Annotated in this window: 50 protein-coding genes, 1 tRNA gene, 1 other RNA gene and 1 pseudogene (2 of these 53 only partly in view); 16 read left to right on the top strand and 37 right to left on the bottom strand. The window is 49.7% G+C overall.

The genetic code is table 11. The features are described from left to right. The 3 genes in view from GW590_RS17395 to GW590_RS17405 are tightly spaced (at most 23 nt apart) and all read left to right on the top strand, a layout consistent with a single transcriptional unit that may run on beyond the window. Nucleotides 1-438: the 3' portion of a MipA/OmpV family protein gene (locus GW590_RS17395; RefSeq protein ID WP_169404342.1), read on the top strand. Its footprint begins 372 nt before the window's first position; only the last 438 of its 810 coding nucleotides appear in the window; the start codon falls outside the window, past its left edge; the stop codon is at nt 436-438. Between the two features lie 14 nt (nt 439-452). Further along, nucleotides 453-1,136 carry a response regulator transcription factor gene (locus GW590_RS17400; protein WP_169404343.1) on the top strand — a complete coding sequence of 228 codons (684 nt, stop codon included), beginning with the start codon at nt 453-455 and terminating at the stop codon, nt 1,134-1,136. A gap of 23 nt (nt 1,137-1,159) precedes the next feature. Further along, nucleotides 1,160-2,524, top strand: coding sequence for a sensor histidine kinase (locus GW590_RS17405; protein ID WP_169404344.1), 1,365 nt, complete (start codon nt 1,160-1,162; stop codon nt 2,522-2,524). A gap of 72 nt (nt 2,525-2,596) precedes the next feature. Here GW590_RS17405 and dolP read toward each other — a convergent pair whose 3' ends face one another. From dolP to GW590_RS17425, 4 genes are all read right to left on the bottom strand, one after another. Then, nucleotides 2,597-3,172 (bottom strand): division/outer membrane stress-associated lipid-binding lipoprotein, encoded by a 576-nt coding sequence (gene dolP / locus GW590_RS17410; RefSeq protein WP_169404345.1) that lies wholly within the window; start codon nt 3,170-3,172, stop codon nt 2,597-2,599. Nucleotides 3,173-3,181: 9 nt separating this feature from the next. Continuing rightward, nucleotides 3,182-3,772, bottom strand: coding sequence for a DnaA initiator-associating protein DiaA (gene diaA / locus GW590_RS17415; RefSeq protein WP_169404346.1), 591 nt, complete (start codon nt 3,770-3,772; stop codon nt 3,182-3,184). 69 nt (nt 3,773-3,841) lie between these two features. Next, nucleotides 3,842-4,213, bottom strand: coding sequence for a YraN family protein (locus GW590_RS17420; RefSeq protein ID WP_169404347.1), 372 nt, complete (start codon nt 4,211-4,213; stop codon nt 3,842-3,844). A 139-nt stretch (nt 4,214-4,352) separates the two neighbouring features. After that, nucleotides 4,353-6,338, bottom strand: coding sequence for a penicillin-binding protein activator (locus tag GW590_RS17425; protein ID WP_169404348.1), 1,986 nt, complete (start codon nt 6,336-6,338; stop codon nt 4,353-4,355). Between the two features lie 62 nt (nt 6,339-6,400). On the opposite strand from GW590_RS17425, the gene rsmI reads away from it, so the two are divergent. Together rsmI and rnpB are read left to right on the top strand one after the other, a co-directional pair. Beyond that, complete coding sequence (rsmI, locus tag GW590_RS17430) at nt 6,401-7,291, top strand: 16S rRNA (cytidine(1402)-2'-O)-methyltransferase (RefSeq protein WP_169404349.1); 891 nt, start codon at nt 6,401-6,403, stop codon at nt 7,289-7,291. 115 nt (nt 7,292-7,406) lie between these two features. Then, an RNA gene (gene rnpB / locus GW590_RS17435) (RNase P RNA component class A) lies at nt 7,407-7,785 on the top strand. A 693-nt stretch (nt 7,786-8,478) separates the two neighbouring features. On the opposite strand, the gene GW590_RS17440 is transcribed toward rnpB, so the two are convergent. Next, nucleotides 8,479-9,183 carry a pirin family protein gene (locus tag GW590_RS17440; protein WP_169404350.1) on the bottom strand — a complete coding sequence of 235 codons (705 nt, stop codon included), beginning with the start codon at nt 9,181-9,183 and terminating at the stop codon, nt 8,479-8,481. A gap of 110 nt (nt 9,184-9,293) precedes the next feature. On the opposite strand from GW590_RS17440, the gene GW590_RS17445 reads away from it, so the two are divergent. Then, the gene (locus tag GW590_RS17445) at nt 9,294-10,190 is read left to right on the top strand and encodes a LysR family transcriptional regulator (protein WP_169404351.1); all 897 of its coding nucleotides are present in this window, start codon (nt 9,294-9,296) and stop codon (nt 10,188-10,190) included. Nucleotides 10,191-10,355: 165 nt separating this feature from the next. On the opposite strand, the gene GW590_RS17450 is transcribed toward GW590_RS17445, so the two are convergent. The 10 genes from GW590_RS17450 to GW590_RS17495 form a co-directional block, all read right to left on the bottom strand. After that, nucleotides 10,356-11,342 (bottom strand): glutathione S-transferase family protein, encoded by a 987-nt coding sequence (locus tag GW590_RS17450; RefSeq protein WP_169404352.1) that lies wholly within the window; start codon nt 11,340-11,342, stop codon nt 10,356-10,358. Between the two features lie 165 nt (nt 11,343-11,507). Then, nucleotides 11,508-11,900, bottom strand: a complete 393-nt coding sequence (locus tag GW590_RS17455; RefSeq protein WP_169404353.1) for a DoxX family protein — start codon at nt 11,898-11,900, stop codon at nt 11,508-11,510. A 340-nt stretch (nt 11,901-12,240) separates the two neighbouring features. After that, on the bottom strand, nt 12,241-12,528 hold the full coding sequence (locus GW590_RS17460) for a YqjK-like family protein (RefSeq protein WP_169404354.1): 288 nt from the start codon (nt 12,526-12,528) through the stop codon (nt 12,241-12,243). Further along, entirely contained in the window at nt 12,525-12,932 is a 408-nt protein-coding gene (locus tag GW590_RS17465; RefSeq protein ID WP_169404355.1) for a phage holin family protein, read from the bottom strand. Before GW590_RS17465 ends, GW590_RS17460 begins: the two co-directional genes overlap by 4 nt. 2 nt (nt 12,933-12,934) lie before the next feature. Further along, a complete protein-coding gene (locus GW590_RS17470; protein ID WP_169404356.1) occupies nt 12,935-13,240 on the bottom strand; it encodes a DUF883 family protein in 306 nt (101 codons plus the stop codon). A gap of 158 nt (nt 13,241-13,398) precedes the next feature. Then, nucleotides 13,399-13,776: a DUF1090 domain-containing protein gene (locus GW590_RS17475; RefSeq protein ID WP_169404357.1), complete on the bottom strand. Its 378-nt coding sequence runs from the start codon at nt 13,774-13,776 to the stop codon at nt 13,399-13,401. A 206-nt stretch (nt 13,777-13,982) separates the two neighbouring features. Next, complete coding sequence (gene mzrA, locus GW590_RS17480) at nt 13,983-14,372, bottom strand: EnvZ/OmpR regulon moderator MzrA (protein WP_169404358.1); 390 nt, start codon at nt 14,370-14,372, stop codon at nt 13,983-13,985. 28 nt (nt 14,373-14,400) lie between these two features. Beyond that, a complete protein-coding gene (locus tag GW590_RS17485; RefSeq protein ID WP_169404359.1) occupies nt 14,401-15,081 on the bottom strand; it encodes a DedA family protein in 681 nt (226 codons plus the stop codon). Between the two features lie 501 nt (nt 15,082-15,582). Next, nucleotides 15,583-16,365 (bottom strand): transcriptional regulator ExuR, encoded by a 783-nt coding sequence (gene exuR / locus GW590_RS17490; RefSeq protein ID WP_169404360.1) that lies wholly within the window; start codon nt 16,363-16,365, stop codon nt 15,583-15,585. A 168-nt stretch (nt 16,366-16,533) separates the two neighbouring features. Then, nucleotides 16,534-17,826, bottom strand: coding sequence for an MFS transporter (locus GW590_RS17495; RefSeq protein WP_169404361.1), 1,293 nt, complete (start codon nt 17,824-17,826; stop codon nt 16,534-16,536). Between the two features lie 414 nt (nt 17,827-18,240). Here GW590_RS17495 and uxaC point away from each other — a divergent pair, with 414 nt between their 5' ends. The 4 genes from uxaC to GW590_RS17515 all read left to right on the top strand — a co-directional run bounded on the left by uxaC (nt 18,241) and on the right by GW590_RS17515 (nt 23,418). Continuing rightward, complete coding sequence (gene uxaC, locus GW590_RS17500) at nt 18,241-19,653, top strand: glucuronate isomerase (protein WP_169404362.1); 1,413 nt, start codon at nt 18,241-18,243, stop codon at nt 19,651-19,653. 121 nt (nt 19,654-19,774) lie between these two features. Then, nucleotides 19,775-21,226 carry a tagaturonate reductase gene (locus tag GW590_RS17505; RefSeq protein WP_169404363.1) on the top strand — a complete coding sequence of 484 codons (1,452 nt, stop codon included), beginning with the start codon at nt 19,775-19,777 and terminating at the stop codon, nt 21,224-21,226. A gap of 10 nt (nt 21,227-21,236) precedes the next feature. After that, nucleotides 21,237-22,727 carry a UxaA family hydrolase gene (locus GW590_RS17510; protein ID WP_169404364.1) on the top strand — a complete coding sequence of 497 codons (1,491 nt, stop codon included), beginning with the start codon at nt 21,237-21,239 and terminating at the stop codon, nt 22,725-22,727. A gap of 130 nt (nt 22,728-22,857) precedes the next feature. Then, nucleotides 22,858-23,418, top strand: coding sequence for a YgjV family protein (locus tag GW590_RS17515; RefSeq protein WP_169404365.1), 561 nt, complete (start codon nt 22,858-22,860; stop codon nt 23,416-23,418). Nucleotides 23,419-23,452: 34 nt separating this feature from the next. Here GW590_RS17515 and GW590_RS17520 read toward each other — a convergent pair whose 3' ends face one another. The 14 genes from GW590_RS17520 to argF all read right to left on the bottom strand — a co-directional run bounded on the left by GW590_RS17520 (nt 23,453) and on the right by argF (nt 40,676). Next, nucleotides 23,453-24,184 carry a proteasome-type protease gene (locus tag GW590_RS17520; RefSeq protein WP_169404366.1) on the bottom strand — a complete coding sequence of 244 codons (732 nt, stop codon included), beginning with the start codon at nt 24,182-24,184 and terminating at the stop codon, nt 23,453-23,455. A 24-nt stretch (nt 24,185-24,208) separates the two neighbouring features. After that, nucleotides 24,209-25,003 (bottom strand): transglutaminase family protein, encoded by a 795-nt coding sequence (locus tag GW590_RS17525; RefSeq protein WP_169404367.1) that lies wholly within the window; start codon nt 25,001-25,003, stop codon nt 24,209-24,211. Beyond that, nucleotides 25,000-25,926: an alpha-E domain-containing protein gene (locus tag GW590_RS17530; protein WP_169404368.1), complete on the bottom strand. Its 927-nt coding sequence runs from the start codon at nt 25,924-25,926 to the stop codon at nt 25,000-25,002. The genes GW590_RS17525 and GW590_RS17530 overlap by 4 nt, the downstream gene beginning before the upstream one ends. Further along, nucleotides 25,920-27,356 carry a circularly permuted type 2 ATP-grasp protein gene (locus tag GW590_RS17535; protein ID WP_169404408.1) on the bottom strand — a complete coding sequence of 479 codons (1,437 nt, stop codon included), beginning with the start codon at nt 27,354-27,356 and terminating at the stop codon, nt 25,920-25,922. Before GW590_RS17535 ends, GW590_RS17530 begins: the two co-directional genes overlap by 7 nt. 350 nt (nt 27,357-27,706) lie before the next feature. After that, nucleotides 27,707-28,093 (bottom strand): 2-iminobutanoate/2-iminopropanoate deaminase, encoded by a 387-nt coding sequence (gene ridA / locus GW590_RS17540; protein ID WP_169404369.1) that lies wholly within the window; start codon nt 28,091-28,093, stop codon nt 27,707-27,709. 198 nt (nt 28,094-28,291) lie between these two features. After that, nucleotides 28,292-30,022 carry an FG-GAP repeat protein gene (locus tag GW590_RS17545; RefSeq protein ID WP_169404370.1) on the bottom strand — a complete coding sequence of 577 codons (1,731 nt, stop codon included), beginning with the start codon at nt 30,020-30,022 and terminating at the stop codon, nt 28,292-28,294. Between the two features lie 381 nt (nt 30,023-30,403). Then, entirely contained in the window at nt 30,404-31,492 is a 1,089-nt protein-coding gene (locus GW590_RS17550; RefSeq protein ID WP_169404371.1) for a fimbrial protein, read from the bottom strand. 23 nt (nt 31,493-31,515) lie between these two features. Next, nucleotides 31,516-34,104 (bottom strand): fimbria/pilus outer membrane usher protein, encoded by a 2,589-nt coding sequence (locus GW590_RS17555; RefSeq protein WP_169404372.1) that lies wholly within the window; start codon nt 34,102-34,104, stop codon nt 31,516-31,518. Nucleotides 34,105-34,162: 58 nt separating this feature from the next. Then, nucleotides 34,163-34,864: a fimbrial biogenesis chaperone gene (locus tag GW590_RS17560; protein ID WP_169404373.1), complete on the bottom strand. Its 702-nt coding sequence runs from the start codon at nt 34,862-34,864 to the stop codon at nt 34,163-34,165. Nucleotides 34,865-34,992: 128 nt separating this feature from the next. Next, on the bottom strand, nt 34,993-35,520 hold the full coding sequence (locus tag GW590_RS17565) for a fimbrial protein (RefSeq protein ID WP_169404374.1): 528 nt from the start codon (nt 35,518-35,520) through the stop codon (nt 34,993-34,995). 502 nt (nt 35,521-36,022) lie between these two features. Continuing rightward, entirely contained in the window at nt 36,023-36,487 is a 465-nt protein-coding gene (pyrI, locus tag GW590_RS17570) for an aspartate carbamoyltransferase regulatory subunit (RefSeq protein ID WP_169404375.1), read from the bottom strand. Between the two features lie 12 nt (nt 36,488-36,499). Further along, a complete protein-coding gene (gene pyrB, locus GW590_RS17575) occupies nt 36,500-37,435 on the bottom strand; it encodes an aspartate carbamoyltransferase (RefSeq protein ID WP_169404376.1) in 936 nt (311 codons plus the stop codon). Between the two features lie 331 nt (nt 37,436-37,766). Beyond that, entirely contained in the window at nt 37,767-39,530 is a 1,764-nt protein-coding gene (locus GW590_RS17580) for a sugar phosphorylase (RefSeq protein ID WP_169404377.1), read from the bottom strand. Between the two features lie 138 nt (nt 39,531-39,668). Beyond that, nucleotides 39,669-40,676 (bottom strand): ornithine carbamoyltransferase, encoded by a 1,008-nt coding sequence (gene argF, locus GW590_RS17585; protein ID WP_169404409.1) that lies wholly within the window; start codon nt 40,674-40,676, stop codon nt 39,669-39,671. A 299-nt stretch (nt 40,677-40,975) separates the two neighbouring features. Between argF and rraB the strand changes: the two genes are divergently transcribed. Continuing rightward, complete coding sequence (rraB, locus tag GW590_RS17590; protein ID WP_169404378.1) at nt 40,976-41,407, top strand: ribonuclease E inhibitor RraB; 432 nt, start codon at nt 40,976-40,978, stop codon at nt 41,405-41,407. Nucleotides 41,408-41,500: 93 nt separating this feature from the next. Here rraB and GW590_RS17595 read toward each other — a convergent pair whose 3' ends face one another. From GW590_RS17595 to pepA, 4 genes are all read right to left on the bottom strand, one after another. Beyond that, entirely contained in the window at nt 41,501-42,016 is a 516-nt protein-coding gene (locus tag GW590_RS17595) for a GNAT family N-acetyltransferase (protein ID WP_169404379.1), read from the bottom strand. 203 nt (nt 42,017-42,219) lie between these two features. Continuing rightward, the gene (locus tag GW590_RS17600; protein ID WP_169404380.1) at nt 42,220-45,075 is read right to left on the bottom strand and encodes a valine--tRNA ligase; all 2,856 of its coding nucleotides are present in this window, start codon (nt 45,073-45,075) and stop codon (nt 42,220-42,222) included. Between the two features lie 9 nt (nt 45,076-45,084). Beyond that, nucleotides 45,085-45,552 carry a DNA polymerase III subunit chi gene (locus GW590_RS17605; protein WP_169404381.1) on the bottom strand — a complete coding sequence of 156 codons (468 nt, stop codon included), beginning with the start codon at nt 45,550-45,552 and terminating at the stop codon, nt 45,085-45,087. A gap of 66 nt (nt 45,553-45,618) precedes the next feature. Further along, nucleotides 45,619-47,130 (bottom strand): leucyl aminopeptidase, encoded by a 1,512-nt coding sequence (gene pepA / locus GW590_RS17610; protein ID WP_169404382.1) that lies wholly within the window; start codon nt 47,128-47,130, stop codon nt 45,619-45,621. Nucleotides 47,131-47,408: 278 nt separating this feature from the next. Between pepA and lptF the strand changes: the two genes are divergently transcribed. Together lptF and lptG are read left to right on the top strand one after the other, a co-directional pair. Further along, nucleotides 47,409-48,503, top strand: a complete 1,095-nt coding sequence (gene lptF, locus GW590_RS17615) for an LPS export ABC transporter permease LptF (protein WP_169404383.1) — start codon at nt 47,409-47,411, stop codon at nt 48,501-48,503. Continuing rightward, nucleotides 48,503-49,573 (top strand): LPS export ABC transporter permease LptG, encoded by a 1,071-nt coding sequence (gene lptG / locus GW590_RS17620; RefSeq protein WP_169404384.1) that lies wholly within the window; start codon nt 48,503-48,505, stop codon nt 49,571-49,573. The genes lptF and lptG overlap by 1 nt, the downstream gene beginning before the upstream one ends. A gap of 81 nt (nt 49,574-49,654) precedes the next feature. Here the strand turns inward: lptG and ampH are convergent, their stop codons facing one another. After that, entirely contained in the window at nt 49,655-50,803 is a 1,149-nt protein-coding gene (gene ampH, locus GW590_RS17625) for a D-alanyl-D-alanine-carboxypeptidase/endopeptidase AmpH (protein ID WP_169404385.1), read from the bottom strand. 623 nt (nt 50,804-51,426) lie between these two features. Here ampH and GW590_RS17630 point away from each other — a divergent pair. From GW590_RS17630 to GW590_RS17640, 3 genes and pseudogenes are all read left to right on the top strand, one after another. After that, nucleotides 51,427-52,566: a porin gene (locus GW590_RS17630; RefSeq protein ID WP_169404386.1), complete on the top strand. Its 1,140-nt coding sequence runs from the start codon at nt 51,427-51,429 to the stop codon at nt 52,564-52,566. 275 nt (nt 52,567-52,841) lie between these two features. After that, a tRNA-Leu gene (locus GW590_RS17635) sits at nt 52,842-52,926 on the top strand. 205 nt (nt 52,927-53,131) lie between these two features. Continuing rightward, nucleotides 53,132-54,391 (top strand): annotated as a pseudogene (locus tag GW590_RS17640) (tyrosine-type recombinase/integrase). Nucleotides 54,392-54,520: 129 nt separating this feature from the next. Here the strand turns inward: GW590_RS17640 and GW590_RS17645 are convergent. The 3 genes in view from GW590_RS17645 to GW590_RS17655 are tightly spaced (each overlapping or abutting the next) and all read right to left on the bottom strand, a layout consistent with a single transcriptional unit that may run on beyond the window. After that, entirely contained in the window at nt 54,521-55,447 is a 927-nt protein-coding gene (locus GW590_RS17645) for an HNH endonuclease (protein ID WP_169404387.1), read from the bottom strand. Continuing rightward, complete coding sequence (locus tag GW590_RS17650; protein WP_169404388.1) at nt 55,437-57,131, bottom strand: AAA family ATPase; 1,695 nt, start codon at nt 57,129-57,131, stop codon at nt 55,437-55,439. Before GW590_RS17650 ends, GW590_RS17645 begins: the two co-directional genes overlap by 11 nt. After that, nucleotides 57,131-57,671, bottom strand: partial view of a restriction endonuclease subunit S gene (locus tag GW590_RS17655; RefSeq protein ID WP_235955976.1) — the 3' portion only. It continues 650 nt past the right edge of the window; only the last 541 of its 1,191 coding nucleotides appear in the window; the start codon falls outside the window, past its right edge — the gene reads right to left on this strand; it ends in the stop codon at nt 57,131-57,133. The genes GW590_RS17650 and GW590_RS17655 overlap by 1 nt, the downstream gene beginning before the upstream one ends.

Genomic DNA, 57,671 nt, shown 5'->3' on the forward strand with positions numbered 1-57,671 from the left:
AGTGATATGCAAACGCGAAAAGGTGCACTATGGCTGGGGCCGACCGTCGCCTGGCAAACCGCCGTTGGCCGTTTGTCCGTCGATTACTTGCTGGCGGGTAATAAAGGGCAAAAAGCCGAGATCGAATTAAGCAAAGACTTCAATTACGGTCATTTTTCCGTGGAGCCGCATATTGCTGCAGCCTGGTTGAGTGGCAGTAATGTTGATTACTATTATGGCGTTAAGCAGGATGAAGCGCGGCCAGGACGTGAGGCCTATACGGCAACGGCCAGCTATAATCTTTCAGCCGGTACGCGCTTTGGCTATCGGTTTACCGAGCACCAGAGTATCAGTTTTGACCTGGGTGTCACCCGTCTGGGCAGCGGTATTACCGACAGCCCATTGGTCAGTGAAACCTGGCAGCCTGAGGCAAAACTGGCTTACCTTTATCACTTCTAATTGAGCAATCATCTATGCCACGCGTCGCGCTGATCGAGGATCATCCCCGCCTGGGGATCATGATCCGCCAGGCATTAGCTGCCGCCGGGATCGAGACGGACATTTTCAGCAACTTGTCTGCTGCCGGTTACGGTGTGAAACATGCTGACTATGCGGTGCTGATTATTGACCGGGGTTTGCCCGACGGTGATGGTTTGGGTTTCCTCAAGCGTCTGCGTGAGTCAGGGGTGATGACCCCGGCATTGATCCTTACCGCCCGGGATGCTCTGCACGATCGTATTGAAGGGCTGGAAAGCGGTGCCGATGATTATGTCACCAAACCTTTTGCCATCAGTGAGCTGGTGGCAAGGGTGCGTACCCTGATGCGTCGTCCTGCGGTTATCAGCGATCTGGTACCGAGTTTTGCGGATATCAGCGTTGATGCTCAGGCGCAGACGCTACGTTGCGGTGACCAGGTTTTGCTGCTGGCCCCTGCCGAACTGCAGATTATGCTCACGCTGCTAAAAGGCGGTGAGCAGACGGTGCGCCATGCGGTGTTGGAACACCAGGCCTGGGGCTTTGCAGATGCGGTAACGCCTAATGCGCTGGAAGTGACGGTCCACCGTTTACGCAAAAAGATGCTGGCAGTAGGCACCCGCGTCCATATCACCAATATTCGTGGGGTGGGTTTTGCCCTGCGGCGGGCGGAACCGGCCTGATCTTAACCTTATGGGGAATCGTTATGCCTGGCACCTGGGTTCGCAGTCTTTCGCTACAATTATGGGTGGCCAGCATGGTGGCGCTGGCAATCAGTTTGACGCTGATCGTCTCCCTGGTGCTCGGTGCTTTTTATTACTTCCCCGATAAAATGTGGCAAGAGGATGAAAATAGCCAGCTGGCGCACAGGATAGCGGAAGGGATCCGCTATGACGTGAACGGAACTCCGGTGTCGCTTGACCTTGAACCGCGCATTGACTGGTTGCTTAAGGTCGCTCCCGAGGAAGTGATGTACCGCATCTTTGACCAGCAGGGGCACCTTCTGCTGTTTTCGACCGACGGCGCGGCGATGAGCGATCGCCATCCGTGGGGCAGGCAGGGTCTGGCTTTACTGGCAGACAGCCAGCAGAAAATCAGCATCAACGGTGAGGAATACTCTCTGCTTACCCGCAAGATCGAGCACAACGGCCATTTTTTCTATCAACAGTTGGCAACCAATACGCTTTTCAATCGCGCGATGATGGACACCAAACTGAGGCCGATCCCCCATGTCATTGGCTGGACGTTATTTATTGCCAGCATCGTATTCGCGATCTTGTTTCCGCTTATTTTTCTTTTTTTACTGCGCCCCCTGCGTATTGCTTCCCGCGCCGCTGCCTCCATTACTCCGGCCAATTTACAGACGCGTCTGGCAATCGATGATGTGCCCAGTGAAATCAAACCGCTGATGGCAGCCTTTAACGATGCGCTGAGCAGGCTGGAGAAGGGGTTTAAGGTGCAGCAGGAGTTTCTCGCCTCCGTGGCCCATGAGCTGCAAACGCCCCTGACTTTACTCAGAGGCCAGATCGAGCTGCAAACGGATATCCGTGAGCCCGGGCTAATGTTTCGCGAAATTGATTTGATGGCACGTCAGGTGCGGCAACTGCTGCATCTGGCCGAAGTGAGTGAACAGCAAAACTACACCTTTGGTGATGTCGATCGCGATGAGGTCGCCGCAGATGTGATCGATTATCTGCAACCCAAGGCCAGGGGCCGACAGGTGACACTGTTGCTCCAGACCGCCGTGGATTTGCCGCTGATTCGTGCCGATAAAGGCGCGCTGTTTATCTTGCTGAAAAACCTGATTGAAAACGCCATTCATGTCACCCCCGCTGACCATGCGGTGAAGGTGATTATCGAAGCCGCGGCAATTCGGGTAGTGGACAATGGACCGGGGATCCCGGCCGAGAATTTGCCGTTGCTGTTTACTCGTTTTTGGCGCGGCACTGAAACCGTTAGCGAAGGCGCTGGATTGGGCCTGGCGATCTGCAAGGAAATTGCGACGGCACATCGCTGGCTGATTACGGTGGAAACCTCGGGGCAGGGAACGCACTTTGTGTTGTGGCTTTAAACGATAGTCAGGACAATAAAAAGGGACAGCCGCTTGTAGCAGTCGCTGTCCCTTTTGGTGTTAACCGGCGGACTATTTTACGTAGGTAAACGCAGTAGTCACGTGTTTGACACCGCTAACCCCGGCGGCAATTTTCGCTGCCGACTGGCCTTCTTCTTGCGTGACCAGCCCCAGCAAGAACACTTCGCCGTTCTCGGTGGTGACTTTCACATTAGAAGACTTGACCGTATCGCTGGTCAGTAATTGTGAACGTACTTTGGTGGTGATCCAGGTATCCATCGAGGCGGTGCCCAGACTAACCGGATTGCCGGTACGGATTTCGTTATAGACATCGGTCGCACCGTCGACTTTCATCGTCAGCTGTTTTGCCTGGCTGGCCATATCTGCCGTTGGTGCCTGACCGGTCAGCAAGACTTTGCCCTGATAAGCGGTGGCGACAATCCGTGCTTTTTCTTTTAGATTCTTATTGGTGCTGATGGCATTGGAGACGCGCGCTTCTAGCGTAGAGTCATCAACCTGAGTGCCAACAGTCCGTGGGTCAGTCGTCGTTTTGGTGGCAACACCGGCAACACCGACCACTGCCGCAGCTACGCAGCCTTGTAACAAGAGGGCGCTAAGCGTTACAGCTAAGAGGTAACTTGCCTTCATTGGAGCTCCTTAATCGTCCTGGTGTGGAAATAGCGTATTGTCTATCAGGTCGCAGAGGCAATTTACGGTAAGCATATGCATTTCCTGAATGCGCGCACTGCGATGAGAGGGAATGCGGATCTCAACGTCATGCGTACCCAGTAATCCTGCCAGCTCGCCGCCGTCATAGCCGGTAAGAGCAACAATGGTCATATCCCGCGTCACTGCTGCTTCTACCGCTTTGACAATATCACGACTGTTGCCACGAGTCGAAATCGCCAGTAAGACATCGCCGGCCTGACCTAACGCGCGGACTTGCTTGGCATAAACTTCATCATGCAAGCGGTCGTTGGTAATGGCGGTCAGAACCACGTTATCTGCACATAGTGAGATTGCAGGAAGGCTCGGACGTTCAGTTTCGAAACGATTTATCAGACTGGCGGCAAAATGCTGAGCGTTGGCTGCCGAGGTTCCGTTCCCGCAGCACAGGATCTTATTGCCGTTTAGCAGCGATTCAACCAGCGTCATGGCCGCGCGCGATATGGCGTCAGGTAAAGCTTCTGCTGCTGCAATCTGAGTTTGGATACTTTCGGTAAAGCAGGCTTTGATTCTTTCCAGCACGTTATTTTCTCGTCAGTCAAAATGTAGGCCCGCAGGAGAGGATCCGCTGCGCCACCCTCAGTCTTGTTACTATCCTTGCGCATTGAATGCATCTTGCAGCCATTCTATCTGGCTGCCTGTGATGGCTAAAACATCAAAACGGCAAGATGATGTGTCAAAGCTTGCATGGTGTTTCGCAAGCCAAAAGGCAGCAGCACGCAACAGGCGCTGCTGTTTCGAGTGGGTTACGCTGGCTGCCGCGCCACCAAATGTGGCGTTACGGCGGTAGCGAACCTCAACAAATACCCAGGTTTGGCGATCTCGCATAATGAGATCCAACTCGCCGGCGCGACAGGCGACATTGGCTGCAATAAAAGTCAGTCCCGCGCGTTCAAGATAGCGTCTGGCAAGATTTTCATAACTCGCTCCCTGCTGGCGGCGAGTTAACGGTATTGGTTCCATAGTACGTCCTTGTACTGATACACCCTACATCTTTCAAGTAGCGGCTGCTTTGTCCCTGGTCACTGGATGCTTCTGCGCCCGAGGACCGGCAATGACCGCCGGGTGTATTGCAGGTCATTAAATAGCGATGATCACCCGATTATGATACCGGGATCAGGCTACCCTGACGGTATTGTAACCAAGGTAGCTGGCGATGTATCACACAATTAGCGTTGGCCGACAGATTCCCGGTAGTCCCGGAAAGCTGGAAGCCTGGCAATTGGCGCATTTGCGCAAAGTGATTGGCCAGATTGTAGGCATCAATCCCCATGGCATACAGACGCACCAGCGAATAGTCGTTAGTAAACTGGCTGCTTGCCTGTTGCATCAATGCCGGATTGGTCCCCGCCAGTAATGGGATATCACTGAACTGCACGCCTTCCATTTCCATGCGGTAATCCGGACCGGCGCCTGCCTGGTAGCTGCGTGAGCTGGCGTAGATTGACGGCTTCAAGCGCGTATTGATCGACAAATCGATCATCGGTTTCATCAGCGTCAGCTCCTGCTGGGTAGCGACAATATAGATAGCGTCAACACTGCCAGCACCGTCACCCGAGGACTGCATAATTTGCGCATCGGTAGGCGCAGACGGAATGGTCAGCCCGCCAATGGTCACGCCGGCAGGCTGAGCGGCCGGCGCGGTTGCCGCGTTCATTGGCGTACCGCTAAGACGTAAACCGCCACCGCCTCTGACCTGTTGTTTAAGGTCGGCATAGGTACCCATGCTCTGTTTCAACACAGTTTGTCCACCCTGCTTGCGCCATTCATCGGCAAAGGCCAATGCCACGCGATCGCCAAAATCACCGCGCGGTACCATCAACAGTGGCATTTGCTTGTGCTGAGACCAGATATGACGCGCCGCATCGCGGGCTTCATCTTCAGGAGAGAGCGCAAAATAGCAGATATTTGGGTTGTTGCTTTCGGTTTCTGGCTGATTGAGTGCCAGCACGTTTAACGGCGTTTGCACCGTAGCCAGTGCGGTCACCTGCTCTTTTAACAGCGGGCCGACTATCAGGGTCGCACCGTCTTGCTGGGCCTGGGTGAGCAGCACCGGTAAGGGTTGGCTGCTGGTATCATAGACTTTGACCTGTACGTTGCTGTTATTAGCGACAGGCGGCGTAACCGGTGCCGTTGGTGTGCCCTGGCTGGCGGTAGCGGGATCTGCGGCAGCAGCAGGATCGGCAGCGGGCTGTTGCGCTGGCGCCGGTGTCGTGCTCGGCAGACCGTTCATCGCTGCGTTGAAGCCTTGTTGAATGGCATTGCCATAAACCTGAGCTGCACCACTCATCGGTAATAGCAGCGCAATTTTTTCTGTCGAACCCGGTTTAAAGTTAAGCACGTTGGTCAGCGGCGTCGGCAGCGTTTGCGATGCCGGATTGACCGGGTAGCGTTTTTGCCAGTCCTGGATCCCGGCTTTCAGCAGGTCGGGGTCTTGTTTATTGGTTTGCCATAAATTAAGCAGGTCCAGCCAGCCTTGCAGTACGTTCTCATTGGCGTTGATCACAATGCTGTTGACGTCCTGGGCGGACAGTTGGGTCAGGTTCATCCAGGTGTCGTCGATATTGTCCTGATGTGCCTTGCCTTGCAGCAGCGGCTCCTGGGCAATATAGGCGCGGATCAGCGGCAGGCTGCTGCGGCCCTGATTGGCATCGATCTGCGCCTGATAGTAACGGGCTTTTTGATCGGCGCTGAGCGTATCGCTATTGATTTTACTCAGTGCGGCGCTGGCTGCAGGATAGTTTTTCTGCGCAGTCAGGATTTCTGCATTGACTAATTGTTGCTCCTGAAGCTGCGAGCTACTCAGCCCCTGCTGGGGCATTTGGGCAAGCTGGTTGGCGGCATCAGCAATTTTACCTTCGCGCAACAGGGCACGAATCGCAAGTAATTGCCAGTCAGCCTTGTTATCATCACTGCTCTGCTGTGCCTGTTTCAGATAGTAGTCGGCACTGCCTTTCGCTGCCGCACCCTGAACATTTTCAGTGGGAGCTTGCGGCGCCTGGCCAGAACAGCTGGCGAGTAACATCGCCACAATAATTGCAGGGATCAAACGTCCCGTGCGGGTACGAAAAGTCGTTGAGGAAGGCATGCTGTTTCCAGTGATGTTTTTTTCAAGATGCTCAATATTAAATCGGCAATCCGGATGAAACAATGAATCAACACGATCAAGCAGATATTTCTGCATCAACGTTGTATGTGGTACCGACTCCAATCGGCAATTTGGGGGACATCACACAGCGTGCTTTGGCAGTGCTGAGCCATGTGGATCTGATCGCCGCCGAGGATACCCGGCATACTGGCTTGTTGCTGCAGCACTTCGCCATTAACGCCAAAATGTATCCGTTACACGACCATAACGAGCAGCAAAAAGCCGATCATCTGTTGGCAAAACTTCAGGAAGGTCAAAGTATTGCCCTGGTTTCTGACGCAGGTACGCCGCTGATTAACGATCCTGGGTATCACTTGGTGCGCCGCTGCCGCGAAGCCGGTATTCGCGTTGTTCCTTTGCCGGGTGCCTGTGCGGCCATCACTGCTCTGAGCGCGGCGGGTTTGCCTTCGGACCGTTTTTGTTACGAGGGGTTTCTTCCGGCCAAAACCAAGTCGCGAAAAGATACGCTGCTGGCCCTGATGGAAGAGCCGCGGACCATTATTTTCTATGAATCCACCCACCGCTTGCTGGAAAGTCTACAGGATATGGTCACCGTCTGGGGACCACAGCGCTATGTGGTGCTGGCGCGTGAGCTGACCAAAACCTGGGAATCTATCTATGGCGCGCCGGTTGGCGAGCTGCTGGCTTGGGTTCAGGAAGATGAGATGCGCAAACGCGGCGAAATGGTGCTGATTGTCGAAGGCCATACGCCAGACAGTGAAGTTCTGCCTGCGGAAGCACTGCGTACGCTGACGTTGTTGCAAAAAGAGTTACCGCTAAAAAAAGCCGCGGCGCTGGCGGCGGAGATCCACGGTGTGAAAAAGAATGCGCTCTACCGCTATGCGCTGGAACTTCAGGGTGAAAACCTGGCGGATGAAGAAGACGAAGAGTAGGGCATTTGTCGGCTGAAAGGTTATCGGTTGCCTGGGAGCCGTGTCGCTATGGCCGCGCGGCAACGCCAATTATTTTGGCTATACATCGCCGCGTTAACCACCTATAATCCGCGCCGGAGTTGACCAGACAGTCGCCGCTTCGTTGCCGTCCCTTTCGGGGGAGACAGATGAAGGGGAGGAAAGTCCGGGCTCCATAGGGCAGGGTGCCAGGTAACGCCTGGGAGGCGCAAGCCTACGACAAGTGCAACAGAGAGCAAACCGCCGATGGCCCGCGCAAGTGGGATCAGGTAAGGGTGAAAGGGTGCGGTAAGAGCGCACCGCGCGTCTGGTAACAGTTCGTGGCATGGTAAACTCCACCCGGAGCAAGGCCAAATAGGGGTTCACAAGGTACGGCCCGTACTGAACCCGGGTAGGCTGCTTGAGCCAGTGAGCGATTGCTGGCCTAGATGAATGACTGTCCACGACAGAACCCGGCTTAACGGTCAACTCCAACTCTTTGTAAAGACAAAACCCCGCGCAAGCGGGGTTTTGTCTTTTATAGGCTATATGGCGCAAATTTAGATGAATGACTGTCCACGACGCTATTCAGGAAAGAAGGCGGCTTAACGGTCAACGCCAACTTCTTTGTCTGAGTTTGATGTCAAAGTCGTCTTGATGATCGAGATACCCGGGCATAGCACACCTAGGGGCGCTCCGGCGGGCAAGCCCGCTACGACCCCAACGGTGCACTCTCCCTAATAACGGACTTTGTCAGCAGTCTGAAACAAAACCCCGCGCAAGTGGGGTTTTGTCTTTTATAGGCTATATGGCGCAAATTTAGATGAATGACTGTCGACGACGCTATGCAGGAAAGAAGGCGGCTTAACGGTCAACGCCAACTTCTTTGTCTGAGTTTGATGTCAAAGTCGTCTTGATGATCGAGATACCCGGGCATAGCACACCTAGGGGCGCTCCGGCGGGCAAGCCCGCTACGACCCCAACGGTGCACTCTCCCTAATAACGGACTTTGTCAGCAGTCTGAAACAAAACCTCGCGCAAGCGGGGTTTTGTCTTTTATAGGCTATATGGCGCAAATTTAGCTGAATGACTGTCCATGACGCTATTCAGGAAAGAAGGCGGTTTAACGGTCAACGCTGTGCTATGCCCGTGTATCTCGATCTTCAAGACGTCGGGTATTCCGTTATTGCTTATACCGGCAAATCAATCAGTAAGGCGCGCAGTGGGGTGGTGGCCTTAACGGTGAGTGAAGGTTCCTGATGGATAAAGGCACCGTCGCCGCACACCAGTTGCTGTTGACTGTGGCTGCCGCCGCCATGGGCATCAACCCGACCATGAATCGACTGCAAATAGGCGCGTGGTCCGTGGATCTTAAAATCCTGTTGTTCACCGGCCTGCAGATCGATGTGATGGATCCACACCTGCTGACGCAGTTGCAGGCTGTTTTCTTCACCATTGGGCGAGGCCAGCAGCAGACGACTGGCATTGCCAATGTCGATCTTCTGGATCAGCGGGTTTTCATGGGACGGGCAAGCATCCAGCCACAGCTGCATACGGGTCAGCGGTTTCGTTTGGCTGAGGTTATGTTCGCTGTAACTGATATTGGGCTGGGTGGACAGCAATGCCGCTTCACCGGCGTTGATGCGCACGCTGCGCCCCTCGCTGTCGCGATACTCGGCTTCACCTTGCAGTACCAGATTAAGGATATCTACCCGCGGATAGGTGCGTGGCTGAAAGCTGGCACCCGGTGCGAGGATCTCCTGATTCAACACGCGTAACGAGGCATAGCCCATCAGCTCCGGGTCAAAGTAGTGTCCAAATGAAAAGGTATAACGTGCCTGAAGCCAACCAAAGTCGGCTTTTCCGCACTCTTGTGCTGTTCTGCTCTTAATCATCGCCGTTGGCTCAGTTAAAAAATTCGGTAGATAAATGGTAAGCGTCTGGACGTGTGATTGTTAGCCAGTTAATCTGGTCGCCATATTCAAATTTCCTGACAGAGAAAACGATGGCCAAGGATCGTGCATTAACGCTTGAAGCATTGAGAGTGATGGATGCCATTGATCGGCGAGGCAGTTTTGCCGCTGCTGCCGATGAGCTGGGGCGCGTCCCTTCGGCATTAAGCTACACCATGCAAAAGCTGGAAGAAGAGCTGGACGTAGTGCTGTTTGATCGTTCAGGCCATCGCACCAAGTTTACCAATGTGGGCAGAATGCTGCTTGAGCGCGGCCGGGTGTTGCTGGAAGCCGCCGATAAATTGACGGTGGATGCTGAAGCGCTGGCCCGCGGCTGGGAAACCCATATCACCATCGTTTGCGAAGCGTTGGCACCGGCGACACAGCTTTTTCCGCTGATCGAAAAACTGGCATTAAAGGCCAATACCCAGGTTTCCCTGATCACCGAAGTGCTGGCTGGTGCCTGGGAGCGTTTGGAAAATGGTCGCGCGGATATTGTTATTGCCCCGGATATGCATTTCCGTTCTTCGTCAGAGATTAACAGCCGCAAGCTTTATAAGTTGATCAGCGTGTACGTGGCCGCTCCTGACCATCCCATTCATCTCGAGGCAGAACCGCTGTCTGAAGTGACCCGGGTGAAATACCGTGGCATAGCCGTGGCTGATACCGCCCGTGAGCGTCCGGTGTTGACGGTGCAACTCCTGGATAAGCAGCAACGTTTAACGGTCAGCAGCCTGCCTGAGAAGCGTCTGGCGTTGATTGCCGGTCTTGGGGTGGCAACCATGCCCTATTCTATGGTCGAGCAGGATATTGCCGAAGGCCGCTTACGGGTAGTCAGTGCAGAATACAATCGTGAAGCGGATATTATTATGGCCTGGCGTCGCGACAGTATGGGCGAAGCCAAGGCCTGGTTTTTGCGTGAAATCCCGCGTTTGCTGGCAACACGCTGATTTGATGTCGAAAATGGGTAGGACTACTGTACAAGCCGCACTCTACTGATAACGTCCATTTTTAGGGAGAGCGTCCCTGGGTGTGCTATGCCCGGGTATCTCGATCATCAAGACGACTTGTAATCAAGCTCAGGCTCCCGCACAGGAGCCTTTTCTTTGCCATCTTCAAGCGAAGCGGGTATCGCGACCGTGGGCCGTATCGAGATCCTGCGCCGGCCCGGTGGAGATAATGCCATAAGGATTAATGGTGGCGTGGCTGCGGTAGTAGTGATTGCGGATATGGGCCATATCGACGGTTGCGGCAATGCCGGGGGTCTGGTAGATATCGCGTAAGAAGCCGTACAGGTTGGGATAATCACTGATGCGATGCCGGTCGCACTTGAAGTGGGTGACATACACCGGATCAAAACGGACCAGCGTGGTCCACAGACGCAGATCGGCTTCCGTCAGCTGTTGGCCGGTGAGAAAACGCTGTTTCTCGAGAATGGATTCCAGACCATCCAGCGCCGCAAATACCCCGCTTACCGCCTGATCATAGGCTTGCTGACTGGTGGCAAAACCGGCTTTGTAGACACCGTTGTTAAGATCGCTGTAGATCCAGGTGTTAAGTTCATCGATCTTCGCCTGTAAGGCGGTGGGATAATAGTCCCCCGCGCGCGCGCCAACGGCATCAAAAGCGCTGTTGAACATGCGCATAATATCCGCAGATTCATTGCTGACAATGGTTTGTAACTTCTTATCCCACAGAATCGGCACTGTGACGCGACCACTGTAGTCGTGCTGCGCCCGCAGATAAATTTCGTAAGCGTAATTCAGGTGGTAGAGCGAATCGCCGGTGGCTCCCGGAAAATCGTCGGCAAAGGTCCAGCCATTTTCCAGCATAATCGGATGCACCACCGAAACCGGGATAATATCCTCCAGGCCCTTTAGCGCACGCATAATCAGCGTACGGTGTGCCCACGGACAGGCCAGTGAGACATACAGGTGGTAACGATCTTTCTCGGCGTTAAAACCGCCAATGCCATGCGTACCCGGTTGCCCGTCGGCGGTGATCCAGTTACGAAACTGTGCTGCCGAACGCTTGAAGTGTCCACCGGTTGACTTGGTGTCGTACCAGGTGTCTTGCCATTTCCCTTCTACCAATTGTCCCATAGTGACTCTCCTGTTTTGCCCGGCTAGCGCTACTGATATTCAGCCAGGAAAAGTAAATAAAACGGGCGAGGTGATAAATCACATCGCCCGAGAGGGGGTTTATTGCTGATCCACAAGATTAACTATAGTGCTTCATCTTGCTTGCTGACTGAAGTCAGGCCGAGATTACCAGTTCTTTTTCAGCAAACGATCCAGGCTGAATGCACCAGGACCAGCGGCGAACAGCACCAGGAAGCCGCCAGCGATGGACAGGTTTTTCATAAACATCATCTGGTTAATGGCAACCGCAAAGTCGGTGTGGAACAGCAATGCCGTCAGAACAGTAAAGATGGCGGTGATCAGCGCTGTGGTGCGAGTCAGGAAACCAAACAGGATGGCCAGACCGCCGCCAAACTCCAGCAAAATGGTCAACGGCAGGAAGAAGCTCGGCACGCCCATTGATGTCATATAACCGGCCGTGGCTGAGTAAGCGCCCATTTTACCGTAACCGGCAACGATAAACAGAATTGGCATCAGAATGCGGGCAACCAGTAACGCTGTGTTATGTACTTTGTTCATTATCATCGACTCCGAAAGGATAACGCCAAAAAAATTGGCTTAAATTTTTGTTTGGTTAAAAAGGATCGGTTGGCCTGTTTCCCTTCCGCGCCCTTGTTTGTGTTGATGGAGTTGATAATAAGGGCAAAATTAACAGTTTGTTAGCAAGTAAAACTGTCTATAAGCATCAAATAAATTGAAATAGGCACGGTGGGTCAAGAAAAATGGCACCGGGACAAAACCTAACGTATTAACAGACAAAGCAAATGCTTTATGGCAGATAAGCCAATGGGCTTATCTGCCATGTCAGGGAGCATAGTTGGTGAGAAAAATTGATAGGGTAAAAACAGCAGGGAAAAGGCTATCGGGACTTTATAAAGGTGCTGCGCAACAGACGTAAGGTACCCCATAGGCTTAAGGCGCGGCGTGACCAGCGGATAAACTTATTGGGATGACGGATGCTGTAAATGGCGACGGCACTGGAGGCCACCACCAGATACTTGCGCATGTCGATGATTTTCAACCAGGCGTGATCGAGCCGCGTTGTCGCCGTCAGCCATTCTGCTTTGGCCAACGCAAGATCGGCGCGTTCACGCTCGATCCTGCGTAATAGTCGGGCTTTTTCGATTACCGGTGCCGTTTTGCTCATTCCTGGTCTTCCTTTTCCAGTAAGGCACGATCGATCTCCAGCTGTTTGCGCGAAGCGCCCAGTAACGTCGAGCGTTTTGCCTTACTGAGTGTCCAGACACCAAAGATGATAGCCAACAACAGTAAAACCGCCGTGGAGGTCGCCAGTGCCGTCAGCCGGTAAGCGGGATCGATGGCCCAAAAAAGTACCACCAACAGGCTCATCAAACCAAACGCGGTAAAAATCAGGGTAATACCGGCCATCAGCAGCAACTGAAAAAGATTGGCTTTCTCTTCTTCAAGCTCAACCACAACCAGCCTCAACCGCGTTTCCACCATTCCGACCAGAATGGTGACAATACGTTGTGCACTGTCGAGTATCCCTTTACCCGGTCCCTGCGACGGGATTCTTGGAGTCTCAGCCATAATTAACGGCGAGCTAAGAGAACGCCAATCACCACGCCGACAGCGGCACCGATACCGACACCTGTCCAGGGTTTCTCATGGACATATTCGTCAGCTTTACCGGCGATCTCTTTGGTCTGGTAAGCGATTTTGTCACCGGTATCGCTGAGGCGCGAACGGGTATCTTTCAGCAAGCTTTCGGCTTTGCTGCGCAGTTTGTCTAATTCAGCCTTCGGCTTGTCGGTTGAAGTTTGTAGCACCTCTTCCAGCGTATCAGCCAGGGACTTAAGTTCAGCACGCAGATTTTCTGACGTAGTGTTAGTAGCCATAATGTCGTCACTCCATAACTTTCTGATAAGAATATTAAACATAGCGGATATTCGCGGCAGTGCAAATGCGATTGTTCTGGTTCATCAGGATAGCGTGCTAAGGGTTATTGGCACATATTTACCTGATTTGAAAAGAGAAAAATCACAGCTCTTTACAATTAGCGCGTCGAGACCTGGTTGAGTTCATGCAGCGCTTCGTCTAATTTTTGCTGCTGTTTGCCAATTTTTTCTCGATTGCCGCTTTCCTGCGCTTTTTTCAATTCACGCGTACGTTCGTTAACTTTTTCCTGTTTTTCGGCGATTTTTTGCTGTTTATCCGCGCGTAGACCTTTTTCAGAGCAGTGCGCCTGACTTTCACTCAGGGCTCTTTGCAGTCCGGCAATCTGGTCTTTGTTATTGTGCTGATGGGCATATTCCAGCTGTTGCCTGATCTCATGCTGTTTGCTGGCGCAGGTTTCAGGTTGCGCGGCAGCATACGCTGAACTGGCCAGGGTCAGTGCGGGTAAAATAAACAATACAGGGAGAGAAAATTTCATGGTGATCCATCCTATTTAATCAAAAAATGCCACAGGGCATTGTGTCCTTGAGCACCTGGCTTGGCTAAGTCAGGCTAATACGATTTTCTGCGCCTCGTGACTTGAGGCGTCGATCCGCAGAAGGCAGATACTATCCGCTATCTTGAGGTCACTATAGTGAGGGCAAGGGGGATTAGCTATTAAGCAAACTCTTAAAGCCGCTGCGTTTAGCCAAACTTTGACTGGTCGCGGGTGAGTTTACTCACCCATTGATGCGGCTGTTCACCGCTACAGGCTTTAATGGCATAGCCATTAGGCAGAAGGGTTTTTAAGGTGTCCTGCGCCAACTGTTGTTGTTGCTGCGACTGAAGTTTGACTACCAGACTGCCGTTGGCAGGGGTAATGCTTTCAATTTGCACGCCGTGCTGGCTAAGCCCCTGATACAACGTAAAGCCATCGGGGAGATCGGCACCAGACTGAATCGGGCTGATTTTTAGCGCGCCATTATTTTCTGGCATACCGGGCAAGGCGATAACGCCCACGGTGGTCAGCATCAGCAAGGCCAGAATCACTGCCGGCCAAACGACATAGCCCTTTGATAAATTGAGTTTTAACATGAATAAAGTCCAGCAAAAAGCATAGGTTTCATGTGTTTTTTCCTTTAGCCAACCGGTCAGCTTTTTTCTTTTTCCACAGCACGGCAAGGGATCCCACCAACCCCACTACCAGCAGAAGCAGCGGTAGTAGCATCAGGCACAGCATCAATTGATCTTCATATCTTTTAAACAGCGGTGTTTTGCCCAAAACATAGCCAATGCTGGTCAGAATCAATACCCAGAGTAAGCCGCTAACCCAGTTGAAAAACTGAAACCGGGTATTACTCAAGCCGGATATGCCGGCAATGGTCGGCAGCAAAGTACGAACAAAAGCGATAAATCGGCCCAGCAGCAGTGCCGACAGACCGTGACGATGAAACAGCTGATGCGCCCGCTGGTGATACTGCACCGGTAAATGCGATAACCACCCTTGTACCACGCGCGTATTGCCCAACCATTTGCCCTGAATATAACTTAACCAGCAACCAAGGCTGGCCGCTGTGGTCAGCAAAACCACGATAAGTGGAAAGTTGATGGCGCCTTTTGCCGCCAGCACACCCACCAGGATCAGCAAACTGTCACCGGGTAAAAATGCCGCCGGTAACAAACCATTTTCGAGGAAAATGATCATAAAAAGTACAATATACAACGTCCAAATCAGCGAAGGATTGGCCAGCGTCTGGTAATCCTGTTGCCATAGGGCATGCATAAGTGAATTGATAATTTCCATTTGGCTCGAGAAACTCCATCAATCTTATTGGGTAGCTGGCAGCTAAGCGGATAGGTTATCTCGACGCTATAAACTGAGCGAGCATAGTGCGCATCCTTTACGCGCAAAAGTATAAAGACAGTGATCTTGGCAAGCTTGATTAACGTCATTAGTTTACCCATTTCAGGTAAGTCTGAGGTTTAAACGCTCGCTTTTATTGGTTTTCTTTTGGGGCCAATCCAGGATGTGCTTGAAGTAAACTAATTAAAGACGCCGCTATGGCATTTGGCTCTTATTTCAGTGAACGCAAAAAATGTTGCTTGCGCCTATTCGCCGTAAGAAAACGGGTCTAACTGTAACAAAGTATCAACCAGCGAGACAGCCAAATCTGGCTTTTGATGGTGTTTGGTTTAGTTTTTCAGGAGTTTTTACACTGGCTGACAATACTCGACGCGGTTTGACAGCAGAAGTTTAGGAATGGAGGGGGAAAGCGGCTTTCTAGAAGCCGCTGGCAAGAAGCGATCAGGCATTTTTATGGTTCATCAACGGCGCTTCGAGATGAACGACCGGATTTTCTGAGTAAAGATAGCGGTCAACGTTGAATTCAAAATCATCCGTGGTAGCACGAAACAGCATTTGTTTTGTGTTTTCAAGATGCTGCCACATGCCCAGCTTGGCACCGTGCGGATCGCGACGGATCAACGCCTTGAGGATCACATCGTGATCTTCGCACCAGCTTTCAATAGATTTTTCGTCAATATGTTCGTGCAGTTTACGCCAGTATGGATTGTGCAGTCGTTGGCTCCACATTTTTTCGACAATGGTAGCCAGGGCGCTGTTTTGCGTCGCTTGCGCAACCTGAATATGAAACTGCAGATCCCACTGTGAGTCACGAAAACGGTCTTCCTGACGGGCGTGCTCCTGAATTTCCATCAGACGCATAATGTCTTGTTTGGTCACCTGCGTGGCGGCAAATTCGGCGATATTACTTTCAATCAGTTGGCGGGCTTGCAGCAGTTCAAAAGGACCGACGGCGGCGAACTCGCCTTCCGATTCCGGTACCACCAAATGTCTTTGCTGATTTGACATCACATGGATGCCTGAACCCTTCCGTACTTCAACATAGCCTTCAACTTCCATCATGATGATTGCTTCGCGCACCACGGTGCGACTCACGTTCATTTCTTCGGAAATCAGGCGTTCGGCAGGCAGTTTTTCACCTACAGGATAGACACCCTTTTCGACGCGGTCTTTAAGCGTAGCGGCAAGCTGTTGGTAGAGACGTCTGGATTCAGTTGGTTCCATGTTTAAAAACTCTTTAGTTAACTTAGATAAATATGCCAGGAACAAAACAGGTTCGGGTCAGATGTTATACCAGTATACGAGGAATTGCGTGGTGGAGGGAAGGGGAATGCCCCGCTTTACCTGCGATCTTTAAGCTGAGGATCAACAGGTAAAGCGGGCATATCAGACTCAGGCCTTGGCAGCTTGCAGCGGCGAAGAGGCTGGTGTCACAGCAGGGCGGTTTTGCAGTACCGTCCAGATAATGACTGCACCCATCAGGTCAAAGACGGAGAGGGCGGCGAACAGCGGACTAAAGCCGATAGTGTCAGCCAGTGCACCGACCACCAGAGCAAACATCGTACTTGCCATCCACGCGGCCATCCCGGTTAATCCGTTGGCGGTAGCCACTTCGTTACGACCAAAGACGTCAGATGACAGGGTAATCAATGAGCCAGACAGTGACTGGTGAGCAAAACCACCGATACACAGCAGGCCAATAGCGACATAAGGACTGGTGAACAGACCGATCAGGCCAGGGCCGATCATCAGGACTGCACCCATGGTCACAACCATTTTGCGGGACACAATCAGGTTAACTTTGAAGTATTTCTGGAATAAAGGCGGCAGATAGCCCCCAACGATGCAGCCAAGGTCGGCAAACAGCATTGGCATCCAGGCAAACATGGCAATTTCTTTTAAGTTAAAGCCATATACTTTGAACATAAACAATGGGATCCAGGCGTTAAAGGTCCCCCAGGCTGGTTCTGCCAAAAAGCGTGGCAGAGCGATGCCCCAGAACTGACGGTTGCGCAGGATTTCCCAGGCAGTCAATTTCTTGGCATTGCTGGTCTGGTGTTGCGCTTCCTGGCCACCGAGAATGTATTCACGTTCTTCATCACTGAGTTTTTTCTGATCTTTTGGATGTTTGTAAAAGATTAACCAGCAGATTGCCCAAATCATACTGAGCACACCGGTGATCACAAACGCCAATTCCCAGCTGTGCATTACGATAGCCCAAACAACCAGCGGAGGAGCAATCATGCCGCCAATAGAAGAACCCACGTTGAAATAGCCAACGGCAATTGAACGTTCTTTAGCCGGGAACCATTCGCTGCTTGCTTTCAGACCGGCAGGGATCATCGCGGCTTCAGCCATACCCACCGCACCACGTGCAATAGCCAGACCACCCCAGCTGCTAGCCAGTGCGGTAGCCGCACAGAACAGGGCCCACAGGATGGCGAACATGGCGTAGCCGACTTTGGTACCCATCACGTCCAGCACATAGCCCGCAACAGGTTGCATCAGGGTATAGCAGGCAGAGTAGGCGGCAATAATATAAGAATATTGCTGAGTAGAAATATGAAGCTGGTCTTGCAAAGTCGGTGCGGCAACGGCAATGGCGTTGCGTGTCAGATAACCCAGAATGGTACCGACCGTCACGAGTGCAATCATGTACCAGCGTAAACCTTTGATCTTACGCATTTAAAATCTCTCCAGTAAAATAAACAAGCTGTTGGCTGCGCGTCTGCTGATTTCGTCGCCAAGGGGACAACAACGCCGCATGAATAGCAGGATGTTGTGGCAGGCGAACACAACTTGATCCTCACAGGGCGAAAACAAGATAACTTGTCATACAGATTTAAAATTTGAGTGACATCACAAAATCACTTTTAAATAGTGTGGATAATGGTCCCCATGATGATTTATGTGACAAAAATACCAAAATCAGCATGTTATCGGACTTTTTGTGATCAGGATCTCATTGTTAATGTCATGTTATCTGACAAATATTGCTAGACCTGATGCATAATTGGTGTGATAACTTTACCTAATCGAGTGATAACTCAGATCGCCATCAGATATTGATACGATCGGAATGGAAAAGAGGAACAGAACATGTCGCAGTTTTTATCAGAAGATTTTCTGTTGGATACCGAAGTCGCGCGCCGTTTGTATCACGACTATGCCAAAGACCAGCCAATATTTGATTACCATTGCCATTTGCCTCCTGAGCAGATTGCGCAAGATTATCGTTTTAAGAATTTGTATGACATCTGGCTGAAAGGCGATCACTACAAATGGCGGGCAATGCGTTCAAACGGTGCCGCAGAATCTCTATGTACAGGCGACGCCAGCGATTGGCAGAAATTCTCTGCCTGGGCTGAAACTGTGCCTCAAACCATTGGTAATCCACTCTATATCTGGACTCACCTCGAGCTGCGTCGTCCATTTGGTATCACCGGAAAATTACTCTCGCCGACCACGGCCGAGGAAATCTGGCACCAGGCAAACGACCTGCTGGCACAAGACAACTTCTCTGCTCGCGGCATCATGAAGCAGATGAATGTCAAAATGGCCGGCACCACCGATGATCCGGTTGACTCGCTGGAACACCATAAAGCCATTGCTGCCGACAGCTCTTTTGACGTCAAAGTGTTGCCAAGCTGGCGTCCAGATAAGGCGTTCAATATTGAAGCGCCTGGCTTTAGCGATTATATGCACCGTCTGGCAGAAGTGTCCGATACCGATATCGTGCGCTTTAGCCACCTGCGTGACGCGTTGACCAAACGTCTGGATCACTTTGCTGCCCACGGTTGTAAAGTTTCCGACCACGCACTGGATGTGGTGGTGTATGCCGAAGCTGATGAAGCGACGCTGGATGGCATCCTGGCCCGTCGTTTAAGCGGCGCGGTGCCTTCAAAAGAAGAAGTTGCGCAGTTCAAAACTGCCGTACTGATTTTCCTGGCGGCTGAATATAATCGCCGTGAATGGGTGCAGCAATACCATATCGGTGCATTGCGTAATAACAACCAACGCATGCTGGAAATCCTCGGTCCTGATGTCGGTTTTGACTCCATTAACGACCAACCGCTGGCCGAACCTCTGTCACGCCTGTTGGGCGCGCAGGGTAAAGCCAATGGCTTGCCAAAAACTATCCTCTACTGTCTGAACCCGCGCGATAACGAAGTGCTGGGTACCATGATCGGTAACTTCCAGGGTGAAGGCGTGCGCGGCAAAATGCAGTTCGGTTCTGCCTGGTGGTTTAACGATCAAAAAGACGGCATGCAGCGTCAGATGGTGCAACTGGCTAACCTGGGGCTATTAAGCCGCTTTGTTGGCATGCTCACCGACAGCCGCAGCTTCTTGTCTTATACCCGCCATGAATACTTCCGTCGCATTCTGTGCCAGATGCTGGGACGTTGGGTGACCGACGGCGAAGCGCCGAACGACATCAACCTGCTGGGTACCATGGTTAAAAATATCTGTTTTGATAATGCCAAAGATTACTTTGGTATCGAACTGAACTAATCGTCCGGGGCGCGGCTGCCGTAGCTGCGCCTTGTTATACCAACATTAGCAAAAATTATTAGGTCTGGCTGGCCAGGGGAGATCCCCTCACGCAGGCTGTGACAATTGAGGTGAGTGGGGAATGCAAATTTTAAATCGTAGTAACTTTCCTGGTAACAGCTATCCGGAAAAAATTATTCAGTTCGGTGAAGGTAACTTTTTACGCGCTTTTGTCGACTGGCAAATTGATCTGCTTAACGAACACACCGATCTTAATGCCGGGATCGTCATCGTTCGCCCTATCGACAGCGATTTCCCACCCTCTTTAAATACGCAAGACGGTCTCTACACCACGATTATCAGTGGTCTGAATGAGCAGGGCGAAAAAGTACGTCAGACTCGCCTGGTGCGCTCGGTTAACCGTGAGATCAACGTTTATAAGGCATTTGACGACTATCTGGCGCTGGCTCATAACCCGGATATGCGTTTTGTGTTCTCCAATACCACCGAAGCGGGCATTGCCTACCGTGAAAACGATCAATTCAGCGATTGTCCTCCGGTCAGCTTCCCAGCCAAATTGACCCGTTTGCTGTTTGAACGTTATACCCATTTCAACGGTGCCGCCGATAAAGGCTGGGTGTTGTTGCCTTGCGAATTGATCGACTATAACGGTGATGCATTGCGTACGCTGGTATTGCGCTATGCCGAACAGTGGGCGCTGCCAGCTGCCTTTATCCAATGGCTGGAAACTGCCAATACCTTCTGTTCAACGCTGGTTGACCGTATTGTTACTGGTTATCCGCGTGCTGAAGTGGAGTCGCTGGAAGCTGAGCTGGGTTATAAAGACCAGTTCCTCGATAGCGCCGAGCACTTCTATCTGTTTGTTATTCAGGGACCAAAAAGCCTGGCCCGTGAACTGCGACTGGACCAGTTAGCCCTTAACGTGCTGATTGTTGACGACATCAAGCCCTATAAAGAACGTAAAGTAGCGATCCTTAACGGTGCCCATACTGCGCTGGTGCCAATCGCCTTTTTGACCGGCATGAACACTGTCGGCGAGTCGATGAATGACCCGCAACTTGCCAGCTTTATCAAGCTGATGCTTGCCGAAGAAGTTTCGCCAGTGCTGGATTTGCCACAGGAAGAACTGGCCTCCTTTACCACGGCGGTAATGAGTCGCTTTAGTAACCCGTATATTCAGCATCAGCTGCTGTCTATTGCGCTGAACAGCATGACCAAATTTAACACCCGCCTGTTGCCACAGTTGCTGGCCAGCGTTAAGAAAACCGGTCTGTTACCTCCGCGCCTGACCTTTGCCCTTGCCGCACTGCTGGCATTTTATCGTGGCGAAAGAGCGGGAGAAAGCTTCCCTCTGCAGGACGATGCGCTGTGGTTAGAGTTGTTCTCTGCACAATGGGCCAAAGTCGATGAGAAGAAGATTTCTCTGCATGACCTGGTAGCCAGCGTGCTGGAGCATAAAGAGCATTGGGGACAGGATCTGAATCAGCTTCCTGGACTGACCGCAAGAGTGACCGAACAGTTACAGGCCATTTTAGACAGCGGAATGCGCGGCGCGCTTGCTGCGTACAGCTAAGAGGTTGACGATGAAAAGCACTATTCAAATTCATTCCACAGATAACGTCGCCGTTGCGCTGCGCGATCTGCAACAGGGTGAGCAAATTGATGTTGGCGGCCAGCTGGTGCAGTTAGCGCAGGATGTGGTTCGCGGTCACAAATTTGCCATCACCCTGATCGACAGTGGGCAAAATATTATCAAGTATGGCCTGCCTATCGGCCATGCGCTGGCGACTATTCTGCCGGGTGAACATATTCACTCGCAGAACGCCAAGACCAATCTTAGCGATCTGGACGAGTACCAGTATGAGCCGGAATTCAGCGAGCTGCCGACACAAATGGCCGATCGTGATATTTCGATCTACCGCCGTGCCAACGGCCTGGTGGGGATCCGCAACGAGTTGTGGATTATCCCTACCGTCGGCTGTGTCAACGGTATCGCGCGCATGATCCAGCAGCGTTTCCTGAAAGAAACGTCGCAGGCTGAAGGCATTGATGGTGTACATCTGTTTACCCATCCCTTTGGTTGTTCACAGCTGGGCCAGGACCATATTAATACGCGGGTAATGCTGCAAAATATGGTGCGTCATCCTAATGCCGGTGCGGTATTGGTGATTGGTCTGGGCTGCGAAAATAACCAGGTTGATGTTTTCCGCGAAACCCTCGGTGAAGTGGACGAAGAACGTGTCCGCTTTATGATCTGTCAGAAATTTGATGATGAAGTTGAAGCGGGCGTTCAGCGTTTGCACGAGCTTTATCAGGCGATGCTGGCCGATAAACGCGTTGCGGGCAAACTTAGCGAACTGAAGTTTGGTCTGGAATGCGGCGGTTCAGATGGCCTTTCCGGTATCACCGCCAACCCATTGTTGGGGCGTTTTTCTGACTATGTGATCGCCAACGGCGGTACCTCGGTATTAACCGAAGTTCCTGAAATGTTTGGTGCCGAACGTATTCTGATGAGCCGCTGCCGTGATGAAGCGACCTTCGAGAAAACCGTCAGTATGGTGAATGATTTTAAATCCTATTTTATTGCTCACCAGCAGCCGATTTACGAGAATCCGTCTCCAGGCAATAAAGCCGGGGGTATTACAACCTTGGAAGAGAAATCTTTGGGTTGTACGCAAAAAGCCGGACAAAGCCCGGTGGTTGACGTGCTGAAATACGGTGAGCGTTTAAGCCGTCCAGGCCTGAATCTGTTAAGCGCACCGGGTAACGATGCGGTTGCCACCAGTGCGCTGGCCGGTGCCGGTTGTCATATGGTGCTGTTTAGTACCGGACGCGGCACCCCTTACGGCGGTTTTGTGCCGACCATTAAACTGGCCACCAACAGTGAACTGGCGAACAAAAAACCGCACTGGATCGACTTTGATGCCGGTAAGCTGATCCGTGATACACCGATGGATCAACTGCTCACCGAATTTGTCGAGCTGATCGTCAACGTTGCCAACGGCCAGCCAAGTAAAAACGAGATCAATGATTTCCGCGAGTTAGCCATTTTTAAAAGTGGTGTCACATTGTAAGCGTGACGCATTCCGGCTAGGATCAGGCGGCGTTTTATTCAGCAAAACGCCGCCGCTTTCTGTATTGAGTTGCCGCTATTTTTGGTGCTTAAACAGCAGGCATTTTCCTGGACTCACGGGGACGTAATAGATGACGTTTTATTGGTTTGCTCAGGCTGTAGGTTTGCTGGCGTTTTTTGTCGGTATCACCATGTTCTTTAACCGTAGCGATCGCCGTTTCAAGCAACAGCTTTCCGCCTACAGCGCCATTATCGGCATACATTTTCTGCTGATGGGAGCCAACCCGGCAGGAATGAGCGCTCTGCTCAATTCTGTCCGTACCTTACTTGCCTTACGCACTCGCAGTCAGTGGGTGATGGCGGTATTTATTGCCTTGACGCTGATTTTTGGTCTCGGTAAAGCCAAACATTTGATGGAACTGTTACCGGTGATTGGCACGGTGGTCAGTACCTGGGCGCTGTTTCGCACCAGCGGTCTGAAAACTCGCTGCATTATGTGGTGTTCCACCTGTGGTTGGGTGGCCCATAATATCTGGCTGGGTTCCATTGGCGGATCGCTGATTGAAGGCAGTTTTCTGATTATGAATGGCTACAATATTATTCGTTTTTATCGTTTGCAACGCCGGGGAATCGACCCATTTGAGGTCGAAAAACAACTAGAAAAGAAAGAAGCACAAGAAAAGACCGCCTGAGACTACGGCCCGGTAAACCCAGGCCGTAGCGGGATCAGTCTTCGAGTTTTAGCGGGGCTAACTGGGAAAAGATACTCAGTAAGCCTTCGCCCCAACCTTTACGGATCATCGAGAAATAGGGATGATCTTCGGTGATCCGATGTTGTTGTGCGGCGCTGAAACTGTCTTTGGCATAGATCATCACATCCAGCGGCAACCCCACCGATAAATTACTGCGCAAGGTCGAGTCCATTGAGATCAACGCGCACTGCATGGCCTGATCCAGCGCCGTATCATAAGTCAAAACCCGATCGATAATGGGTTTGCCATACTTGCTTTCACCCACCTGAAAATAGGGCGTGTCCTGGGTGGCTTCAATAAAGTTACCCTGCGGATAGATATGAAACAGCCGCAGGCCCTCTCCGGCGATTTGTCCGCCGAGCAGTAAATTGCAATTGAAGTCCGTCATCCCGCCCTGATTGGCACCGCTGTCTCGGGCAATCACTTCACGCACTGTCTCGCCCAACAGGCTTGCCGCATCGTACATCGACGCTACGTTAAGCATATTGGAGCGGTCCCTATCCAGGCACCGTCGATGCAACAGACTAATGATGCTCTGTGTGGTCGCCAAATTGCCGGCACTCTGGATCACCAGCATGCGTTCATCACTTTGATGAAAAACATGCAGTTTGCGGAAGGTGGAAATATGGTCCACCCCGGCATTGGTGCGTGAGTCCGAAACAAACACCAGGCCAGAGGACAATCGCATGGCCACACAGTAAGTCATACCGGTTTACCTATTGAGTCAGGGTTATTGGGGAACGTCGAGTATTTGCACCGCAGCGACAGTATGCATGTCTTCGCATCCTCCCCCTAACCGGATGCCGCGTACCGGGCAAGCATCAAGATAATCTATACCGATAGCGAGTTTCAAATGCTGATTGGGTTGACAGGTGTTATTGGTGACATCAAAACTCTGCCAACGACCGTCAAGCCAGGCTTCTGCCCAGGCGTGGGTGGCGACGTGTTCGCTGTCCTCGCTGTATAAGTAACCACTGACATAACGCGCCGGGATGCCCAGACTGCGGCAGCAGGCGAGAAAGACATGGGTATGATCCTGGCAGACGCCCTGTTGGGCGCTAAAGGCCTGCGCCGCGCTGTCTTTTACCGTAGTAGTACCCGGACTATAAGGCATTTTCAGCAGCAACTCGCCCATCAGACTGCATAAACTTTCATGCTGCGCCTGCGGACGGTAATAACGCGCGGCGAAGTCGCGGATGGCGGCATCGGCGTGGGTCAGCGGACTGGTACGCAAAAACACCAATGGCGACAGATGCCCGCAGTTATCGTCCTCGGTATTATCTTCGATTTCTACCACGCCATTGGCTTCAATGGTTATCGCCTGGTGCGGTTGGTCAAGGGTCAGCACATGCAGCACGTTGCCATAGGCATCGGTGGTGCGGGTGGCGTATTCCGGCAGACTTAACTCCCAGGTGAGGATCTTCTGGTGGCTGGAGTCCTGCGGGGTCAGGCGCAGATATTGCGTGCTGCGTTTAACCTGCTGCGCATAGGTATAATGCGTCTGATGACTGACGTTAAGTTTCATTGGGCCTCCAGATAAGTGTGATGCACGCTCTCGGCGATACCATTGGTCTGGCTAAGGAAATCATTAAGCCAGTGACTAAGGCCGAGTTCGAGGATTTCGTCGAGGGTGGAGAAGCGTAGCTGGGTGTACAGCGTATGGGCGCGGCGACGCGGCTGGTTGCCGGCAATACCGCCAATCAGTTCCAGCTGTTCGGTTATTACCTCGACGCAGGCCAGCAGCGAGCGGGGCAGTTCGCTGCGTAAAATCAGCAGGTCAGCAATGCTTTCCCGGCTCAGTTGTTGCTTATACAAGCTGTGGAAGGCCTCTCTGGCGCTGACCGCACGCAGCAGGGTGTCCATACGATAATATTCCCGTACCGGATCTTCATCGGCGTCCAGCAGGCGATTTTTCGCTTCCAGCAGGCGGGCGGTGCTGTCTGCCCGTTCAAGCATGGTGCCAAGACGAATAAAATTAAGCGCATCGGTACGTAACAGGGTGCCAAACATCGCCCCGCGAAACAGGTGCGAACGCTCTTTGACCCAGTCAAAAAAGCTATCGGCCCCGGCAGAACCGACGCCCTGGCGACGGATCGATTTCATCTCTATCCACGAGGCGTTAATACTTTCCCAGACCTCTGAAGACAGGCTGCCACGCACCGCGTGGGCGTTGTTCCAGGCCATTTGCAGACAACTGACAATGCTGCTGTGGTTGCTGCTGTCGAGGGCAAAAAAATTCAGCAGGTTACTCATGGTGACCTGATGATATTTTTCATAAAACAGATCCTGGGTACCGGTAAGCTGCAACGGTACCAGCAGGTCGTTATTGTTATCGCGGATCGACATCATTGACAGTTTGTTGGTCACGTCCATCAGGCGCGCGATATTTTCTGCCCGCTCCAGATAACGGGCCATCCAATAGAGTTCACTGGCTGTTCTGCTTAGCATGCATCATCCTCCAAAACCCAGGTATCCTTGGTGCCGCCGCCCTGGGACGAGTTGACCACCAGTGAGCCTTCGGCCAGCGCGACGCGGGTCAGGCCGCCGGGCACCAGCCGTATCTCTGCGCCAGTGAGGGCAAAGGGCCGCAGATCGATATGCCGGGGGGCCAGCCCCTGGTCGACAAAGGTAGGGCAGGTGGAAAGTGCCAGCGTCTCCTGGGCAATATAGTTATGCGGGCGTGCTTTAAGCAGTTCGCGGAATCTGGCAATCTCTTCGCGGCTGGCGGTAGGGCCAATCAGCATGCCGTACCCGCCGGCACCGTGGACCTCTTTCACCACCATCTTTTCCAGGTTGGCCAGTACAAAGGAGAGATCTTTTTCATCGCGGCATTGCCAGGTGGGCACGTTATTGAGGATCGGCTCTTCGGAGAGATAGAAACGGATCATCTCCGGCACATAAGGGTAGATGGACTTGTCATCGGCGACGCCGGTGCCAATGGCGTTGGCCAATACCACGCCACCGGCGCGATAGACTGACAATAGTCCGGGAACGCCGAGCATCGAGTCGGCGCGGAAGGCCAGCGGATCGAGAAAAGCATCATCAAGGCGGCGGTAGATGACATCGACTTTGCATGGGCCGGAGGTGGTGCGCATAAATACCGCCCCCTCTTTGACAAACAGATCGACGCTCTCAACCAGCTCGACCCCCATTTGCTGGGCTAAAAAACTGTGCTCAAAATAGGCGCTGTTATAGCGGCCAGGCGTCAGCACCACCACCGTAGGATCGTTGACCGGCGTACTTTCGCGCAGCGTTTGCAGCAGATGGGAAGGGTAACGGGAGACCGGGGCGATACGTTGCTGGGCAAATAATTCCGGATAGAGCCGCATCATCATTTTGCGGTTTTCCAGCATATAAGAGACGCCGGACGGCGTACGCAGATTGTCTTCAAGCACGTAATATTCGCCGTCACCGCCGCGCACCATATCGGTACCGGCAATATGAGCGTAGGTATCACGATGCAAATTTACTCCCTGCATGCAGGGCTGGTATTGCTCATTGGCCAGCACCTGTTCTGCCGGCACAATCCCCGCTTTCAGGATCCTCTGGTCATGGTAGATATCATGCAGGAAGCAGTTAAGCGCCTGCACCCGCTGACGAATACCACGATCGAGCATTTGCCACTCAGCCGCCGGAATAATACGCGGCACGCTGTCAAAGGGGATCAGGCGTTCTGCGCCGTCGTCATCCCCATAAACATTAAAGGTGATCCCCACCCGGTGAAACAGCAGCGCGGCTTCTTCTTTTTTGCGCTGCACGGCCTGTTGATCGGCCTGCTGTAACCATTGCCAGTAGGCTTGATAATGGCTGCGGTGTTTCCCTTCAGCCATTAACATCTCATCAAAAAAGGGTGAATCGGAAAGGTCAATATTGATCATCATCACCTCACTGACATTACAGGCTAGGGTTCATTTTTTTGCTAAAAATTTTAGTTACGCCAATAGCTCACGCATAAAGTGTGCCAGCGTGCAAAAGCTGAGGAAAAACGCGAAAACATCACAATATTGCGCCGTTTTAGTGCGTGATATGACTCAGGTCGCGGGAAAATGGGCAAAAGAAGTGCGTCATTAGCGGCGGTGTCCCAGCATTGTGCGTAGACAACCAGCGACAGGGCATAGCTTGAGTATGGTCGCTGATTAAGTAATCACAAGTGAGCCAGGCGGCGGCAGGCGGAGGGGCAATAAAAAACGGCCAGCAGTCGCTGACCGTCGGGTAAACCACAGAAAAATTAGCGGCGTACGGCGATAGCTTCGATTTCGATTTTGACATCTTTGGGTAAACGCGCCACTTCAACACATGAACGTGCGGGGAAGGGGGCGTTATGCTCGCGAAAGAAAGCTTCGTAGGTGGCATTTACGGTGGCGAAGTCATTCAGATCTTTGACAAATACTGTGGTTTTAACGATATCCGATACCTTGAGACCAGCAGCTTCTACAATCGCTTGTACATTTTCAAGTGATTGACGCGCCTGTGCGGCGATATCGTTTGCGACGTTACCGGTTTTAGGATCGACCGGGATCTGACCTGAAGTGATGATCATACTGCCGAGATCGACACCCTGAACATAAGGGCCAATAGCCGCCGGTGCCAGTTCTGTACTGATTGCTCGAGACATAATTTCTCCTGGGTTGATGAGGGGGGATCAGGTCACCTAGTATAGGGAGCGAGTCAGCGGAAAGCACCCCTAAACCTCGCTGGATTATTGGGCTTTCAAAAATAAAAAACGTCCCTTGATAATATCTAAACCAAGGGACGGAAGTTGGCTGATCAGATCGGTTAATGAATCAAAACGAAATGGCCCATAAGTCCGGGCTTAATTCGCGTTCTGAGTATTGGCCAAATCGACCTTGCCAGTGCTGTTGGCATAGTCCGGGGAGGAAATGGCCAGTGAATTCGGTTTGTCATTACCAAAATCCGCGCCAAAGAAGGTGCCCGAGACCACTGACTGACCAAACATATTATTGGCACCGTCGCCCCAAATAACGTTAACATCCTCACTTGCGGTAATCAGATCTTCAATGGCTACCATGCCATCATCATCCGCATATTTGTCCATTGGCACTGTTGGATGGATAATATACACAGCGCCAACTTTGCTGCCATTACGCTTGGCATTAGGATCGCTGATCACCAGCGCTTTACAGGTCACATCGCCGACTTGCATATCCTGCGTAGTCACCGCGGTGCCAAAGCCCATACCGTCTGCGGCATCACGGGAAGTGCGGATTGCATAACCATCTTTTCTACTAAACTGCTTGGTATAGTTGCTGACCTCATGATAGGCATCTAAGGCCAGTGTGCCATTTTTACCGACAGTATCCGTTCCCGCTTTTTTACCTTTGATCACCCAGACAATGCCGGAACGTTTGCTATTGCTACCTTTATAGTAAGGTGCACTAATGGCAAAGGAATCCGGTGCTGTGGCATCGGGGGTCGTGGTAGCAAAACAGTTGCCGAGGCCAGTGACAGTCTGGTTGGTCATATAGCCTTCCCCGGTAGATGCCTGGCCCAGATATGAGTTTTGCATGCCATGCAGGCGGATTGCCTCGGTTTTGCTTAGTGCATTTAATTTCAGGTGATCGGTGGTAAAGTTATTATTGCCGAAGACCAGGTAAGCGGTACCGCCTATATAGCCCTTGGCCGCCGAATTATATGCGTAAGGATCGACGATAACGTAATCGTCCTGGCCGTTGCCGTTAATATCCCCGACACGGATCACCTGCGCACCCAGATTGACGTTTGCCGGTTTTAGCGGATCGGTGACATAGGCACTGTCGTAAGCATAGCTACCGTAACTGCTGGAGATAAATGCCGTTGCTGTAGTTTTATCTTTAGGGACCAGCTTAAAGGTATCGTTACTTTTGCTGCCTTCCCACTGCATGGCAATATTTTTCCAACTACCGACTGTACTGCCTTTTCTGCCGTAGATCACGGTGACGCCTCCGCGATTATTAATGGAACTGATATCACCGATTGCCAGGTCGACAAGGTTTTTATTGGCATTATTTTTAGTGGCAGCGGAATAACGAATACCACTTGCGGAACTGCCAAACCAGCCTGGGCCACTGACTTTGAAACCACGCTGGTTATCACCATTATCAATATCGGCTAAATTGATTTGATTGGCGGCACGGTTGCCAATCTTATTATGCGGCCCCCCCCAAATAACATAGACCGTACTTTCTGATTTTTTCGAATAATACGGGAAAGTAAGAACTAACTCATCATAACCATCGCCATTAAGATCACCGACCTTCTGTACGGTTAAAGCAAATTTATTATTGCCATTGACGATGCTATCCGGGATGATGATCTTTAACGCATCCCCTTGATTATATTTATCAATATTTTCCACTTGCGGCAATTCATCGGCTTGAGTACCAAAAATAACATAGGTGGCATAAGCACCACTCTTATAAGGGACGGTGATAGCCAGATCATCACGATCCAAACTGGAAAAATGACCGACATTGGCCATCGACCAGCCTGTCCGCGTTTGTGCTGCAGAACCTATTATTGTTGAATCATTTTTATAGGATGCCATGCCAGTCGCGTTGGCCAAATTAATGTGAGCCCCCCCCGCAAGGCATAGGGATACCAAAATCGCCATTTTTTTTAAGTGGTACATATACATTCCTTGTTTTATTTAATTTGATAATATGAGCTTGGTCAATATTATAATATCAACTTAAGTATCACTAATCGCGCATATTAAAACACTGTGTTACTGATAAAATCCACTGCAATTTTGTTATGTTATAAATATTAAAAATAAAATTAATTTATTTTTAAAGCAAAGAGAAATAGGGCAGTATTGAAAATAAATCATCCCATCCTGTGTGAGTTGATAAATTTATAGATCTGCGATTATGCGGTTAGCAGCATGGGGGATAGGCCCCTATAGAAAGGGGCCAGGATATTATAGTCAGTTTTGCGTTACAGTAATAGTAGCATTGGCTTCAAACTCACCCGGTGTAACTTGTTCTTTGGTTTTCACCGGATAAGAGGTCAGCGACAGACTTCCATTCCCCTGATGTAAGGGCAATGGAACTTTGGTCTGGCCAAATTTTATTGCTTGTGTACCATTCATTAGCTTGATAGCGATATCATTTTTATCGCCGGGGATTAGCAGGCTGGCATCTGAACTTTCGTGGTTGCCATCAAAACTCACGTTTGCCGTTATGTTACTTTTATCGTTACAGACTACGTTCAAGTCCACGGGTTTTGGGATGTAATTTACCGGCTTAGTGCCCACGCTGGTAAAGTTATTTGATGTGATTGTTCCTAGATCAACTTGTATTACGGTACCGGCATTAACCTTACAAGATAAAGGGATCTTGACATCGCCTTGTAGTATCACTTCCGCTAATATTGGGCCCTTATCGATATGCTCCTTAATTTTAGAGCCTTTGATGACTGCGATAGTTGTGGGGGCAATATTCATTGTTCCAGTAAAAGGTTTAGCAATATATAAACTTACCTTACCCCACCCTCCGGTATCGAAAGGATAGCGCCCTTGCCCTGTATTGGGTCTGCATGAGGTATTTTCTGGATTACCGTTACTTTTCTCTTTAAAAGGAACATTAAAGAGCTTACCCTGTGAAACAGATCCATTCTGAATAACGAAAAGCTGAGTAGCTGCATAAAGATAGTCTTTGGCGTCTCCTTGAACACCATAATATTGCAGGCCCCCTACCTCCTTTTTAAACTCACCACTTGTCGTGGCAGTAAAATAAGTGAAACTGGATGCTGCTGTCCCCTTTCTGTCACAATCACAGAATCCATCATAGCGAGACTGAGGGAAGACGCCTTGATCTTGTAATATGGTTCCAGCCAGATTGTTATCACTATTTATGTCACCGGCTTTAATGGTGACAATATGTTGTTTTACACCGTTGTAAGATTCACATACACCCAAACCGCCAACGACGGCAGCATAGGAATTTGCGATGCCAAAAAGGCAGAATAGGCCACAAAGTGACGAAATCGTACCGAATTTTCTTATTTCACTCATTGAATATATCCCTTATTCTTTGATCAAATGCATTGTTCGGTTAACGACAGAATCCCGCTGGCCGCTGATGTTTTCTCAGGTACCTGATAACTGGCCGAACATTGTTGATGAGCCTCTTTTCCCCATTGCACCCGCAGTTTGCCGCTTTCGACTAAACCGGTCAGAAAGACTTCACCACGATCGCCGACAATAGCCAGATTGTTGCGCTGCTTATTTTCGTCGACCACTGTTGCGCCAAAAGGCACCGGACCGTTGGGGCGCTGTAATGTCATTAGTACGCGCTGGCCTTTATCAACGTCAAAATGCGCACGTACCAGTGCACCGCGAGTAGGTACAACGTTTTTGGTCGTGGTTAACAACTCAATATCGTCCGGCAGGCTGTCAGTTTGCAGACGAATAGTATTCTGACGGTAAGGCATAACATAAGGCACTATGGTATAACCGCGGTAATCGGTCGCCACCCCCGACTGGCTGGCTACCGCAATCCCGGCGGCCTGGGGGGTTTCAACCAGAACGCTGGTTTCACCCAGGTTTTGGCTGAGCGTAATGCCATTTTCATGACCGACCAGCGCGCCTTCCAGCCCATAGTTAATGCTACGTTGGTTATGACCGTAATTATAGCCACCATTGATGGTGCCATAAGTACCGCGGTAGCTTGAATTTATGCCACCATAATTCTCTTTGTTAGCCGTTGAATAGCCTTGCTGCATTGACCAGGACAATTTGTCATTTAACGCCAGTCCGCTTAATCCGGCATTGTGGATCATTCTGCCGTTGCTGGTACTCATATTGTAATTGCTATAAATACGAGATTGACGCCAGTCAAATGGAACACTGACATTAAGTGAAATCAGACGATCATTATTATAAACTTTTTCTTTTCTATTATTACTGTAGGTATTTCGGTCAAGTCGGTAAGCTAAACCATAACTGATCTTCTGCCAGCTGTTGTTATAGCTTACGCCCAATGATGTAGTTCGGCTTTTTGCTCCCCAATAATCCTGATTCATATAGTTGATACTTATGCTGCCAGCTCCCTCCCACAAACCCTGACTGATTGTAAATTCCGTACGATTACGGCGGCGATCTGCCTGGTAATTTGAAAGGGAGTCCTTGCCATCGTAGCTATCCAGAACTTCAGATAGGCTGTAATAGCCTGCGGTTGAATAGCGGTAGCCCGCAATAAGAATATTGGTTTTAGAATCTACCAGGTTTTTGTTGTAACGTACCCGCCAGGACTGGCCGTTGGTTTTCTCGCTATTTTGCAAACGTGACCAGGCTTGAGTAACGTCTACCGACAACGCCCCCATAAGACCCATATTTTTGGCGATACCTAATGCCAGCGTTTGAACTTTACTTGCCGCCTGGAAACCACCAAAGGTCGTTAATCCCCAAGGCATACCGTAACCAAAAGTGGCCTCTGAAAACGGGGTTTTTGCAATATCATGGTTATTGTTACGGTACTGGCCGCTGGTTACGCTATATTTCAGATTTCCTTCACGCTGCAACTGCGCCACTCCCGCGTAAGGAATAATCATTACCTGTTCACTGCCATCTTCTTCTTTAATAGTGACCGTTAAATCACCGCTGGTGCTGGTGGGGTTCAGGTCATCAATAACAAATTCGCCAGGTGATACATATTTTTGTGCAATAGTGTAGCCGAGCTGGCTAACCGTAACCTGGGCATTGGTTCTGGCTATGGCGCGAATGGTTGGCGCATAACCACTCTGGCTATCCGGTAGCATCGATTGATCGGTATTGAGCTGGGCACCGGTAAATGAAACGCTGTCGAATATTTCCCCCGAGGTAAAGCTTTGTCCCATCAACAACTGGCTTTTTATTGCCGCGATATCTCGTTGTGCGTATGTGTAGGCTGATTGCCACGACTGCTCTTTACCACCCATTGCACGGCTATAACTACTGTAATTACGCAATCGCCAGGCACCTAAGTTCAGCCCTGGGCGCAGGTTAATATATTGTGAATCATTATTGCTATTTTCACCTTGCCCTGTCTGTATCCAGCGGTTACTACCGCTAACGGCATAGTTCAAAAGAAATGCAGGGATACCGGCATCCCACTTTTCCGGCGGTATATATCCACGGGCCTGGGAATCCAAAGCTACCAGAGGAATGCTGATGTCCAGGCGCAATTGATTAAAATTAAACATACTGCTGGCATGAGGGATCGCCGTGAGATTGGCACATTGCTCATTAAGTGCGCTCAGACTTGTTTGCTTGAGCGCCGGATAGTTATCAACTTTAACGCCCATACCCTTCAGACTGTCGATAGTGATGCAGGGTAGTAGGGTACCGTCATCAGTTGCTGTCGGTAATAAATAGAAATAGACGTCCTGAGTCGCTAAAAATGTGGTGTTTAAGTAAACATCAACACGATAGGTTCCTGGTGCCTGACCATTTTCTTTATTAAAAATAGATAAATCAATCTCATTTGATGATTGCGCTGTGGTTTCAATAAAAGCCGGGTTAAATATGCCTGACGAATAGGCAAGGGCAGAGTAAATTCCGGCAGACAGAGCAATTGGACCGATTATTATTTTTGTCAATAGAGAAAATGGGAAGGTTTTTTTTCTCGTTCCATTATATTTTTTCATTCACTATATTCCTTTAATGTGAATGCAATAAAAGAAAACTTTATAAATATTTAAACTTTTATAAATTCACGTTATTGACGGTTTCCACACCACCATAATCATTGATTGCTTGCCAACTTAACACCATGCCTGTTATGTTGTTTTTTGCTGATACGGCAGGCAAGTTATAGCGATGAGATGAGTAGGGTGGCAAAGTGTTGATTGTTGTCATTTCTAATTCAATGCCATTTACTTTTACATAATTGAAGTTGATATAATAAGGCGAGTCATTTGTTGCTTTAACGATGTTGCCTTCCCGCTGCCATTTTAGCTTTTTACTGGCCTCGATAGACGAGCCCTCAAGTAGTGCTTTCGGTCGGTAAATTAATTTAATTTGATTTTTAATAGCAATAATCAGTTTGTTTTTATTATCATTTTCCGTAGATGGGATCCCTTTGACATTTAACCAAAATAAGGATTCTCGATCCTGCGGTAACGTATTTTGTAACTTTATAATGCGCAAGATATTTTCTTGGTTGCCATTTAATTTAAACAACGGAGGGGTAATGATAAAGGGGGATTTATCATTAGTACCCTGCGTGGTTTCTATCCAACTTTGCACTAACATCGGGGAGTCATCGCTATTAGAAACCCGTATAGAAGACTCTTTGACATTATCTTTGTAAATGACTCGGGTTCCACCAAGTACGACTCCTGCCTGTGCAGGTACGGCAAGAGTAAAAAATAAGCTGGCAACCAACAGTACAATAGTTTTTTTCATTGCATCCTCATGTTTAATAAAACCCGTCTTTTAGCAAGGCGGGTTTTTATTTTCCCTAATGCATCATATGGGGGAGTACCGATAAGCGTCGGCTACCCTATGACCAGGGGGATTTCTGCTATCGCGACTTACTTGTAAGCGATAGTAAAATCAGAGGTCACATTGGCATCACCCGGAGTGACCTTGTCTGTGGTAGATACATAGTTGGCTGCCAGAGTAATGGTTCCGGATTTGGAGCTTTTATCGATAGGGAACTTTTCGGAGTATTTCATTGCCGGGATCAGGTTTCCTGTACGGCGATCGGTAATCCCCAAACCAATACCTTTAGCATTGCCGGCACCGGCTGGGATGGCAATCAGCTTGGGATTAACGGCATCCGGCGCTGCCTGAAAGTTTATCCATACATTTTCCTGTGCCGCAGGGCAATTTGTTAATTTTATGTCGAAAGCGATAGTTGGAGCGCGGTCTCCCGCCACCGTAAATGCTGAAGTTCCAACAGTACCGAGAGTAACAGTTTGTTTTGCATCGTTGGGGTCAACTGTACAGGTCTGGTCTGTTACTGCACCCTTAAAGGTAATTGTTCCATCTGCGGCCATTGCCGTTCCAGAGAAAAACGCGGCAGAGGCTAATATTATCGCTAATGATTTTAATTTCATTTAAAACTTCCTTTTATAAAGAGATTTTTATTTTCCATGTGTGCTAACAAACAACAAAGCACTGCAAAACCAATAAAGTGAAACTTTGAACAGGCAACAAAAAACGCGCATTGATTGAGATGGGAATCGTTTATTGTGCTGTTGTTATTTTCAGCGGGGAGTAGATTATTGTAATTGCTGATGTATATCAATATTAAACCCCATTTTTTCTATGAGTTAACACTGATTTTAAGATTTCATTTTATTGAGGAAGGTTTATTTAATGATGATTACATTGTAATTATTTGATGTTAAAGGGGTTACTTTGTTTAACTATATTTATAGTCATAGAGTGGAATGTAGTCTGATTAATTTGTGATGTTTATTTATTTTTAATTAGCGATGATTTTTGAACGTTTTTTGTCCGTTGATAGTTTGTTTTTTTATTTACCCCTGACTGCTGGTTTTATATCTCAGCCGTCAGGGTTTATTATTTTATAATAGATTAGCTTACACTCTTATTTTATTCGTTATTTAATACCACCTGATGTTCAAATTCTTTTTCACAGTATTTGCATTGTAAATGCACATCACCCTGGCGATTTTTTACCGCGAAACTTGAAGTCACAGGTTCAAAACGACTAATGCAGTTGCCATTAGGGCAGCGTAATACGCCTTCAATACGATCTGGCAGCGTAGGCATAAGCTTTTTCACGACTTGATAGTCATCAATACGGTTCACCGTTGCCTGTGGTGCATAGACAGCCAGCTGATTGACCTGCTGTTCGGTGAGAAAGGTATTTTCAATTTTGATGATATCTTTACGGCCCAACTCATTGGACGGTAAATTCAGGCCGATGGTGATGCGTTGCTCGGTCTCGGTCAGTTTAAACAGAGACAGCAGCTTAAAGCCTACCTGTGCCGGAATATGGTCGATTACCGTGCCGCATTTGATGGCCTCTACCTGTAGTTTGTTATCTTTAGTCATGGCATCTGCTCCTTATTCGGCTGTTTCTGCATTCAATACTAACGCCAGCAATGCCTGACGTGCATAAATCCCGTTACCTGCCTGCTGGAAGTACCAGGCGTAAGGGGTGTGATCAACATCGGTGGTGATCTCGTCAATGCGAGGCAGTGGATGCAGCACTTTAAGATGAGGCTGCGCGCCGGCGAGGTCGGCGGCGCGTAAAATAAACTGGGCTTTTACATTGGCATATTCAGAGGGATCGAGACGCTCTTTTTGTACCCGGGTCATATACAGAATATCCAGTTCCGGCACCACTTCATCAATGCTTTCATGCAGGCTGTATTCAATGCCTTTCTCATCGAGCAAATTAAGAATGTACTCCGGCATGGCCAGGGCGTCTGGAGCGATAAAGTAGAACCGGTTGCCGGAGAACTTGGCCAGCGCCTGCGCCAGACTGTGCACGGTACGGCCATATTTCAAATCACCCACCATGGCGATCTTGATATTGTCGAGACGTCCCTGGGTTTCCTGAATGGTAAACAGATCCAGCAGTGTCTGTGTAGGATGCTGATTGGCACCGTCACCGGCGTTAAGGATCGGTACGCCGCCGGAGAACTCCGTTGCCAGACGTGCAGCCCCTTCCTGCGGGTGGCGCATCACAATGGCATCGACATAGGTACCAATCACCGAGATGGTATCTGCCAGGGTTTCCCCCTTTTTACCCAGCGAAGTATTGCTGCCGTCGGCAAAACCGACCACCGAGGCTCCCAGACGATGCATCGAGGTTTCAAATGACAGGCGCGTGCGCGTTGAGGCTTCGAAAAAACAGCTGGCGATCACTTTATGTTTCAATAACTCAGGCTGTGGATTGGCTTTCAGGCTGGCGGCGGTATTAAGCACCAGCTCAAGCTCCTGGCGGCTGAGATCGTTGATTGAAATAATGTGTTTTTGATACAGCGGATTAGCCATTGTCGCTCTCCTTAACGTTATCCCCTGTCGGGGAACGGTGATGACAGGTTGTGCATAACAAACCTGGTGTTCGGCCGATAACAGACAAAAAAAAGCCCCTCAACGAGGGGCCTGCTGCGATCGATTAAAAATTGGCAACGCCATTGGGAGAGACAACGACAACGGGCTACCCACAGGTTCTGGGTTGGGTGAAGCAGCGAAGCGCAAGCTGGTGTCGTTCATATCATTCTCCCGGCAAATTGGTGCGCATTATACGCGCGCCAATGCTGCCTGCAAGGGGTTCTTCCTGACTTTTCGAGCGACTACGCAAACGATTGGCAACGGGGTTTTCTTAACGACGAAACAGACGTTTGCGCCAGCGCCGCAGTCGGCCCAGACGTTGCGGGGCTTTTAATTTATGCTCGATCCAGACCACCTGCCAGGGCTGTAGCCGCATCTGCCCGCCAAAGGCTTCGCCGCTAATCAAGTCCTTGCCTTCCACCGCCAGTTTAAACGGCTGTGACTGGCTGCTGATATTAAAAATACAGGAGATACGGTTTTCTGTTTTCGGATCGTATCTCTCCAGAGCAAACAGGGAATCCCCCAGCTCAAATACCCGCTGTCCGGCCTGTGGCGAAAAAGCCGGGCGTGAACGGCGCAGCGCGATCAGTTTTTTCAGCCCGTTAAACACCTCGGCGCGCAGCGACCCTGACTGAGTCAGCGCCTGCTCCACGCTATCGAGCGTAAGTTTTTTGCGATTGATACGCCGGTTGATCCCCGACTGATGCATGCCTTCGAGATCGTTTTCGCTGCCCAGCAGACTGTGAATATAGAGCGCCGGCACGCCAATAAATGACAATAGCAGCGCCTGGGCCGCCAAAAACTTGCGTACTTTGATTGCTGTACTGTCATCGGCTTCGGTAAGGGCGCTGAGATAGTTGATATTCAGTTCATAGGGGGAGTGGGTGCCGTCACCGTTGTCTTTATAGGAAACGCGTCCCTCTTTGCGCTGTGTTTCCTGCGCCATATATTTGCGTTCTTCATCGCTGAGAAAGGTCTCGGTGGGACGTAAACCAATACCGTCATGGCTGGCGAGGAAATTATAATAGGTGGTTTTCGGGTAGTGCGCTTCGGCATTCAGCCCCTGGGCCCACTTGGTCAGAACGCGGGTATCCTGACGCAGGAAGGCATGCAGCGTTAAAGGCGGTAGCGCAAACTGATAGACCATATGGGCTTCATCGCCTTCGCCAAAATAGCTGATATTTTCATGATGAGGCACGTTGGTTTCGGTGATCAGCCGGGTACCCGGGATCACTTCATCGAGAATGGTGCGCCACAGTTTGATGATGTTATGCGCCTGCGGCAGATGAATACAGCGGGTGCCCAGCTCTTTCCAGATATAGCCAATGGCATCGAGACGAATCGATTGTCCGCCGCTGGCGGCGTATTGCAGCAGCACATCGATGCTCTCGAGCAACACCTGTGGATTTTTAAAATTGATATCGATCTGGTCTTCGCTAAAGGTGGTCCACAGATAAAGCTCGGTGCCGTCGGCTTTGATAAAGGGCGTTAGTAAGGGCGAGGCGCGCGGGCGCACAACCCGGCTGTAGTCCAGCTCTGGACTGGCGGCGATAAAATAGTCGCGATAGTAGGGTTCGTCGTTGATATAGCCTTTCATCCAGGCGCTGGAGCGGGAAATATGATTAATCACGCAGTCAAACATCAGATTAAAATGCGCCGAAAGATGCTGAATATCACGCCAGCCGCCAAGATGTTCGTCGATCCGGCGGTAATCAATAACGCTAAAGCCGTCATCTGAGCTGTAGGGGTACATCGGCAGAATATGGATATCGCTGACGATATCGCTTAAATACTTGTTGGCGAAGTGGTTGAGTGTGGCCAGCGGGGCCTGATCGGATTTCGACAGGCTGTCGCCATAGGTGATCAGGTAGATAGTGGTGCCATCGACCCACTGCGTCGAGCGGTGTGCACCGTAGTTCCATTTTTCACCGAGATGAAGGATTTTTTTGATCAAATCACCAATATGTTCTTTGGGATAGACCCTGCTTAGCAAGCTTTCCAGGCGAAGCACAAACTCGGGATTCACAGCCGCCATAACCGCTCCTTTTTATATCGCATATAAAAAGGTTAGTTGAAAATTGCTGCGCATGAAGGGGAAAAGGGGCAGAAAAGAACGCAATTGGCCAAACTGCCACCGGCCAAGCCCCCGGGATAACGGGGGCTGGTCGAACGGTTAGAGTGAGCCGAGGGTGGCGACCATAACCGCTTTAATGGTATGCAGACGGTTTTCCGCCTGATCAAAGACGACACTGTGGGTTGACTCAAAGACCTCGTTGGTCACTTCCATGCCGCCCGGCAAATCGTACTCTTCGGCCATCTGACGGCCAAGGGTGGTCTGGTCGTCGTGGAAAGCCGGCAGGCAGTGTAAAAACTTCACCTGCGGGTTACCGGTTTTGGCAATCATCGCCATATTGACCTGGTACGGCCGCAGCAGGGCAATCCGTTCTTTCCAGGCAGCCTTGGGTTCACCCATTGACACCCAGACGTCGGTATACAGGAAATCCGCGCCTTTGACACCGATATCAATATCTTCGGTCAGCGTGATATTGCCGCCATGTTGCTGCGCCAACTGCTGGCAGTTTGCTACCAGTTCGGCATCCGGCCAACAGGCGGAAGGGGCGACCAGACGCAGATCCAGTCCGCATAACGCGGCGGCTTCCAGCAGTGAGTTACCCATATTGTTACGGGCGTCGCCCAGATAGGCCAGGCTCATTTGTGACAGCGTTTTACCCGGCAGATGTTCCTGCATGGTCAACAGGTCGGCCAGCAGTTGGGTGGGGTGAAACTCGTTAGTCAGACCGTTCCATACCGGGACACCGGCATGGGCCGCCAGGGTTTCGACAATATCCTGACCAAAACCGCGATATTGAATACCGTCATATATTCTGCCCAGTACCCGCGCGGTATCTTTCATTGATTCTTTATGACCAATCTGGCTGCCGCTTGGGCCAAGGTAGGTGACCTGCGCCCCCTGATCATAGGCGGCAACTTCGAAAGAGCATCGTGTGCGGGTCGAGTCTTTTTCGAAGATGAGCGCGATGTTTTTCCCTTTTAGATAGGGTTTTTCGCTGCCATTTTTCTTGGCAGTCTTGAGGTCGGCAGCAAGTTGCAACAGGGATGTCATTTCTGACGGAGTAAAATCCAGCAGCCTGAGAAAATGGCGTTTACTTAACAGACTCATCATGTCTCTCTCCAAAGCCTAGCTATTAGGCCCAACAACGTTCACCTCGACGCCTTGCCAATGGTGAAGTATTCAGGTCGTGTAATGAATTAAAATTCAATTTATATGTATGAATATGCAATTACAACCCCAAAGTAAAAACTTTATCGTTTATCCTTGTTCTACGGCAAGCGGCAGGAGGATTGCCTGCTTCCCCTTGCCACCTCACGGCAACGTAATTATTTTGGGTAATTAGTGGAGGCAAGCCGTCTGCTGTGTGAAAATAGCCGCTAAACGTCATATTGATTGAGGACCGAGGCATGGCAAACCGTGAATTGCTAAACGAACAACGTGAAGAGACCCGCTTAATCATCGAAGAGCTGTTGGAAGATGGCAGTGATCCTGACGCGCTTTATACTATTGAGCATCATTTATCCTCTGAGAAATTTGAAGTTCTGGAGCGTGCTGCAGTTGAAGCTTTTAAACTGGGCTATGAAGTGACCGATGCTGAAGAGCTGGAAGTCGAAGATGGTTCAGTGGTGATGTGCTGTGATGTGATCAGCGAAGTGGCACTGAACGCCGAGGTTATCGACGGCCAGGTAGAACAGCTGGTGGCGCTGGCTGAAGCCAATGGCGTTAACTACGACGGCTGGGGCACCTATTTTGAAGATCCAGACGGCGAAGATGGCGAAGAAGGCGACGACGAAGAAGGCGAGTTTATTGACGCTGACGACGACGGCAAACGCCATTAATTGCTGACTATGCCCGTGTATTCGATCAGCAAGACGACTTTGTCAGTGGCATAAAGTCGAATATGCGGGCTTTTGTCAGCAAAAAACAGTCTATTACAATGTCTTCAACATGGTGACTTCGCAGTCAACGTGTCCGGTGCTGCCCAATGCTCCGGCGATATGTTCAAAACCCAGACGTTGATAGAGCGCAATCGCCTGCGTCAGGCTGGCGGTGGTTTCCAGATAACAGCGGGCAAAGCCCTGTTCTTTGGCAAAGCTCAACGCCTGTGACGCCAAACGTCTGGCCAAACCCTGTCCACGCAGGCTGGGCAAAAAATACATCTTCTGCAGTTCGCACAAATCTTCCGCTTCACCTACCAAAGGCGCAACGCCCCCGCCACCGGCTATCTCGCCATTGAGTTCAACCACCCAATAGGCGCAGCGAGGCTGGCTGTAAGTCTCATACAGATGGTCGAGATTGGGATCGGCCACGGTATAGCCTTTATCGGCGGTTAAGCCAAACTCCGCCGACACCTGGCGAATAACCTGGGCGATGGCGGCGTTATCAGCGGCAGTGATAAGGCGTACCTGCACTTGTTGTTGGATCGGACTACTAACGGCTGAAGTCATAACGATTGCTCAAAGCCTGAAGTTGAAAGTCTCCGTCGTCGTCTAGCTTGCCTGGCTATAAAACAAAGCAGCAAACTCAGTGACTTTGGATAGCGTGTATTGCATTTATCGCATTTAATACCGCGAGCGGCCATCTTTTGCAATGCGAAAAAAAACGGCGGAGCTTGCACCCCGCCGTTTTTTAGCCGATTGCATCGCCTGAATTACAGCGCGGCGATGGTCACTTGCTGTTCCTGGATCTTGATCTTGGCTTCTGCAAAGGCTTGCAGCCTTTCGCGTTCTTTGGCGACGACCGCCTCAGGTGCGCGAGCCACAAAGCCTTCGTTGGACAGCTTGCCTTCAATGCGTTCCATTTCGACATCCAGCTTGGCCACTTCTTTTGCCAGACGTTCCAGCTCGGCGTCTTTATCGATCAGACCGGCCATCGGGATCAACAGCTCAGCACCTTCTACCAGCTTGGTGACCGACATTGGGCCTTTATCACCGGCAGGCAGCAGGGTAATGGACTCCAGACGTGCCATTGACTGAATAAAGCTCAGGTTCTGCTCAACGCGACGCTGGGCTTCGACGCTTGCTCCGCGCAGCAGCAGTTCCAGCGGTTTACCCGGTGCAATGTTCATCTCGGCGCGAATATTTCGTATCGCGATAATCGCCTGCTTGATCCACTCGACGTCGGCCAGTGCCAGTTCGTCGGCTTTCTCTGCGCTATACGCCGGGAAAGGCTGCAGCATAATGGTGTCTGCCGTGATGCCTTTCAGCGTTTTCACGCGCTGCCAGATGGTTTCGGTAATAAATGGAATAATTGGATGCGCCAGACGCAGCAGACCTTCCAATACCTCAACCAGCGTATGACGGGTGCCGCGCAACTGCGCTTCGTTACCACCGTTCATCACTGGTTTGGTCAGCTCCAGATACCAGTCGCAGAACTGGTTCCAGGTGAATTCATACAGAATGGTTGCTGCCAGGTCAAAGCGATAAGTGTCCAGCGCTTCGCGATAGGCTTTAACCGTACGATTGAATTCGGCGAGGATCCAGCGATCGGCCAGCGACAGTTGCAGCTCGCCACCGTTGAGACCGCAATCCTGATCTTCGGTATTCATCAACACAAAGCGGCTGGCGTTCCACAGCTTGTTACAGAAGTTGCGGTAGCCTTCAAGACGCTTCATATCCCAGTTAATATCACGACCGGTTGACGCCAGTGCTGCCAGGGTAAAGCGCAAGGCGTCAGTACCGTGCGGTTCAATACCGTTCGGGAACTGTTTTTCGGTACGCTTGCGAATTTTTTCTGCCAGCTGCGGCTGCATCATATTGCCGGTACGTTTTTCCAACAGGTCTGCCAGCGAGATACCGTCGATCATATCCAAAGGATCGAGCACGTTACCTTTGGACTTGGACATTTTCTGTCCTTCGTCATCGCGGATCAAACCGGTCATATAGACGGTATGGAATGGCACCTGCGGCTTGCCGTCGGCATCTTTGACAAAGTGCATGGTCATCATGATCATGCGGGCGATCCAGAAGAAAATAATGTCAAAGCCGCTGACGACGACGCTGGAAGGGTGGAAGGCTTTCAGCGCTTCGGTCTCGTTTGGCCAGCCCAGTGTCGAGAAGGTCCACAGGCCTGAAGAGAACCAGGTGTCCAGTACGTCTTCATCCTGATTCAGTACCAGATCGGCACTGAGGTTGTTTTCGCGGCGCACTTCTTCTTCGTCGCGGCCAACGTAGACGTTACCTTCGGCATCGTACCAGGCTGGAATGCGGTGACCCCACCACAGTTGACGAGAGATACACCAGTCCTGAATGTCACGCATCCAACTGAAGTACATGTTCTCGTACTGCTTGGGAACAAACTGGATATCGCCTTGCTCTACCGCTTCGACCGCAACCTTGGCCAGCGGCGCCGTGCGCACATACCACTGGTCGGTGAGCATGGGTTCAATAACCACACCGCCGCGATCGCCGTAAGGTACGGTCAGATCGTGAGGTTTGATCTCTTCAAGCAGGCCCATTTCGTCAAAGGCGGCGACCACGGCTTTACGCGCCGCAAAACGCTCAAGACCACGGAACTGCTGCGGGATCTCATTGCTGCAGGCCGTGCTTTCTTCGCCTTTGGTGTCAAACACTTCGGCGCTCTGACGAATGTCGCCATCAAACGTCAGAATGTTGATCATCGGCAGGCCGTGACGTTTGCCGACTTCATAGTCATTAAAGTCATGGGCCGGGGTGATTTTCACACAGCCGGTGCCTTTTTCCATATCGGCGTGTTCATCGCCGAGGATCGGAATACGGCGACCAACCAGAGGCAGAATGATCTCTTTGCCGATCAGATCCTTATAACGTGGATCTTCCGGGTTGACCGCGACGCCGGTGTCACCGAGTACGGTTTCGGGACGGGTGGTCGCCACGACCAGATAATCTTTACCGTCGGCGGTTTTTGCGCCATCGGCCAGCGGATAACGCAGGTGCCACATGGAACCTTTGGACTCGCGGTTTTCCACTTCAAGATCGGAAATGGCGGTGCGCAGTTTTGGATCCCAGTTCACCAGGCGTTTGCCGCGGTAAATCAAGTCTTCTTTGTACAGACGAACGAAAACTTCGCGAACGGCGTTGGACAGGCCTTCATCCATGGTAAAACGTTCGCGCTCCCAGTCTACGGAGTCGCCGAGACGGCGCATCTGGCGGGTGATGGTGCCGCCTGATTCCGCTTTCCATTCCCAAATCTTGTCGATAAAGGCGTCACGACCGTAATCTTTACGGGTCTTACCTTCTTCGGCGGCAATTTTGCGCTCGACAACCATCTGGGTGGCAATACCGGCATGGTCGGTCCCTGCCTGCCACAACGTATTTTTGCCCTGCATACGCTGATAGCGGATCATGGCATCCATGATGGTTTGCTGGAAGGCGTGACCCATATGCAAGCTACCGGTAACGTTCGGCGGCGGGATCATAATGCAAAAGCTTTCCTGGCTGGTATCACCATGTGGCTTGAAGTAGCCCTGTTGTTCCCAGTGTTCGTAAAGCGGTTGCTCGATATCTTGCGGGTTATATGTCTTATCCATTTCGCTTCGTTAGTCTGTAGTCGTTGTATTGACGGCAGGCGGTGTCGCCGTGGTCAAATTGAAGCCGACGCTGCGATAGGCTTTATAGCGTTCGCGCGCCAACTGCTTTAAAGAATCTTCGTAAGGGACGAAGTCTACCACTTCATGGAAAGCGGTGGCAAAATCTGCAAATTGCCCAAGCAGGCTAATCAGCAAGTCTCGCGGCGCATTCCCACGTTTTCCGGGCCAGCAAAGCTCGACGGGGGCACCAAATTTCGGGCCTTCTCCTGCCAGATTATGCGGCACAAACTGGTTGGCATCGCGTTTCCACAGCGCTTCATCCAGACGTTCTGCCTGCTGTTGATCCTCACAGGCCAACAGTACCCGCTGGCCTGCACGGTAACGCTCGGCGGCAATCTGGCAGGCTAACGCCTCATGGCTGCTGAGTCCGTCAATACCCTCAGGCGAGTCGAGAAGAAAGAAAGTAGCCTGTTTCATGGATGTCTTCCGTAGCAATAACGCCTCCCATGCCTAGGTGGCAGGGAGGCGTTGTCCGGCTGACGATTAATCGTCGCCGTTTAGACCTGCGCGATTTAACAGGAACTGTGACAACAAGGAAACAGGACGTCCCGTTGCCCCTTTGTTTTTCCCTGAGCGCCAGGCGGTACCGGCAATATCCAGGTGAGCCCAGTTATACTTTTCAGTAAAGTGCGACAGGAACATGCCAGCAGTAATGGCACCGCCAGGGCGGCCGCCGATATTGGCCAGATCGGCAAAGTTTGACTGCAGTTGCTCGTCGTACTCGTCGCCCATCGGCAAGCGCCATGCACGATCACCCGACTGCTCAGAAGCCGCAATCAGCTCATGGGCCAGCGGATTGTGGTTCGATAGCAGACCGGTAATATGATGGCCCAGCGCGATCACGCAGGCACCGGTAAGGGTAGCGACATCGATAACCACTTCGGGATCAAAACGCTCCACATAGGTTAAGGCATCACACAGTACCAGGCGGCCTTCGGCATCGGTATTGAGCACTTCAACGGTTTTACCCGACATGGTGGTCAGGATATCACCAGGACGGTAAGCGCGACTGCCCGGCATATTTTCGCAACCGGCCAGTACGCCTACTACGTTTAACGGCAGCTTTAATTCGGCAACCATACGCATAACGCCGTAGACGGTGGCCGCACCGCACATATCGTACTTCATTTCGTCCATATCCGCGGCGGGTTTAATGGAAATACCGCCGGAATCGAACGTCAGGCCTTTGCCAACCAGCACGATCGGCTTAGCGTCCGGATTGGGATTGGCTTTATATTCCATCACCGACATCAGGGATTCATTTTGTGAACCCTGACCGACCGCCAGATAAGCGTTCATTCCCAGCTCTTTCATCTGCTGTTCGCCGATGACGCGGGTGGTAATGTGGGTGCTGAAGGCGTCGGCAAGTTGGCGCGCCTGCGACGCCAGATAGGCGGCGTTACAGATATTTGGCGGCATATTGCCGAGATCTTTCGCTGCCTTGATGCCGGAAGCAATGGCCAGACCGTGGGCAATAGCGCGATCGCCGCTATTGAGTTCGCGACGCGTCGGCACGTTGAACACCATTTTACGTAGCGGACGACGCGGCTCGACTTTATTGGTTTTCAACTGGTCGAAGGTATACAGCGACTCTTTGGAGGTTTCTACCGCCTGACGAACTTTCCAGTAAGTATTGCGGCCCTTGACGTGAAGCTCGGTGAGAAAGCAAACGGCTTCCATAGAACCGGTGTCATTGAGGGCGTTGATCGTTTTTTGGATCACTTGCTTATACTGGCGTTCGTCGAGTTCGCGCTCTTTACCGCAGCCGACCAACAGGATACGCTCGGACAGAATGTTTGGAACATGGTGCAGAAACAACGTCTGGCCCACTTTTCCTTCCAGTTCACCGCGGCGGAGCAGGGCGCTAATATAGCCATTGCTGATCTTGTCGAGCTGTTCAGCCATAGGGGACAGACGACGTGGTTCGAATACGCCGACGACTATACAGGCACTGCGCTGTTTTTCCGGGCTACCGCTTTTTACACTGAACTCCATGCACTCTCCTGAATCTTAAAGACAAAGCCGGGGGGGACGGATAGAATGGTGCGTCCGTAACACTCTCCCGTCATTGATGTAATGACCTGTGTTAACCTATACGGCGTAGAAATTTTATTTTGGCGGCTATAAGCATCTTCCTATAGGACACCCCAATTCTCGGTGTTGTAATACTATTTTAGCTGTGAAGGTTGCCATATGATGAGAAAAAATGACGGATTAGCGATGAAACTATCGATTTTCCTGCAAAAAGACAAGTTTTCACAGGCGTATTCAGCGTGATCATCATTAGATATCTGGTTAGGGAAACCTTCAAGAGCCAAATTGCGATCCTGTTTATTCTGCTACTAATCTTCTTTTGTCAGAAATTAGTCAGAATACTGGGGGCGGCAGTTGATGGCCAAATCCCGACAAATTTAGTCCTTCAGCTTCTTGGGTTAGGTATACCCGAGATGGCGCAGCTTATCCTGCCACTCAGCCTGTTTCTCGGGTTACTGATGACCCTGGGTAAACTTTATACCGACAGTGAAATTACCGTGATGCACGCCTGCGGATTGGGCAAAAGGTCACTAATCGTCGCTGCCATGCTTCTGGCTCTCTTTACCTCCGTTTTTGCCGGTATTAACTCTATCTGGCTCGGTCCCTGGTCTTCCAAGCATCAGGACGAAGTACTGGCCGAAGCCAAGGCCAACCCGAGTATGGCGGCCATGGTCGCCGGGCAGTTTACCCCTTCGCAAGACGGTAATTCGGTGCTGTTCGTTGGTAATCTTCGCGGCCAGGAATTTCAGAAAGTCTTTCTGGCGCAACTGCGGCCCAACGGCAGTCAACGTCCTTCAGTGGTAGTCGCTGAAACCGGTCATATGGATCAGCGCCCTGACGGCTCGCAACAGGTGACCCTGGATACCGGTACCCGCTACGAAGGCACCGCGCTGCTGCGCGATTTCCGCATAACCGACTTTACCGATTACCTGGCAGTGATTGGCCATCGCGCGGTGGTGGCTGGGGTCGGCGAAGCTGACCAGATGAGCATGACAGCGCTGTGGCAGTCGAAAGCGCTGGATGCCCGCGCCGAGTTCCACTGGCGACTAACGCTGATTGTTTCGGTATTTATTATGGCGCTGATGGTGGTGCCGCTTAGCGTGGTCAACCCTCGCCAGGGGCGTGTGCTGAGCATGTTGCCAGCCATATTCCTCTACCTGATTTTCTTCCTGCTGCAAAGCTCGCTGCGTTCCAATGGCGAGAAAGGAAAACTTGATCCAATGATCTGGATGTGGGTGACCAATCTGCTTTATCTGGCGCTGGCCGTGGCTCTCAATATTTGGGATACCTTGCCGGCTCGCAAGATCCGCGCGCGTTTGAAAGGAGCGGCCTGATGTTTGGTGTATTAGACCGCTATATCGGACGAACTATTTTTAACACCATCATGATGACCCTGTTCATGCTGGTTTCCCTGTCCGGGATTATCAAGTTTGTCGACCAGTTGCGTAAAGTCGGCCAGGGCAGCTATTCCGCTCTGGATGCCGGCCTGTATACCCTGCTGAGTGTACCCAAAGATATTGAAGTGTTCTTCCCAATGGCGGCCCTGTTGGGTGCGCTGCTCGGATTGGGTACGCTGGCGACGCGCAGTGAGCTGGTGGTGATGCAGGCATCGGGCTTTACCCGTATGCAGGTGGCAAGTGCGGTGATGAAAACCGCTATCCCGCTGGTATTTCTGACCATGGCCATTGGCGAATGGGTCTCCCCACAGGGAGAACAGATGGCGCGTAACTACCGTGCGCAGCAAATGTATGGTGGCTCGCTGCTCTCAACGCAAAGCGGTTTGTGGGCTAAAGACGGCCATGACTTTGTGTTTATTGAACGCGTGGCGGGTGATAACCAGCTCAACGGCGTGAATATTTATCACTTTGATAATAATAACAAACTGCTTTCCGTGCGCTATGCCACTTCTGCCCAGTATCAAAACGGCAGTTGGCGTTTGTCGCAGGTTGACGAGTCGGTATTGAGCAGTCCTACGCAGATCACCGGTTCGCAGACGCTGAGTGGCGAATGGAAAACCAATCTGACGCCGGATAAGCTCGGCGTGGTGGCGCTGGATCCGGATTCTCTGTCGATCAGCGGTTTATATGACTACGTGAAATACCTCAAGCAAAGCGGTCAGGAGGCAAAACGCTATCAGTTGAATATGTGGCGTAAAATTTTTGCTCCGCTCTCTGTTGCCGTGATGATGCTGATGGCGCTGTCGTTTATCTTTGGTCCGCTGCGCAGCGTGCCAATGGGCGTTAGGGTGGTTACTGGTATCTGCTTTGGTTTTGTCTTCTATGTGCTTGACCAGATCTTTGGTCCGCTTAGTCTGGTTTACAGTATCCCGCCGCTATTGGGTGCTATATTGCCGAGCGGCCTGTTTATGGTGATCAGCATTTATCTGCTGCTAAAACGCAGTTAGCTAAATCAATAAGCAGAAGTCGTAAAAGAAGCAGCTCAATGGAGCTGCTTTTTTGCTTTCTATGCCCCTGATTTTCCAGGTCTAGATTTCGTTATTTCGTACCAGATCGGCGACTAACTCGTTGACCCCGTCACTCATATTTTTAAACTTGCTCAGCTCTGAGCGGGTCACCACAATAAATACGCCGACACCACGCTGCGGCACCATCGCAATATAAGTAATAAAGCCCCCGCCCCCGCCGGTTTTTTGGATGATCAGCGGCAGTTGCGGCGTGGGTGCCATTGTCACCCAACCCATCCCTAGTTCATAGGCGGGACCTGGCACATCCATGCCTTTTAAAGACACCAGATCGCTGCGTTTAAAATACATTTTCTGCGCCATGGCAGCGGTTGCCGTGGGCTGACCCAATGGCGAAGGCAGGAACTGCTTCATCCAGCGCCCCATATCCGCCGGTGTTGAATAGACCCCTCCGCTACCCGCCGCGGCCGAGGTATTCAGACAAGGACTGGGGCGCAACCCTTCCATCAACCGCGCACACTGCGCTGGCGTTGGCGTATAGGTGGTATCTACCATACCGTTTGGCTGGGCGATCACTTCACGGAACAGCTGTGTATAGGGTTTGTGTGCCGCCTCGGACAGAGCATCGGATAACAGATCAAAGCCCAGGTTGGAGTATGCAGCGTAGGAACTCGGTGGCTGCTTGATTTTGGCACTTTGCAGCCAGCTCCAGCGCTCGCTGCGCGTTGGCCAGGTAAACACTGCGCGATGCGCCACACCGCCAGGCTGTTCGCGCGGAAGCCCGCTGGTGTGGGTTGCCAGGTTTAATAAGGTGATCGGCGACGCGGGACTGTAATAAGGGACAAAGGCGTTGCCCGGGGCGTATTTCCGCAAAGGATCGTTAATGCGTACCGTGCCTTGTTCCGACAACTTGACCAGTACTTCGCTGGTCATCAGCTTGGTAAGGGAGGCAATGCGGATCAGCGAGTCTTCACGCGGGCGCAGATTGGAACCGGCACGGGTTTCACCAAAACTGCGGAACACCTGCTGGTTATGGTCAATGACCACCATGGCCATACCCATGGCACCACTGCCGTAAAAAATATGTTCTGCGTGGTCATCCACCACCTGAGAAGCCAAACGTTGGTTTTGTGCCTGACTCAGCAGCGGAATGCTGGCACAGACCATGGCTAACAGAGAAAAAGAGAGTTTTTTCAACAAACCGACATCCATTCTAAAAGCAGTAAAGGGAAGAATAAATTTATCTTAATGTGATACGCCCGCCACCGCATGGGGAAATCGCGCCTTTAGCAAAAATTTACAGAAGCAGGTTGCCTGGCAGGTCTGGCGTTGAGTGATATATCGCCAGCGGAGTAAATATATCGTCAGCTTTAACTCATTCTTCGGCCTATAACGTCGGCTATTTTTTCTGCTAAATAAAATCTCATCGTTGTTATTAGAATGTTATTTAATGTTGCGCTGGTTAACTATTTATAGAGTGATAACCAGCAAAGAAAATAATAACGCCACGGATAGTTCCAATTCTGGATTATAAAATTTACACCTCGTCCTAGTATAGATTGTAATTAGTTATGTCTTTATGGAACTTATTAACTTGACCGTATTGGTGGCTAATGGTGCAAATTGATTAATTTTTGCTCTTATTGATATTTTAATTTTCCTGATATTACATTTTTAAATATTTTTGTATGAAAATTAACCTGTCGTTGCAGGCCAAAGTGTGAGCTTTGTCGCATTAAATGCTTCTCCCCCTACCACGGCTATGTTAAACATTTATGCGTGGTTCAACGCCATATCGCAGTTAAAACTAAAATAATATTGTTGGAGACAGGGTAATGCGCAATTTAAAAGCGCCAATCATCGTTGGCGGAGTTTTATTATCGGTGCTTTCGGCTAGTGCTCAGGCCGAAATCACAATTTTGGACAAAAATAAGCAAAGCGATTCCTTACTTGCACCGTTAAGTTTACAGGTAGGGGGCAGTATTCGTCCGGAGTGGATTTTTCAGAACACCGAAAATAAAACTCATGGCGATTCAAGCGGCCATGATGGCGGCACACGTTTCCGCTTTAGCGGTGACTATGCATTAACCGATCATACCTCAGTGATCGGCATGTATGAGCTGGGTGTGAATATGTACCACCTGCTCGATATCAAGTCCGGTTATACCGAAGGTTCCGACCTGCTGAAAAAGCGTAAGTTGTATTACGGCTTTAAAGACGATCGTTACGGTACCTTTACCTTTGGTAAGCAGTTCAGCGTTTACTACGATCTGGTCGGTAGCAAAAGTGACGTCTGGGATAACGACGGTCAGGCAGCTGGCGAAGGTGTAGGTCTTCAAGGTGACTATGACGGCGGCAACCGCCCGATGAAGAGCTTTAAGTACACTAACACCCTGGGTGATTTCACTCTTGAAGCCGCTTACCTGTTGCCAGAAACCGAATATGCGGCTTCTGACGAACTGCATTACCGCCGTGACGGTGGCGCTGCGCTGGGCTTTGATTACGCTATCACCAAAACGCTGACCTGGAGCAACGTCTATAGCCTGACCAATGCTCGCATGAAAGACAGCGAAAACGATCAGAAACAATACCATCAGCAGACCACTGCTACCGCCTTGACCTGGCAGCCTGGCGCCTGGTATCTGGTTGCCACCGGCAACTACTACAATAACTACGTGCCAAGCCATCAGAGCAACGTTAATCAGGATAACTACTTCGCAGGTAGCGGTTACGGCGTAGAAGGCTTTGCCGGTTACACCTTTACTCTGAGCAAAGAGTATCTGAAATCTGTCCAGCCTTATGTGGCCGCAGATTCTCTGAAACTGAAGGGTAACGAAAACTACGAAGCCAACCACGTTTATCTGGGTACCGCCTTTGACTTTGGTCACCATTTGTCGCTGTATGTTGAACGTACACTGGCTAATGCACCAGGCCAGTCAGATATCACCGCAGTAAGCTTCTACTACAACTTCTAATCGCCGATTGCTGTTACAGCATATCGCGATAGCTCATAAGGCCAGTGCAGCAATGCACTGGCCTTATGTTTTTATGGCAGGCCTGTTGCGGCTCAAGGATATGTTGGCATTTTATGGGTTATTGAGGGAGTTGCGCTGCTATTTTGCTGTATTTTCAAGCGTTCAGCGGTTTTATGCCGGTTTTTTCAGCACTTGGCATAAGATTGCAGGGATAACTATTGCGTGAGCAGACGGTAAAGGTATAATGCACCCGTTTTCCGCATACTACTTTCTGTGCCGAAGTGGCGAAATCGGTAGACGCAGTTGATTCAAAATCAACCGCCGCAAGGCGTGCCGGTTCGATTCCGGCCTTCGGCACCAAATAGTAAGTATGAAAATCAAGTCACCTTAGGGTGGCTTTTTTTATGTCTGGAATTCAGTCATCGCAAGGCTCCTCTCGCTTTTTCAGTCAACATAAGTCAACCTGATTCAATCTACATCAACTTACTGATGCGGGTACAAATGCGGGTATATCCCGGTTCGATAATGTTTGTACCCACACAGAACCCTTGAAAGGATATTCAACATGGCTCTGAGTGATGTGAAGGTCCGTACTGCCAAGCCAGAAGCAAAAGCCTATAAGCTTACTGACGGCGAAGGAATGGTGTTGCTGGTTCATCCCAACGGCTCCAAATACTGGCGGCTACGTTATCGTTTTGGCGGTAAAGAGAAGATGCTGGCGTTGGGGAAATACCCTGAAGTATCACTGGCCGATGCTAGGATACGACGTGACGAAGCCCGTAAGCATTTAGCAAATGGCATCGACCCTAGTGAGAACAAGAAAGCCGTTAAAGTAGAGCAGGAGCAAGAAGCGGTAACTTTTGAAGTAGTAGCCAGAGACTGGCACGCCAGCAATCAGAAGTGGTCTAAGTCGCACAGTGACCGTGTTCTTAAAAGTCTGGAAGATAATTTGTTCGATGCGATTGGTAAGCGAAATATCGCAGAGTTAAAAACCAGAGATCTGCTTACATCGATTAAGGCCGTGGAGATGTCTGGACGTCTTGAGGTGGCGGCACGTCTACAGCAACGAACAACAGCAATTATGCGATTTGCCGTGCAGAGCGGTTTAATCGATTACAACCCCGCACAAGAGATAGCCGGTGCAGTTGCTACGGCTAAACGATAGCATCGCGCTGCGCTAGAACTTAATCGCATTCCTGAACTACTTCATCGCATTGATCACTATTCCGGCAGACCGTTAACCAGGTTGGCCGTGGAACTCACTTTGTTAGTTTTCATCCGTTCAAGCGAGCTACGTTTTGCCCGCTGGACAGAAGTGGATTTTGAAACAGCTATGTGGACGATTCCGGGCGAGCGTGAACCGCTGGAAGGAGTTAAACATTCGCATCGGGGCTCAAAGATGCGGACTCCACATCTTGTACCCTTATCCCGACAAGCTCTCGCCATTTTGGAAAAGATCAAAAGCATGAGTGGAAACCGAGAACTGATTTTTGTGGGCGATCACGATCCGCGTAAACCCATGAGTGAGAATACGGTGAACAAGGCACTGCGGATGATGGGCTACGATACGAAGGTTGAGGTTTGCGGTCATGGTTTCAGGACTATGGCATGTAGTTCGTTGATTGAAGCGGGATTGTGGTCGAAGGATGCGGTAGAGCGGCAGATGAGTCACCAGGAACGTAACTCTGTGCGTGCGGCTTATATTCATAAGGCCGAGCACCTAGGGGAGCGCAGGCTAATGCTGCAGTGGTGGGCGGATTTTCTTGATGCTAATCGGGAGAAGGGGATTAGCCCGTTTGATTTTGGGAAGTTGATAGTTATTTAAAAACCAATAATAGCATAGATAAATATAAATATCTCTTTTAGGTTATGACATAAATTATAAAATATAACGCTACCTAATTTTTAGGTGGCGTTATATTTTTAATGAATGCTATTGCGACCATGTATAATATTAAGTGAATTCAGGTAAGATACCGCTATCCAGATAATTAAGAAGGTTATTATTATTAAAAATACCCCTATAGAAAATGGCTTCCCATCTGTTTTGAGACTGATTATCGTATTGACGTTTGAATCGACGAATTATTCTTTGCGCGCTTTCGGGGGCTTCGTCCTGACGCTCTAAGGACATTGTGCGCAGCAAGGCCATATACTCATTTCGGCAGAACTCATCAAATCGTTCTAAAAAATCAATCCCATTGATATGGCGTATTAATAAGCTATGGAGCTCATCGTCAACCCCATCATCAGGAACTATCAATGTGAATGTTGGATTAGTGTATGGAGCGGTTATGTTTATACTTAACTGAACTTGCTCAATAGCATCAAAGTAAGGATGTATATAGATCTTGTCTCCATTGGCGTCTAAATAATCTGAGCTTTTTTTTTGTTGACACTCGCTACACATAGGAGTTAAATTTGCGATTATTATAGATAATTCAGGATAAGACGTTTTAGGTAAGTAATGATCTAAGGTTGTAGGTTTCCCTGGCTCACCACAGCACGGACAGAATAATAGGTTATGCTTCCTTCTTAATTTGTCCAGAATAACATAAGGTGATTTATCTTCCTTAGGGGAATATAATCCAATAAGACTTTTTTTTCTTTTTTGTTCGACTCTTATCTGTGCCGGTATAAGTCGATTGTCATTGTTTGTTTTAGCCTCTTCCTCAATTATTGCAGCCTCTGAGATAAAAGATGACAAAACTAAGGGGGAGATTATCTGTGGATCACCATGATGTTCCAAATAGTTTTGCACATGTAGAACCCATGCTTCAGTGAGTGCATTATAGAAATCTCTGAATTTCTCTCTTTCAGAAATTACTGCACGAAGCACTGTAATAGAATCATCCTCTGGTAAAGCTAACTTAGCGACCATGGGATTTCTTTCCTAAGCTCATGATTTTCATTATCATTTCCTCATTAACCTCCTCCCCTAACATTTCGATAAGTCGTTTAGGATCTCCAACTTCCTTTAACTGCATATCGAGCCATTCATCAAAGGGTTTTGAAATTGATTTATCTCCGAAAACATAAGATGAAATACGCTGGACATTACCACCGAATGTTTCAAATGGTGGAGGGACTATTTCTAAACCATTTTCTTCCTCGCGAAATATATGAACGCATTTTGAAGGAACTTCACGCGTGATAGATAAAGAATGAGTGGCCAAAATAGCTTTAGAGCGAAAAGGGGTTAGTACTTTTTTTAATAAACTTATAAATTCTATTTCAAGATTAGGATGTAAAAATAATTCAGGTTCATCGATAACAATCAAACTATTTTCCTTCATAGCGCCAACAACATTAATAGCTATATATACAAATAGTCGTTGTCCGGAACTCAAGCGTACAATATTTCCATCTTTAACGAAGATGACACCATCATTTAGTAATAAAGAATTAATTATTAAATCAATGCGTTCAGCCCATTGCATGATATTAATGGCAGGAAGATATTTTTCATTATTTATTGTAATAACATCATTTCCAAGATAGGATAAATCATCTTGAGATGATAATCGCAGCACACAGTAATCATAGCTGATTGCAGATTTGAGTGCAGAATCAACAGAGTTAAATTTGTTTACTCTATTTTCAATAAATTTGTATTTTTCATCATCAGATATCATTTCAAGTAAAGATTCACTTGAATTTAAAGCTGGCAAGTTGCGACTAATACCAATTTTCCCATCATCTCTCATTTGCCTAAAGCCAAAGTATTGGTATGCCTTTTTGTCCTGTAAGTTATTTTTTTCTAGATCGAGACTAAACTCTTCAAAAGGGCTATAGGAAACAAGAACAAGTTTACTTATATTTGGCCTTTCATCAAACGGTGTATGTTTACTCCTTTCAAGTATACGTGGCTCCCCCATGCCTGTTTGTAACCAATATTCAACCAGTGATTTAAGACAATGAGACTTACCAATTCCGTTCGGACCTATAATTACATTGATATCATAAGGTAATAATGATGATGATTCAAATTTGAACGGAATGCTTTTTACACAACAATCTTTAGATAAAATATTTAATTGAAAATCTCGTATTTCTGCATAAATATCTTGAAATATAAGATAACCATCTTGAAATGCTTTGTTTGCTCCACTTTCTCGAAGCAATGATGTTTTAAACCCATCATGTTCTATGAGTTTATTAGAAACTTCATTGTGGTATACATTTTTGCTAAAACCAGCATCGTGCAGTTCATTAAGAAGAGTAATTGCTTTTTCTTCACCAACTTTAGATATAAGTATTTTATAAAAATCAATATCAGATGGGAGCGCTATGTAATTAATATTAGGTATGGGGAATATACCATCCCATCCGTCCTTACATAATTCATCAAGTTTTATTGCTGTGTTATCTACATCTTCAATTAATAATTTTATAGAAAAATCAAATGATATTAATTGATTGTTAATGTATATCTTTGCATTTAAAGTCGTTTTATAGCTATAATCATCCCAGTTATTACTACTCAGAGACAATACATCTCCAAGTTGTGGTTTGGCTGGAGGTACTTCCCTCCAGTAAAGATTAGGCGTGTAAACAGTTCTCATTATATAAATGCCTTTTTAGACAATGAGTTGAATGATTCCTCTGCTAATTTATTGCTTTTAATAATTTTATTTTTACAAAGCATCGTTTTATTGAACAAAGTACAAAATTTTTGTTGAACATCCAAATCTGGATAAATAATCTCAGTCTCTTCAAACTTACCTTTAGAGATATTAAGCATAGAACCGCTCGTGCCAGTTGCTTGCTTTGTTAATAACTCTCGGACTTTTTCATTTTGTATCAAAAAAATGAAAAACTCTGGTAGTAATAATTCATAATTTAACTTAATCGACCAAAGTTTATCAGGAAGAAAAATGTTATCGTAATCTTGATTAACCATACATATTGCAGCAACCAACTCCCGGGTATTTGCACGACTAAACAGTAAATCACCTTTCTTAGGCATGATAAGTTTTTTTGAAGCAGGAATGTTTTCGCGATCTACTACTTTATTTTCCTCTGGTTTAAATATTCCAGAAGTAACAGAGCTGATTTTTAATACACCAAACTCATCAAATTTACAGGGTTGATTATCTCCTGTT

This window comes from Rouxiella aceris, assembly GCF_012933545.1.
Taxonomy (GTDB): domain Bacteria; phylum Pseudomonadota; class Gammaproteobacteria; order Enterobacterales; family Enterobacteriaceae; genus Rouxiella; species Rouxiella aceris.

Bases quoted from the DNA above. Each gene is read 5' to 3' on its own strand.
- GW590_RS17400 (WP_169404343.1), top strand. From the start codon at position 453: ATGCCACGCGTCGCGCTGATCGAGGATCATCCCCGCCTGGGGATCATG.
- GW590_RS17405 (WP_169404344.1), top strand. From the start codon at position 1,160: ATGCCTGGCACCTGGGTTCGCAGTCTTTCGCTACAATTATGGGTGGCC.
- dolP (WP_169404345.1), bottom strand. From the start codon at position 3,172: ATGAAGGCAAGTTACCTCTTAGCTGTAACGCTTAGCGCCCTCTTGTTA.
- GW590_RS17420 (WP_169404347.1), bottom strand. From the start codon at position 4,213: ATGGAACCAATACCGTTAACTCGCCGCCAGCAGGGAGCGAGTTATGAA.
- GW590_RS17425 (WP_169404348.1), bottom strand. From the start codon at position 6,338: ATGCCTTCCTCAACGACTTTTCGTACCCGCACGGGACGTTTGATCCCT.
- rsmI (WP_169404349.1), top strand. From the start codon at position 6,401: ATGAATCAACACGATCAAGCAGATATTTCTGCATCAACGTTGTATGTG.
- GW590_RS17440 (WP_169404350.1), bottom strand. From the start codon at position 9,183: ATGATTAAGAGCAGAACAGCACAAGAGTGCGGAAAAGCCGACTTTGGT.
- GW590_RS17445 (WP_169404351.1), top strand. From the start codon at position 9,294: ATGGCCAAGGATCGTGCATTAACGCTTGAAGCATTGAGAGTGATGGAT.
- GW590_RS17450 (WP_169404352.1), bottom strand. From the start codon at position 11,342: ATGGGACAATTGGTAGAAGGGAAATGGCAAGACACCTGGTACGACACC.
- GW590_RS17455 (WP_169404353.1), bottom strand. From the start codon at position 11,900: ATGAACAAAGTACATAACACAGCGTTACTGGTTGCCCGCATTCTGATG.
- GW590_RS17460 (WP_169404354.1), bottom strand. From the start codon at position 12,528: ATGAGCAAAACGGCACCGGTAATCGAAAAAGCCCGACTATTACGCAGG.
- GW590_RS17465 (WP_169404355.1), bottom strand. From the start codon at position 12,932: ATGGCTGAGACTCCAAGAATCCCGTCGCAGGGACCGGGTAAAGGGATA.
- GW590_RS17470 (WP_169404356.1), bottom strand. From the start codon at position 13,240: ATGGCTACTAACACTACGTCAGAAAATCTGCGTGCTGAACTTAAGTCC.
- GW590_RS17475 (WP_169404357.1), bottom strand. From the start codon at position 13,776: ATGAAATTTTCTCTCCCTGTATTGTTTATTTTACCCGCACTGACCCTG.
- mzrA (WP_169404358.1), bottom strand. From the start codon at position 14,372: ATGTTAAAACTCAATTTATCAAAGGGCTATGTCGTTTGGCCGGCAGTG.
- GW590_RS17485 (WP_169404359.1), bottom strand. From the start codon at position 15,081: ATGGAAATTATCAATTCACTTATGCATGCCCTATGGCAACAGGATTAC.
- exuR (WP_169404360.1), bottom strand. From the start codon at position 16,365: ATGGAACCAACTGAATCCAGACGTCTCTACCAACAGCTTGCCGCTACG.
- GW590_RS17495 (WP_169404361.1), bottom strand. From the start codon at position 17,826: ATGCGTAAGATCAAAGGTTTACGCTGGTACATGATTGCACTCGTGACG.
- uxaC (WP_169404362.1), top strand. From the start codon at position 18,241: ATGTCGCAGTTTTTATCAGAAGATTTTCTGTTGGATACCGAAGTCGCG.
- GW590_RS17505 (WP_169404363.1), top strand. From the start codon at position 19,775: ATGCAAATTTTAAATCGTAGTAACTTTCCTGGTAACAGCTATCCGGAA.
- GW590_RS17510 (WP_169404364.1), top strand. From the start codon at position 21,237: ATGAAAAGCACTATTCAAATTCATTCCACAGATAACGTCGCCGTTGCG.
- GW590_RS17515 (WP_169404365.1), top strand. From the start codon at position 22,858: ATGACGTTTTATTGGTTTGCTCAGGCTGTAGGTTTGCTGGCGTTTTTT.
- GW590_RS17520 (WP_169404366.1), bottom strand. From the start codon at position 24,184: ATGACTTACTGTGTGGCCATGCGATTGTCCTCTGGCCTGGTGTTTGTT.
- GW590_RS17525 (WP_169404367.1), bottom strand. From the start codon at position 25,003: ATGAAACTTAACGTCAGTCATCAGACGCATTATACCTATGCGCAGCAG.
- GW590_RS17530 (WP_169404368.1), bottom strand. From the start codon at position 25,926: ATGCTAAGCAGAACAGCCAGTGAACTCTATTGGATGGCCCGTTATCTG.
- GW590_RS17535 (WP_169404408.1), bottom strand. From the start codon at position 27,356: ATGATCAATATTGACCTTTCCGATTCACCCTTTTTTGATGAGATGTTA.
- ridA (WP_169404369.1), bottom strand. From the start codon at position 28,093: ATGTCTCGAGCAATCAGTACAGAACTGGCACCGGCGGCTATTGGCCCT.
- GW590_RS17545 (WP_169404370.1), bottom strand. From the start codon at position 30,022: ATGGCATCCTATAAAAATGATTCAACAATAATAGGTTCTGCAGCACAA.
- GW590_RS17550 (WP_169404371.1), bottom strand. From the start codon at position 31,492: ATGAGTGAAATAAGAAAATTCGGTACGATTTCGTCACTTTGTGGCCTA.
- GW590_RS17555 (WP_169404372.1), bottom strand. From the start codon at position 34,104: ATGAAAAAATATAATGGAACGAGAAAAAAAACCTTCCCATTTTCTCTA.
- GW590_RS17560 (WP_169404373.1), bottom strand. From the start codon at position 34,864: ATGAAAAAAACTATTGTACTGTTGGTTGCCAGCTTATTTTTTACTCTT.
- GW590_RS17565 (WP_169404374.1), bottom strand. From the start codon at position 35,520: ATGAAATTAAAATCATTAGCGATAATATTAGCCTCTGCCGCGTTTTTC.
- pyrI (WP_169404375.1), bottom strand. From the start codon at position 36,487: ATGACTAAAGATAACAAACTACAGGTAGAGGCCATCAAATGCGGCACG.
- pyrB (WP_169404376.1), bottom strand. From the start codon at position 37,435: ATGGCTAATCCGCTGTATCAAAAACACATTATTTCAATCAACGATCTC.
- GW590_RS17580 (WP_169404377.1), bottom strand. From the start codon at position 39,530: ATGGCGGCTGTGAATCCCGAGTTTGTGCTTCGCCTGGAAAGCTTGCTA.
- argF (WP_169404409.1), bottom strand. From the start codon at position 40,676: ATGAGTCTGTTAAGTAAACGCCATTTTCTCAGGCTGCTGGATTTTACT.
- rraB (WP_169404378.1), top strand. From the start codon at position 40,976: ATGGCAAACCGTGAATTGCTAAACGAACAACGTGAAGAGACCCGCTTA.
- GW590_RS17595 (WP_169404379.1), bottom strand. From the start codon at position 42,016: ATGACTTCAGCCGTTAGTAGTCCGATCCAACAACAAGTGCAGGTACGC.
- GW590_RS17600 (WP_169404380.1), bottom strand. From the start codon at position 45,075: ATGGATAAGACATATAACCCGCAAGATATCGAGCAACCGCTTTACGAA.
- GW590_RS17605 (WP_169404381.1), bottom strand. From the start codon at position 45,552: ATGAAACAGGCTACTTTCTTTCTTCTCGACTCGCCTGAGGGTATTGAC.
- pepA (WP_169404382.1), bottom strand. From the start codon at position 47,130: ATGGAGTTCAGTGTAAAAAGCGGTAGCCCGGAAAAACAGCGCAGTGCC.
- lptG (WP_169404384.1), top strand. From the start codon at position 48,503: ATGTTTGGTGTATTAGACCGCTATATCGGACGAACTATTTTTAACACC.
- ampH (WP_169404385.1), bottom strand. From the start codon at position 50,803: ATGGATGTCGGTTTGTTGAAAAAACTCTCTTTTTCTCTGTTAGCCATG.
- GW590_RS17630 (WP_169404386.1), top strand. From the start codon at position 51,427: ATGCGCAATTTAAAAGCGCCAATCATCGTTGGCGGAGTTTTATTATCG.
- GW590_RS17645 (WP_169404387.1), bottom strand. From the start codon at position 55,447: ATGGTCGCTAAGTTAGCTTTACCAGAGGATGATTCTATTACAGTGCTT.
- GW590_RS17650 (WP_169404388.1), bottom strand. From the start codon at position 57,131: ATGAGAACTGTTTACACGCCTAATCTTTACTGGAGGGAAGTACCTCCA.